This is a genomic window from Streptomyces sp. NPDC101166 (genome assembly GCF_044768125.1).
Classification (GTDB): domain Bacteria; phylum Actinomycetota; class Actinomycetes; order Streptomycetales; family Streptomycetaceae; genus Streptomyces.
The window spans coordinates 1-57,671 of record NZ_JBIWPF010000012.1 but is presented as its reverse complement, the minus strand read 5'-3'; the positions used below and the strand labels follow the sequence as shown (position 1 = coordinate 57,671).

The following is a 57,671-nucleotide window of genomic DNA, read 5'->3' as shown; positions in this document are numbered from 1 at the left end:
CACGCATCCCCCAGACTCGTGCGAGCGGCAACTCTCACACGGGCCGCGGGCCGCACTCGGGCCCATCGGACCGGACACCACGAGAAGGGATGAGAAAAGACACGGATCCGGGTGCTTTCGCAGCCGGCCGCCCCGCACCGGGGACGAGGACGTGCTAGTGCCGGGGCACTAGACGAGCCGGCCGGCGGGGGTGGGTGCCGCGTGGCAGCGGAGCCGGACGTGCTGGTCCGGTGGCCACAAGTCCTCGACCTCGCCGAGGAGTTCCCAGCCGAGACGCTCGTAGAAGGCGGCCGCCGGATGGGTGGCGACCACCTCGAGCACGGGTTGCAGACCGCGGGAGCGGGCCTCCTGGACGGCCCGGTCCATGAGGGCCGCCCCGACGCCGAGCCCGCGCGCCTCGGGTGAGACGAACAGCCGGCTGACGGAGGCGGTCGCCGCTCCCGGCCGGCGCGCCTGCCACAGGGCCGTCGCCGGCTCGTCGTCCCGCCCGAGGCACAGCGCCGCGTGCCCGACGATCCGCCCGCCCCACTCGGCCACCCAGGCGGCGAGGAGCGCGGGCGGCGTCAGCCAGGCCTCAGGAGACGCAGGCCAGTTGACCGGGTAGCCGCTGTGCTCGTGCACGAGCGCGAGGGAGGTCACGCAGCCGGCCAGGTCGGACGGGACACGCGGCCTGAGGGAGAGGGGTGCGGACGGGGCGAGGTCGGAGATCATCGTCGTATGCAAACACAGGAGCCGCGTCGCCGGCCACGGATCATCGGGGAGCGTACGGCGTGAAGTGAGCCGGTGCGTGGTCGATCGGCAGGTCCGGGCGCCAGGCGGTGAGGGCCTGGGCGCTGCACACGAACAGGGAGGGCGGCAGCCGGTCCACGGCGTACCAGCGCCAGTCGCCGACGCGCTCGCCCGGCTGGTCGGCGGGCTCGCCGTGCCAGGCGGTGACGACGGCCGCGACGGTCACGCGGACGACGCCCTCGCTGTGGTCGAGGAGGGTGCCCAGCAACCGCACGTCCGCCGCGTCCGCCCGCAGCCCCGTCTCCTCCTCCAGCTCCCGTACGGCCGTCTCCTCGAGCGACTCCCCGGGCTCCACCGTGCCGCCGGGCAGTTCCCAGGTGCCCCGGCGGTGCCGGCCGAGGAGCAGCCCGCGCGGGCCGTGCACGACGACGCCCACCCCCAGGGCGGCGTGCGCGGCGGGCGGCTGCGCCGACCGCGGCCGGGAGGACACCCGCACCGGCCGCCGCGCCCGGAAGACGCGGTACGCGGCGAGATTCCCGGGGTCGGGCGACTGCACCGCCACGACCTCCTCGACGTCCAGCCCGTGGCCGGTGAGCAGCTCCCGCCATCGCTCCTCGGACAGCACCCACATGTAGCCCGTCGTCCCGCCGCCGCCCGCGAAGCGCAGCTGCTCCGGCCGGGGGACGAGCTCGGCGGAGGGCCCGTCGCCGTGCGAGTTCGTGTGCAGCGCGGAGAAGCACAGCGTCCCGCCGGGCTTCAGGGCCGTCGCCAGCGCGGGCAGCAGCCGGCGCGGGTCGGCGAACGGCACCGCGCCCACGGCGTAGGCGACGTCGTACGGCTCGGCGGTGCGCAGGTGGGTCACCGCGTCCGCGTGGACCAGCCGCAGACCGGGCAGTGAGCCGTAGCGGGCCCGGGCGCGTTCGATCTGGCCGGGCGCGGAGTCGACGGCGTCCACCTCGGCGCCGTACGCGCGCACCAGGTGGGCCGCCTGCCGGGCCGTTCCACAGCCCAGGTCGAGCACGCGCCGCCCCTTCAGCTCCCCGAGGAACGCGTCCCCGGGCCCCGCGCCCGGGAACCCCCAGTCGATCCGCTCGACCTCCTCGACGACCGTGCCGCGCCGCAGGTGATGTGTGGCGTAGGCCTGCCAGCAGGCGGCGTTGGCGGCCTCCGGATCGTCCGGTACGTGGGCGTGCGGCATGGGCGGCCTCCTGGGGCGGGGAGCGGACGGCGCGGGGATTCTTACCGGCTGCGGGGCGGGGTACTCGTCGCCCGCAGGTACGACCCGTGGAGGGGCCGTGGCGGAACGACCGGATCGCATCGAGGACCCCTGGGGAACACGGACGCCCTACGGGCCCGGCGAGCCCTGGCCGGCCCGCACCGACCTCCACCTCGCGGCAGGCCTCACCGAGGACGACGTACAGCGGTGGACCCCCGCCGCCTCGGTGCTGCACTCCAACGGCGACGCCATGGACATCGCCGTCCGCGACGGACGGATCGTCGGCGTGCGCGGCCGGGCCGGCGACCGGATCAACCGGGGCCGGCTCGGCCCCAAGGACCTCTACGGCTGGCAGGCCAACCACTCCCCGGACCGGCTGACCCGCCCGCTGGTGCGGGAGAACGGGCGGCTCGTGGAATGCGACTGGGACACCGCCCTGGACCGCGTCGTGGCCCGCTCCCGGGAACTCCTGGACGCACAGGGGCCCGACGCCCTCGCCTTCTACACCAGCGGTCAGCTCTTCCTGGAGGAGTACTACACGCTCGCCGTGCTCGCCCGCGCCGGCGTCGGCACCAACCACCTGGACGGCAACACCCGCCTGTGCACCGCCACCGCGGGCGAGTCGCTCAAGGAGACCTTCGGCAGCGACGGGCAGCCCGGCTCCTACGAGGACATCGACCACGCCGACACCCTCGCCCTGTTCGGCCACAACATGGCCGAGACGCAGACCGTCCTGTGGGCCCGCGTCCTGGACCGGCTCGCCGGCCCCGAACCGCCCACCCTGCTGTGCGTCGACCCGCGCCGCACCCACGTCGCCCGCCACGCCCACCTGCACCTCGCACCCCGCCCCGGCACGAACGTCGCGCTCCTCGACGCCCTGCTGCACGAGATCATCCGCACCGGCCGCGTCGACCGGCGCTTCGTCGAGCGGCACACCGTCGGCTTCGAGGAGCTGGCCGCCGCCGTCGAACCGTGCACCCCGAAGTGGGCCGCCGGCGTCTGCGACCTCCCCGCCGCCGACATCGAACGCGCGGCCGAGATCCTGGGCGGCGCACAGCGCCTGGTGTCCACGGTCCTTCAGGGCTTCTACCAGTCCCACCAGGCCACCGCGGCCGCCGTCCAGGTCAACAACCTGCACCTGATCCGGGGCATGCTGGGCGGTCCCGGCCGGGGACTGCTCCAGATGAACGGGCAGCCCAGCGCGCAGAACACACGCGAGTGCGGCGCCGACGGCGACCTGCCGGGCTTCCGCAACTGGCAGAACGAAGCGCACGTCGCCGAACTCGCCCGGATCTGGAACGTCGACCTCGACCGCCTTCAGCACGACGCCCCGCCCACCCACGCGATGCAGATCTTCAGCGGCGCCGAACAGGGCTCGATCCGCCTGCTGTGGATCAGCGGCACCAATCCGGCCGTGTCCCTGCCGGAGCTGTCCCGCATCCGCGCGATCCTCGCCCAGGAACGGCTGTTCGTCGTCGTCCAGGATCTCTTCCTCACCGAGACCGCTCAGCTGGCGGACGTCGTGCTGCCCGCCGCGACCTGGGGCGAGAAGAGCGGGGCGCTCACCAACGCCGACCGCACCGTGCACCTGTCGGAGAAGGCGGTCGGACCGCCCGGCGAGGCCCGCTCCGACCTCGACATCTTCCTCGCCTACGCCGCCCGTATGGACTTCCGCGACAAGGACGGCGGCCCGCTGATCACCTGGGACGACCCCGCGTCGGCGTTCGCCGCCTGGCAGCGGTGCAGCGCCGGCCGCCCCTGCGACTACACGGGCCTGAGCCACGACCTGCTGCGCGAGAGCGGAGGCCTCCAGTGGCCCTGCACCGCCGAGGCGCCCGACGGCACCCCGCGCCTGTACACGGACGGCTTCCCCTTCGCCCACCCCGACCGCTGCGAGAGCTACGGCAAGGACCTCGTCACCGGCGAGCCCATGGGGGCCGAGGAGTACCGCGCCCTGAACCCGGACGGCAAGGCGGTCCTCAGGGCCGCCGGGTACCTGCCCCCGGACGAGCCGACCTCCGCGCGGTACCCGCTGCACCTGATCACCGGACGGACCGTCCATCACTTCCACACCCGGACCAAGACCGGTAGGGCCCCCGAACTCGCTTCCGCGGCACCGGAGATGTGGGCGGAGCTGTCCCCGTCGGAGGCCTCCCGGCAGGGACTGTCCGACGGCGACGTCGTACGCGTCGCCACGCCGCGCGGCGCGGTGCGCGCCCGGCTGCGGACCACCGCCATGCGGGACGGCACGGTGTTCCTGCCCTTCCACTACGGCTACTGGGACACCCCCGAGGGGCACCGCCCGCCCGAGGGCGGCCTCGGACGGGCCGCCAACGAGACCACGGTCACCGACTGGGACCCCGTCTCCAAACAGCCCCTGTTCAAGACGGGCGCCGCCCAGGTCACCCTCGTCTCCCGCGGTGAGGAGCCCGCACGTGAGTGACCCCGCCGGCGGGGTGCCCAGGCCCCGTCAGGTGCGCGGACGGGATCCGGAGTACAGCTCCATGTACCCGACGTAGGCGAGCAGCGCCTGGAGGGTGGCGAAGGTATGGGCGCCGATGCGCAGGACCGCCTGGTCGCCGGGCTGCAGCGCCCGGTACACCCAGCCGGAGATGCGGTCCCAGTCCTGCTGGAGTTCTATGTTGTCCATCCCCATGGCCGACGTGTGCCAGTTGCGGATGTTGTCCCTGATCCGGTCGAACACCGTGGAGAAGCGGGCGGCCTCCGCCGTGGCCTGGATGATCCGCACGATGTTGCGGCCGAGGGTGTCACGGCCGGCGGTCGTCGCGATGTAGCGGGGCGCGCTGCGCAGCGAGCCCAGCGCGTTGACGAGGTTGTACGGGGTGATGGCGTCCTGCGACCGGTCCACGGTGTTGCCGTGCGGGAGCTGGTTGTAGTTGCCGCCCCAGGGGAGCGAGGTGGACGTCACGCCGAGGACGCGGTTGAACTCGCCGGGCCAGACGTTGTTGAAGCTGTAGTGGTTGTCGTCGCGGCCGTCGAACCCCGGCTGGTAGAAACCGGCGAAGTACAGGTTGTTGGCCCAGAAGTACAGCGACCCCCAGTACTGCTCGTGGTACTGCAGCCGGATCTGGATGAGGCGGGCCCCTGCTGTCGTGGTCTCGTCCAGCCGGGGCTGGCCTGCGACGTCGTGGCCGCTGATCCGGTGGAGGGCGTCGACCATGTTCCAGTAGCTCTGGTGCGCCGCCTCACCGCCGTCCTCCAGGTCGCTGATGTCCCAGGTCCATATGGTGAGTTCGCGGTCGGGGTCGGCCTGTGCGGCCGGCGCCGCGGTGAGCGCCAGTGCGATGCTCATCGCGAGCGCCAGGGCCATGGCGGCGAGACGGCGGCCTGTGAGACGTAACGCCTTCGAGAGCTTGGTCGTCGACGGGTTCGACGGGTGCATGGATCAGGGGTCCTTTCGGGAGGGCCGGATCGTTCCGGTCGGAAGCATTCCGGCTGTCCCGCGCCGCGGTTGACCCTCCGCGCACGCCGTCCGTTCCCTCCGTGCACCTGTCCGTCCGCTGTGCGCGCCGCGCGGGAGTCACTCCGGCGACAGCGACTGCTCCGCCCAGATCGTCTTGCCCCGGTAGGTGTGCCGGGCGCCCCAGCTGCTGCACAGCTGGGCGACCAGGAGCAGACCGCGGCCGCCCTCGTCGTAGTCGCGGGCCCGGCGCAGATGCGGCGAGGTGTTGCTGGCGTCGGAGACCTCGCAGATCAGACTGCGGTCCAGGATCAGACGCAGCTCGATGGGCGGCTCGCCGTACCGGATGGCGTTGGTGACCAGTTCGCTCACCACCAGCTCGGTCACGAACGAGGCGTCCTCCAGACCCCACTCGCGCAGCTGCCGGGTGGCGCGGCTGCGGGTCTCGGCCACCGCCTCCGGCTCCGGCGTCACGTCCCAGGCGGCCACATGGCCGGAGTCCAGGGCGTGCGTACGTGCCAGCAGCAGCGCCACGTCGTCCTCGGGCTTGTCCGGGAGCAGGGCCCGCAGAAGCGTGTCGCAGGTGTTCTCCAGGGAGGAGTTCGCCCGGCGCAGCACCTTCAGCATCATGTCGACGCCCTCGTCGATGTCCCGGCCCCGGGCCTCCACCAGACCGTCGGTGTAGAGGGCGAGCAGACTGTCCTCGGGCAGCTCGAACTCGGCGGCCTCGAACGGCAGGCCGCCGAGCCCGAGCGGCGGCCCGGCCGGCAGGTCGAGCAGCTCCGGAGGCCTGCCGGGGGTGAGCAGCGCCGGCGCCGGATGCCCGGCCCGCGCCATGCAGCAGTGCCGGCTGACCGGGTCGTACACGGCGTACAGGCAGGTGGCGCCGATGTCGGCGGCGCTGCCGGTGGGGTCGTCGCTCTCCGCGGACAGTCGGTTGACGAGATCGTCGAGGTGGGTCAGGAGCTCGTCGGGCGGCAGATCGACGTCGGCCAGGGTCCTTACGGCGGTGCGCAGCCGGCCCATCGCGGCCGAGGCCTGGATGCCGTGCCCCACGACGTCGCCGACGACGAGGCCCACCCGGGCCCCGGACAGCGGGATGACGTCGAACCAGTCGCCGCCCACACCGGTCTGGGCGCTGGCCGGCAGATAGCGGGTGGCGACCTCGACGGCGAGCTGCCGCGGGAGCCGCTGCGGCAGCAGGCTGCTCTGCAGGGTCAGGGCCGTGGCCCGTTCCCGGGAGTAGCGGCGGGCGTTGTCGATGCTCAGCGCGGCCCGGGCGGTGATCTCATGGCAGAGCAGCAGGTCGTCCTGCTCGAAGGGGTCCGGATGCCGGTGCCGGGAGAAGGTCGCGACGCCGAGCGTGATGCCCCGCGCGCTCATGGGCACCGCCAGCACCGAGTGGAAGCCGAACCGGCGCATCTTCTCCGCCCGTTCCGGGGCCTCGGAGGCCCACCGCGCCACCCCCGCAGTGGTTATCTGGTGCATGGCGGCCTCTCCCGAGGCCAGGCACTCGGCGGCCGGCGAGGTGGACGGGTAGACGGCCACCGCGCCCAGCGGCACCACCGCCTCGGGGCATCCGGGCAGCACCGACTGGTTGGCCACGCGGCGCAGCAGCACCGGGCTGGGCAGCGCCCGCGCGCGCAGCTCCTGGTCGTCGTCGATGTCGGGGAGCAGGTCCACGGTGACGAAGTCCGCCAGCTGTCCCACGGCGACGTCGGCGAGCTCCTGGGCGGTGCGGGTCAGGTCGAGGGTGGTGCCGATGCGCACCCCGGCCTCGGCGACCAGGGCGAGCCGCTGTCTCGCCAGATGCTCATCGGTGGTGTTGTGCGCGGACAGCAGGACGCCGCGTACCGTCCCGTCGTCGTCCCGCACCGGCGCGAGCGACACCGACCACGCGCTCTCGTGCCGGTCGCCGGCCAGTCGCAGGGCGGCCCGCAGGTGCTGCTGCTCGCCGGTCTCGACGACCCGGCGCATCAGGTGCTCGGCGCGTTCGCTCTCCGGGTCCAGGACGATCTCCGAGACGCGCAGCCCCCGCATCTCGGCCTCCGACAGGCCCAGTACGCGTTCCATGTCGGCGTTGGCCCGCAGCAGGTGCAGTCCGGTGTCGTAGAGCGCCATGGTGCACGGGGAGTGGACCATGGACCACCCGAGCAGGCGCTCCTCGTCGAACTCCGGACGGGAGGGCGTCATCGGCGCGACGATGAGCCACTCATGGCTCGTGGCGGGGCCGCTTTCGCGGCGGTGGGCCAGCAGGCTGACCACTACCAGGTGACCGTCCCGGTGCCGCAGGTTCACCTTGCCGTTCCACCTGCGCGTGCCCACGATGGATCTCAGCGCCGGAGCGGCGAGGCCGTCTGCGAGCAGGGCGGCCGCCGGCCGCCCGGTGACCTCCGAGGCCTGGTAGCCCACCAGTCGCTGCGCGCCCTCGCTCCATCCGGTCACCACACCGAACGCGTCCACGACCGCCCTGGCGTTGGTCGTGCCGCCGTCTGCCTGCGCCGACGGCACCGCAGGCCCGTTCCCGGTGATTCCGGATCGCGTCATCGCGCCCATCCTGCCCTCAGCGGCTCATAACCGACACATGGGGCACTCATTATAAAACCAAAAGATTAGGATTAAGTGCTCATGTCAAGTTCGGCGGTCCGGAGAGAAAGTGCCGGGTTCCAGCGGGGACTGCTCAGGACGCCGATCGCGCGCCTCGCGTGCGGCTGCCGCCCGCACCGCCTCTTACTCCCGCTGGTTCAGCCGACGGCCTCGGGCGCCCCGGCGACGCCGTGGAAGCGACCGCGCAAGCATGCCACGCACCGCGCGGTCCGGCCAGAGCCCCGCCCCGAAGCGAGCGCCGCTCGGCCGGTTCTGTCACCTGAGTCCGTAGGCCAGGCCGAGCACCCGCACCGTGGCCGCCATGGCCTGGCGCAGTGCGGGCGGCGCGAGGGCGTCGACGTCGACGCCGAGCCGCAGCAGCTCGCCGCACGCGTGCTCGGTGCTCTCGGTCGGGATGACCGCCTCGATCCAGCCGTCGTCGCCTTCGGGGGGCGCGGTCGCCTCGACCCCCGCCGCCACCTCCGCGGGGACGTTGCCGGGCAGGCGTCGCCGCCCTCGCCGGGACAGGCGGATGGTCGCTGTGCCGTTGTAGCGGCGGGTGCGGAACTCGTCCAGGCAGGAGGTCCAGCACGCGCCGAGGTCGAAGCCCTCCGGCCGGTCGAACCGCTCGTCGCTCGGCACCGCGTCGAGGACCTGGGGGACCCGGTAGGTCGCGGCCCCGCTCCCCGGCGTCGCCGGCACCTCGCCGCGGTCCGGGCCCACCCCGGCGCACGGGACGAGGTCCTGCCGGCCATCGAGCGGGAGCGGACGGCGCCTGTCCGGGTGCTCCAGCTGTCGCCCACGGGCCGCTCGCTCATCTCCTGACCCGTCCGCCCGCGCCCGGCCGCGTCAGGGGATCAGCGACCGCATCACCGTGGCCGGCAGCGACGGGTTGGCGGCCGCCGCCTCCGCCACCGACTCGTCGGGGTCGCAGAGCAACTCCGTGACGACGTGCGGCGGGAGCGCCGGATGCGCGGCGGCCAGGGGACGGGCCCGCCGGTCCGTCAGACAGACGAGCAGGGCCGCAGCGCAGGCCCGGGGGTGCCGGGCGATCTCGCGGAGCGCCTTGCGCACCGGCGGCTCGTGCCGCGCCAGCGTCTCCAGCAGGGCGGCCGACGCGTCCGGGTTGAGCGCCGCCGGGGTGACGACATGGACGCCGTGCCGGTCGACCATCGCGCGCAGCCGCTCCTCGGACAGGCCCGGGTGCGGGGCCACCGACTTGACCACCTTCGCGTCCGGGTCGGCCGCCAGCGTGTCACGGACGGCGGCCGGCAGGTCCCGCCGCTGCGCCACCAGCATCCGCACCGCCGCGTCCGGTGACGCGGCCAGCAGCCCGACCTCCTCGGGCGAGGCCGACGCGATCCGCGGCAGCAGCGTCGAGGCGATCCGCGCGGCGCCTGCCAGGCGGGCGAGCACGTCGAGCGGCACGCGCGGATTGAGGGCCAGGGAACGGCGTACGTCCACGTCCTCGTCCTCGGCCAGCCGGCGCATCGACGTCTCGTCGACGGTGGGGTTGCGGGCGAGGTCCGCCCGGACGCCGGGCTCGGGGTCCGCCGCCAGACGCCGCGCCGCCCGGACGGGCAGGCCGGGGTGGGCCGCCAGGGCGCGGCGCAGCCGGTGACCGGGATGGCCGGCGAAGCCGGCGGCGGCCTCGGCGGGCGTGGCCGGGTTCGCCAGCGCCGCCCACCGGACGTCGTGCGACGCGGACGCGTGGGAGCCGTCGCAGGAGGCTCCCGGCGGTGCGTCCCGGTCCGGTGGCCACGGTCCGTCCGGCTCCGGTGCGCCCGGCCCGTCCCTGCGGTCGCACACCGGGCACCGCTCGGCCCGGGGCAGGCCCTCGCCCAGGAGCAGCGCCGCGAGCACCGCCGGAGGCGTCACCTCGTTGGCCGCCACGGCACGGCGTACCTCGGTGTGCGGATGCGCCGCGAGCGGGGCGGCCACGCCCGGCTCCTGCGTCCACAGGGCCAGCTCCACCACGACCCCGACGTCCGGGTCCGCGGCGAGCCTTTCCGTCACGTCCGGCGGCAGCCCGGGGCAGGCGGCCAGCTTCTCCCGGATGCGGACCTCCGGATCCACCGCGAAGAGCCGCGCCCACTCCGGGGCGCCGCGGCCCTGGTCCAGCAACGCCAGTGCGGCACGGGGCTGTCGGACGGGATCGACGTCGGCCGCCGTCAACCGGCCCCCGTACGCCAGTGGTACGCCGCAGTCGTCGACGCGGGTGATCAGTGCGACCGCCTGGGCCCGGGTGAGGTCCTCGCGGCCGGCGAGCCGCCCGGCGAGGTCGGCGTCCGCGACCTCGATCAGCCGGTCGACTGACTCGGGAGGCAGGGCGGGGTTGGCGGCGAGCCCGTTCAGGACATGGTTCACACCGGGCATCCTGCCGGGGCCGGACGCGAACGGCCGCTCCTTTTCCGCCGGTTGGAAGAAGCCGGGCGGCGAAGGCGGCCGGAAGGGGCCGGGCGGAAGGAGCCGGGTGGGAGAATCCGAGGAGCGGAAGGAGGACCGGAAGATGATCGACTGGGTGCCGATGAGGGCCGGAGCCAGGCCTGTTCCCCGGCCCGTCGCCACGCCGTTGGTGTGGGCGACGGCCTCCGGGGGCGCGGTGGTCCTGGTGGCCGCCCACCACGCGCTGCTCGGGCCGGGCCGCCCCGGGCCCGCGCTGGCCGCGCTGTGTCTGCTGGCGGCGCTGCTGGGCCGCTGCGCCCGCTTCACCGCCGCCCCCGGCACGGCGCTGCTGTGCTGGCTGTTCCTCAACGGCTTCGCGATCCCGCCGCTCGGCACCCTCACCTGGGCCGGACAGCGCGACGCCCTCTGGCTCACCTGCCTGTGCGCGGCCACGCTCCTCGGCACGGCGCTGGCCCGCTTCGCCCACGCCCGCGCCGCCTACCGCCGTGTCGCCGTGCCCGCGCGGGGGACCGCGGCGACGCCCCTCGACGACGGGACGCCCGGCCCCTGAACCGGCCTTTCCTGCCGACGGCTCAGTAGTTCTCCCACTCGTTCTGCACGTACTCCAGCACCGCCGGGTCCATCAGCGTGCTCGGCCGTACGTCCTGGCGGCGGCGGTCCAGCGGGAACACGGTGGCGGCCTTCAGGACCGCGTCGTCCAGATAGCGCAGCGGGGGAGTGTCCCGCGCGAGCCGCAGCGGCGGGGGCGTGGCGGTGCGGGGGGCGGCCAGGACGAAGCCCCAGTTGCCGAAGCTCGGCACGTCGACCTGGAACGGGGTGGTCGCGTACCCCGCCGCCTCGATGGTCCTCTCGATCGACCAGTACGTCTTCGGCGCGAAGAACGGCGAACCGCTCTGCACCATCACCCTGCTGCGCGGTGTCAGGACCTGGCCGAGCAGGTGGTAGAACTCCACCGAGTACAGCTTGGCCAGGGCGGCCGTGTCGGGGTCCGGGAAGTCGATGACGACCGCGTCGTACGTCCCGCGTGCGTCCCGCAGCCAGTTGAAGGCGTCGGCGTTGACGACCCGCACCCTCGGGTCGGTCAGCGAACCGGCGTTCAGGTCCCGCAGCGGCCGGAAGTCACGCGCCAGCCGGGTCATCGCCGGGTCCAGCTCGACGAGGGTGACGTGCCGTACGTCGTCGTAGCGCAGCACCTCGCGCAGGGCGAGCCCGTCGCCGCCGCCCAGGATCAGGACATCGGCGCGGGGGCCGGACAGCGCGGGGTGGACGAGCGACTCGTGGTACCGGTACTCGTCGACGGAGCTGAACTGGAGGTCGCCGTTGAGGAAGAGCCGCATGTCCGCCCCACCCGTGAAGGAGGTGGAGCGGGTGACGACGATCTCCTGGTACGGGGTGGTCTCGGCGTGCACGATCGGGTCCTGGTACATCTGCTGGCGCGCGGTGACCTCGAGGTCGTCCGCGAACGCGTAGGCCGTGCCGAGCACCCCGAGGACCGCCGTCACGAAGGCGAGCAGACCGATGCGCACGCGCCGCCGGGTCTGCCGGCGGAAGATGAACACCACCACGATGACGCCGGCCACCGCGTTGACCGCGCCGACCACCAGCGCGCCCTTGAGCTGCCCGAACGTCGGCAGGAGCAGCAGCGGGAAGCACAGTCCGCCGACCAGCGCGCCGATGTAGTCCACGGCGAACATGTCGGCGACGGCGCTGCCCGCCTCCTGCCGGCGGATCCGCTGCAGCAGTGTCATCAGCAGCGGGATCTCGGCCCCGATGAGCAGGCCGACCACCATGGCGACGACGACCATCGCCGGCGTGTAGAGCCGCAGCCAGGCGAACGCCGCGTACAGCACCAGCACCGACAGCCCGCCGACCAGCGCCAGCACGCCCTCCACCAGTGCGAACGCCCCCACCGGGCGGCGGCGCAGCGGTTTGGCGGCGAGCGAGCCGACGCCCATCGCGAAGACCATCACGGAGATGACCACCGAGGTCTGCAGCACGGAGTTGCCGATGAGGTAGCTGCCCAGTGCGGTGAGCGCCAGCTCGTACACCAGGCCGCAGGCCGCGCAGAGGAAGACGGCGAACAGCAGCAGGAAGCGCGCCCCCCGGGTGTGGCGGGGGGCCGGGGGGCCGGGGGAGCCGGGACCGGGCGGGGCGTCGGGTGCGGGGCCGGAGGCCGAGGCGGTGGCGGACGAGGGTGCGGTGCCGGTCATGGGGCCTTGCCTAGGAGAGTGCCGCGCCGACCATGAAGGCGGTGCCGAGGTACATGCCGGCCTGGACCCAGGCGGCGGGGTGCGGGCGGTCCTCACGGTCGTCGAGGACGACGGCGCCCATCTGGCCGGGGGTCAGCAGACCGATCACGATGCCGACGACCGTCATCACCAGCACTCCGGCCAGCCCGTACAGGAGCGTGCTCAACAGGCCCCTGCCGACTCCCTGCTCGGACTCGCTGGCCTGGATGGCCTCCATGATGACGAGGCCGACGGCGAGGGACTGGCTGCCCAGCAGGACGGCCGCGCCGCGGTTGCGGTCCGTCCACACGACGTGGAAGAGCTTGCCGGGCGTGACGAGGTCGAGGGCGATGAAGCCGACGGCCATCACCGCGAGGCCCACGACTCCGTAGAGCAGGGCCTGGCCGGTCGACTCGAGGATCTCGGTCACTGCGTTGCCTTTCTTCAGAGCGCTTCGGTGCGTCGGGAGGGGAGCCGGGCGGGTGTCACTTGCCTTCGCCGGGGCCGCCGCCCCGGAAGCTCGAGCTGTTCGGGTCGGGCCAGAGCCCGAGGTGCTGTTTGTGCCGCCGGTAGCCGCCCCGGTAGTCCTCGATCTCGATACGGCTGCCGCTGCGGTACGGGGAGACGGTGACCATGTCGTCGCCGTAGCGCAGGAACTCCATGCGGTCGCCCGAGGCGCGGTCGAGCGCCGCGCGGTTGCGGTGGATGGCGTCGGCGACCTGGGTGGGCGCGCTGTTCGGGTCGAGCCAGGCCGTTCCACTGGAGGTGTACGTCTTCTTGATCCAGCCGAGCGGCACGCCGTTCTGTCCGTCGGAGGAGGAGCAGGCGGTCAGCAGGACCGCGGACAGCGTGGCCGCCATCCCCGCGCGGACGAGTCGGGCGCTTCTCATCGGGCCTCCAGCCGGGTGTACGTCGATACGATCTGGCCGTGCTGCGGGTACGTGTGCCAGGTGCGCCAGAGCAGTCCGCCGCCGGGCGCCGGCACATCCGTGCGCGCGCTGTCCGGGTCCGTGCCGATCGCCTCCACGACCACCGCCGTCACCGCTTCCGGTGAGCCGGGGAAGACCCCGCACAGGCTGTTGGGGTCGGCGGCGACCAGGTCGAGGACGCGTGCCACCCGGGCGCTGAACTCCTCGGGGCCGAGCCGTCGGGTGTGCGCGCCGAACTCGTAGCTCCAACCGGGCAGTTCGCGGGTGTGGCTGTCCGGCAGGCCTCTGTCGGCCTCCTGGAGGCAGGCCACCGTCTCGCGCACGGGGCCGGCGAAGACCTGGTGGGAGGCGCCGAGCAGGCGCAACCGGACGTCGAGTCCGCCCACCCTCACCTCGCGTTCGGCGAGCGCGGGCCGTTCGGGCAGGTCCAGGGAGAAGCAGAGCTGATCGGCGTCCGTGTCCAGGTAGGGGGCATCCAGAGAAACGGCATGCATTACGAAAAGCCCCCCGGTCGGATCTTGCGACAAGCGGCGCCGAGTATGGCACACGGGGTACGGGAGGCTCTCACCCAGGGTGAGGAAGCGCCGACTCCGCACCCGCAGGTCAGGCCCGCCCGCCCACCCCCCGGCCAGGACTGTCGCGGCCCGTCGCGCGCCTTGGGTCAGGCCCGCCCGTGCGCCTCCTGCGAGCGTCGTGACAGCGAGTCGATGACGACCGCGGCGAACAGCACCCCGCCGGTGATCACGAACTGGACGGCGGTCGGGGTGTCCGTGATCGCCATGCCGGAGGCGATCGACTGGATGACCAGCATGCCCAGCACCGCCGACCAGGTCGTCCCGCGCCCTCCGTACAGGCTCGTACCGCCGATGACGGCCGCGGCGATGGCGTTGACCAGCAGGACGCCCTGCCCCGAGCTCTGGCTCACGGACGTGATCCGCGAGGCCAGGAAGAGACCGCCGACGGCGGCCATGGTGCCCGAGACCGCGAGGACCGCCGTCTGCACCCGGGTCACGCTCAGGCTGGCGCGCCGGGCCGCCTCGATGCTGCCGCCGAGCGCGTACACCTGCCGCCCGTAGTGGGTGCGGCGCAGCAGGACGTCCAGGCCGGCCACGATCACCAAGAAGATCAGCAGGGCGAGCGGCAGGCCCTGGAAGCGGTTGAGCAGGTAGGCGATCGCGAAGGCGAGCACCGCCAGCCCTCCCGAGCGCACCGCGATGTCCCGCAGCGAGCGGTGGGGCATGCCGACGGCCCTGCGGCGGCGCCGGTCCCGGTCGGACACGATGAAGACGGCGCCCGCGGCGACGGCGGCCACCCCGTAGGCGACGGCGTCCTGGGTGAAGTAGTAGCTGGTCAGCCGGGCGACGAGCCCGTTCTCGTCGAGGTTGACGGTCCCGCTGTCGCCGAGGACGGACAGCATCAGCCCGTTCCAGGTGAGCAGTCCGGCCAGCGTGACCACGAACGCCGGCACCCTGGTCCGGGCGATGGAGTAGCCCTGGACCGTGCCCGCCAGGGTGCCGGCGAGCACCCCCATGACCAGGGCGAGCCACTCCGGCACCCCGTGCTGCACGTTCAGCACGGCGAAGACGACCGCCGCGAGGCCGCTGATCGAGCCGACGGACAGGTCGAGTTCGCCGAGCAGCAGCACGAAGACGATGCCGACCGCGATCAGACCGGTGCCGACGATGTCGACGCTGAGGTTGGACAGGTTGCGCGGGGAGAGGAAGTTGTCGTTCATGGACTGGAAGACGATCCAGACGACGGCCAGGACGAGAATCACCGGGAGGGAGCCCAGCTCGCCGGCGCTCAGCTTGCGCCGTACGACCCCCGCCGTGCCCTGGGCGGCCCGGACCAGGGCGTGAGCGGCACGCGGCCGGGGTGCGGCGTCGGACGCGACCGGTTCGGGCCGGCCGCTGTCCGTGCCCTCACGTCGGTCGCGCATGTTCTTCACCACCTCGCCTCCCGGGAGGCCGGCCGGCGGGGCACGTTCTGCGTGGCGCCGGTGATGGAGGAGATGATCTGCTCCTGCGAGACGGTGTTCACGTCGAAGAAGCCGTTGTTGCGGCCGAGTCTGAGCACCGCGGCGCGGTCGGCGAGCGCCTTCACGTCGCCCATGTTGTGACTGATGAGCAGGACGCCCAGGCCGCGGTCGCGCAGCCGGTCGACGAGGTCGAGGACCTCGGTGGTCTGCTCGAAGCCCAGCGCCGCGGTGGGCTCGTCCAGCAGCAGCACCCGTGGTTCGGCCAGCAGCGAGCGGGCGATGGCGACCGTCTGACGCTGGCCGCTGGAGAGCGAGACGACGGGGCCGCGCAGATCGGGCAGCCGCCTGGTGAGCCGTTCCAGCAGCTGCCGGGTGCGGCGCTCCATCTCCACCTCGTCGAGGAACCCGTGCCGGCGGATCTCCCGGCCGAGGAACAGGTTCGCGACGACGTCGAGGTTCCCGCACAGCGCGAGGTCCTGGTAGACGGTGGCGATGCCGAGGTCGCGGGCGTCGTGCGGACGGCGGATGTGGACCGCCCGGCCCTCCCACTCGATGACGCCCTTCTCCGCGGGGGCGACCCCGGAGATCACCTTGACCAGGGTGGACTTGCCGGCCCCGTTGTCCCCCAGCAGTGCCACGACCTGACCGGCGTGGATCTCCAGCTCGATGTCGGTGAGGACCTTGACGACGCCGAAGCGCTTGCACACGCCGCGCAGAGCCAGCAGAGGGGGGTCCGGCACGAACACCAACTCCTTCCAGCGGCGGCGCTCGTGTGAGGCCGCTCCCGCCGCCGTCCCCGCGCGGCGCGTTCGTCCTCGTGTCAGGTCAGTCCCGCCCGTTCGCAGGCGGCCCGCAGATGTGGGACGCAGATCTGCCCGATCGTGTGGACGCCGTCCTTCACCACGGTCTCCATGATGTTGTCGACGGTGACCGGTACTGGGGTGAGCAGCACGGCGGGGACGCTGTGCCCGTCGCTCGTGCGGACCTCGCCCGTGGCGGTCTCGGTGAGGCGCTCGCCGCGCGCCGCGGCCACCGCCATGGTCCCGCCGGCGGAGGCCTCCGGCTCGAAGGACTTCAGGACCGTCATGTACTGGTCCCCGCCGACGATGCGCCGCACCGCCCCCAGTTCGGCGTCCTGCCCGGTGACCGGGGGCAGCGGGGCCACCTTGTTCGCCTTGAGGGCGGAGACGCTCCCGGCGGCGAGACCGTCGTTGGCCGCGTAGACCCCGTCGACGGCGTCGGCGCCGAGGCTCGACAGCGCGGCGGCCATGTTCGTGTTCGCGGCTTCGGGCCGCCACTGGACGGTGTCATAGGACTTGCCGATCCGCACCTTGCCGCGCAGGACGGACAGGGCGCCCTCCTTGAAGGACACCGCGTTGGGGTCGCTGGGGTCGCCGTTCATCATGACGATCTGCCCGCCGGGCACCTTGTCGCCCATGGCCCGCAGCAGCGCCCGGCCCTGGAGCCTGCCGACCTCCACGCCGTCGAAGGAGACGTAACCGGAGATCGGGCCGTGGGCGAGACGGTCGTAGGCGATGACGGGGATGCCGGCCTGCTGGGCCTTGGCGACGGCCGCGCCGAGCGAGCGGGCGTCCACGGCGACCAGCACGATGGCGTTCACGCCCTTGGTGATCATCGAGTCCATCTGCCCCTGCTGGACGGCGACTTCACCCCTGGCGTTGACGTGCTCTATCACGCAGTCGGCGCACAGCTCCTTGATCCGCTTCTCCAGCAGCGGCCGATCCTGCGTCTCCCAGCGGGCCGTGGTGTTGTCCGGCAGCAGCACGGCGATCCGCGGCGCGCCGCCCCCGCCGGATCCGTCCACGGTCTCCGGACCGCAGGCGGCGAGGGCGACGGCCGCCGACACCGCGGTGACGGCGGCGACCGTCCCCCTGACGCGGGGGATGCGGTGGATGCGGGCCTTCATGTGATGCCTCCCTCGTCCGCCCTCGTCCTTCCTCGCGTGGCGTGGCCGGAGGGGCGCATGGGACGGGATCGCGCTCACGGGACGGTTTCACAGGAGTGCCGGGCGGCCGCCGGGCGCTTGCCGTCGACGGCCATAGGGTGGAAATGTTCGGTTCGTCCGTATATGCGATTCTGGTGTGCGGGTGCCCTGATCTCAACCCGGCACCCGCGGCATGGACGGGAGGTCGTAGCGGACATGCCTCACGACGGCGGCGCCCACGCCGGGGTCTCACAGCTGTGGCCGTCCGAGGCCGGCCCGGCGGACACCGGCGTCCGGCCCTCGGCGCGGACCGGCCCCGGGGAGTGGGCCCTGAGGTTCGCCGGGGCCGCGCTGGCCGCGGTCTACGCGCCTGCCGCCGGCGCCGGAGAACTCCGGCTCGTCGACACGGCCGGCTCGCCCCTGCCCGGCTCGCCCTTGCCCGGATCGCACCTGCCCGAGCGGCTGTCCCTGGCCGGCCGCTCGCCGGCCGCCCAGACCTTCCGCACCGGCCGGCCGCTGTGGCTGAACCCCGAAGCGCTCTCCCTGTGCCCCGAGGGCGGCCCGGTCCCGCCCCGCATCGGGGCCTCGCTCGGCGCGCTGCCCCTCGGCGCGGAGGGCGACCGACGGGGCTGCCTGGTCGTCGTGGGAACACCCCCCGACACCACCGACGGCTTCGAGCCCGAGCAGCGCCGCTTCCTGGAGCGGTACGCCGACGCCGTCACCGACCTGTTCCACTCCGGCGCGGGCCCGCATCCGCCGCCGGCGCTGCTCGGGCCGGCCCTGCGCAGCCTGGGCGTCGGCGCCTTCGCCCTGGTCCCCGACACCGGTCTGATCGAAGCCGACGACACCCTCCTCGACCTGGTCGGCATCACCCCCGACGACTTCGACGGCAAGGCCGACACTCTCCTCGCGCACGCCCTGCCCGAGGACATGCACGCGCTGATGACGGTCCTCGAACCGTCCGCCCAGACATCCGGCCGGCGCGAACTGGAGTTCCGGGTCCGCTGCCCCACCGGGGAGACGCGCTGGCTGAGCATGAGCTGCCGGGTCGAACCCGCCGCCGGGGACCGGCTGGAGCGGGTGCTCGGCGTGGTCACGGCGACCCCGGTGCTGCCCCGCGGCACCGACGACGTCGCCCGGATCCAGTGGCTGACCGCCGCCCTCGACGAGGCCGTCACCGTCAGCGACGTCGGCCAGGTCGTCGTCGCCGCCCTGCGCGAGCCGCTGGGCGCCGACCGGGTGGCGCTCGCCGCCCTCCAGGACGACCGCCTCATGATCGCCCTGCTCGACCCGCCGCAGCCCGCCGCCTGGCCCGAGGCGTGGCGGGCGGAGTGGCGCAGCGAATGGCCCGACGCGCCCGTCCGCGCCCTGCCCACCCTGCGCTCCGCCCTCAGCGACGGCCGTATGGACCTGTGGCCGGCCGGCACCGCCCTGGAACCCGGCCTCGCCGAGGTCGGCGCCGGCGGACTGGCCGTGCTGCCGCTGCCCGCCAAGGGCCGCGTCGCCGGGATCTGCCTCGTCGGCTGGGACCAGCCGCACGAGTTCGTGCCCGAGGAACGCTCCCTGCTCACCGCCACCGCCGCCCTGGTCGGCCAGGCCCTCAAACGGGCCCACGCCCATGACGCCGAGCAGGAACTCGCCACGATGCTCCAGCGCAGCCTGCTGCCCCGGCGGCTGCCCGAACTGCCCGGCGGGACCGCCGTCGCCCGCTATCTGCCCGCCCGGCGCGGTCTCCAGGTCGGCGGCGACTGGTACGACGTCATCGCCCTGTCCGAGGACCGGGTGGCGCTGGTCATCGGCGACGTGCAGGGCCACAGCGCGGGCGCCGCCACCATCATGGGCCAGATGCGCACCGCCGTCCGCGCCTACGCCATGGAGGGGCACCCGCCCGACGTGGTCGTCTCCCACGCCAACCGGCTCCTCGTCGGCATGGAGACCGACCTCTTCGCGACCTGCTGCTACGTCGAACTCGACATGGAGGAGGGCACCACCCTGGTCGTACGGGCCGGACACCTCTCCCCGCTGGTGCGCCGGCCCGACGGCACGGCCGAGGAGGTGGAGGTCGAGGGCGGGCCCCCGCTGGGCGTGGTCGCCGAGGCGGACTTCCCCATGACCGCCGTCGAACTGGCCCCCGGCACCGTGCTCGCGCTGGTCACCGACGGCCTCGTCGAGGCCGCCGACCTCCCCCTGGACGAGGGCATGCGGCGCACCCGCGCCGCGCTCGCCGCCGCCGATCCCGCCGACCCCGGGCGCATGGCCGACGACCTGCTCGGCGACATCGGCCGGCGCGAGGACGACGTGGCGCTGCTCCTGCTGCGCTACGACGGCATGAAGACCCGGCCGATCCGGGCCGGCTGGATGGTGTGGCGGCTCCCCGACGCCGTCATGCACGCCCGCCGCTTCACCGCGCGCATCCTGCGCCGCTGGAAGGTCGGGGAGACGGCCGACGCCGTGCTCCTCGTCGTCTCCGAACTCGTCACCAACGCCCTGGTGCACACCCAGGGTTCGGTCCGGCTGGACCTGATGCTGCGCGGGGACCGGCTGCGCGTCTCGGTGAGCGACTCCTCGCCGCGGGCCCCCGCCAAACCGGTGATCGTGGACTGGGAGTCCACCGGCGGCCGGGGCCTGCTGCTGGTCGAGGCGATGTCCGAGTCCTTCGGGTCGGTGCCGGTGGCCGGCGGCAAACAGGTCTACTGCGAGATCTCCGTGCCGCCGTCGCCGGACGGCGAGCCCGCCAGGACCGGCTTCGGATCACGCCCGCACCCGGTAGGCCCGCCGTGAGAGCCCGCGTCCGGCACCTCGCCGCGGCGCTCGCCGCGGCCCTGATGACGCTGTCCCTGGCCTCGTGCGGGGGACAGGAGGAGTCACGCGCGGACGGCTTCGCCGTGGGCCTGCTGCTTCCCAACCGGGTGACGCCCCGCTGGGAGAACGAGGACAAGCCGCTGATCGAGAAGCGGGTGAAGGAGCTGTGCCCCCGCTGCACCATGGAGCACGCCAACGCCGAGGGCGACGTCACACGGCAGCGGCAGCAGATGCTCTCCATGATCACCAAGGGGGTCAAGGTCCTGATCCTCGACGCCGCCGACACCAGGGCGCTGCGCTCCTCGATCCAGGAGGCCCGCAAGGCGGGCGTCCCCGTCCTCGCCTACGACCGGCTCGCCGAGGGCCCGATCTCCGGCTTCGTCAGCTTCGACGGCGCGCGCATCGGCCGGCTCCAGGGCGAGGCGCTGCTGAGCGCGGTCGACGCGAAGAAGCCCACGGGCTCCCCGGGTTCCGCCGACAAGGCGACCATCGTCATGATGAACGGCGACCCCACCAGCGCCAACGCCGCATGGTTCCGCAGGGGCGCCCTGTCCGTCCTCACCGACCGGGTGCGCATCGCCCGGTCCTACGACACCGAGGGCTGGACCGCGCAGAACGCCCACGCGAACATGACGGCGGCCCTCGCGGCCCTCGGCTCCGCCCGGATCGACGGCGTCCTCGCCGCCAACGACGCCCTGGCGTCCGGAGTCATCTCCGCGCTCAAGAGCGCCGGCGTCGCCGAACTGCCGCCCGTCACCGGCCAGGACGCCGACCTGGACGCCGTCCAGCGCATCGTCAAGGGCGAGCAGTACATGACGGTCTACAAGCCCTTCAAGGCGGAGGCCGACGCGGCCGCGGCCATGGCCGTCGCCCTCGGACGCGGCCGGGACCTGAGCAAGGTCGCCACGACGAGCATCGACAGCCCCACCGACCAGGACATCCCGGCCGTGCTGCTCAAGGCCACCCCGGTGACCGCGCGCACCGTCAAGCGGGCCCTCGTCGAATCCGGCGCCTACACCGTCGCGCAGATCTGCACCCGGCAGCTGCGGACCGCCTGCGACCGGGTCGGGCTCCTCGACTGAGGGCCCGCGCGCCCGGGCGTGCGAGCGCTCAGCTCCGGGTGCGGACCAGCAGGAGCGCCACGTCGTCGTCGGGCTCCGGGCGCAGCGCGTCGAGCAGGGCGTCGCTCGTGCGCTCCAGGCTCGGAGCGGGGCTGCGCAGAAGGCGGGTCAGCGTGCCGAGGCCGGCGTCGATCGGCTCGGCCCGGTTCTCCACCAGTCCGTCGGTGTAGAGGGCCAGCAGCGAGCCCGGCGGCAGCTCCAGCTCCACGGTGCCGAAGTCCACCCCGCCCACACCCAGCGGGACGCCGCCCGGCACGTCGACGAGCCGGGCCTCACCCCCCGCCGAGGCCAGGACCGGCGGGAGATGACCGGCGCTGGACAGCGCGCAGCTGCCGACCCGCAGGTCGCACACCGCGTACACGCAGGTGGCGATGGCGTCGCCGAGCGATCCGGCGATGTCGTCGAGGTGCCGCAGCAGCTCGGCCGGCGGCAGGTCCAGCCGGGCCAGCGCACGGGTGGCCGTACTCAACTGCCCCATGATCGCGGCGGCTTGGACGCCCTTGCCCATGACGTCCCCCACCACGAGCCCGGTGCGTCCGGGTCCCAGCGGCAGCACGTCGTACCAGTCGCCGCCGACCTCGCTCAGCGCCGGCCGGTAGCGGGCGGAGATGTCCAGGCCCTCCCGCCGGGCCGGCGCGGAGGGAAGCAGACTGCGCTGGAGGGTCAGGGCGGTGGCGCGCTCACGGCCGTAGAGGCGGGCGTTGTCTATGGAGATCGCGGCCCGGGCGGCGAGCTCCGCGGCGAGCACGCGGTCCTGCTCGTCGAAGGGCGACTTGTTGACCGTGCGGTACAGGCTGAGCGTGCCGAGCACCTTGCCCCGCGCCATCAGCGGCAGCGCCATGTACGAGTGCACGCCCGCCTCGTGCAGCGCCTGCGCGGCGCGCGCGTCCCGGGCGATGCGCCGCATGGTCCGTCCGTCCACGCGCTCGACGAGGACCGGACGGGCGTCGCGGACGCACTGGGTGATGATCCGCGAGGGGCCGTAGGTGGCCAGCTCGCCGACCGGGTCGGCGGCGTGGATGGCGTCGGTGGCGTACCCGGCCGCCACCGCCAGCGCCCGGAACTCCGCGGGGGCGTCGCCGCTGACGGGCGTGATCGTCTCGTGCGCGACGACCGACTCCAGGATGTCGACGGCGGCCAGGTCCGCCACGTGCGGCACGGCCACCCCGGCGAGCTCCCGCGCGGTCTGCTGGAGGTCCAGCGTGGTGCCGATCCGCACCCCGGCGTCCGCGAGCACGGACAGCCGCTGCCGCGCCTGGGCGATCTCCGCGGCCGCCTGCTGGCGTTCGGTGACGTCCAGGACGGCCATCGCAAGACCGAGGACCCGGCCGTTGGTGTCCTCGATGCGGTGGTACGACTCCGAGTACGCGCGCTCCCTCGGGTCGCCCGCCGTCCGCCCGACCGTCTGCTGGTCCAGCAGGGGTCTGCCCGTCGCCAGGACGTGCCGCATCCGGTTCTCGATGGCCTCCACGTCCAGGTCGGGCAGCACCTCGCCCACCCGGCGGCCCACCACGGCCGACTCCGGCACGCCGTTGATGCGCTCCAGCGCCGGGTTGACGCCCACCCAGCGCAGGTCGTTGTCGAAGACGGCGATGCCCAGCGGGGTCTGGTTGACGAGGCTGTGGGAGAGGGCCAGGTCCCGCTCCACCAGCCGCACGGTCTGCGCGTCCGTCGCCAGCCCGAGCAGATGGGGCTGCCCGTCGGCGTCCAGCAGCCGCATCGTGCGGAACTCCACGGCGCGTTCCGTGCCGTCCCGGTGCCGCAGCGGGAACACGCCCGCCCACCGGGCGCCCGAGCGGACCTGGGCGAAGAGCTCCCGGACCCGCTGCCGGTTCTCGGGAGCGACCAGCAGCAGGTCACCGCGCTGCCCGAGCGCCTCCTCGGCCGGGTAGCCGAGCAACTGCTCGATCTCGGGGCTCCACAGCGCGATGTGCCCCACCGCGTCCAGGACCACCGCGGCGACCTTGAGAACATCCAGCAGCCCGCTGGGCGCCGCCGTGATCTCCTCGCCGCCCTCGGTCACATCCCCGTACATACGAGCCGCTCCCTCCGGCACGCCGGCGCGGCGAGGGGTACCGCCGAGATTCGTGCAGTCAGCTATCCGATTGAGTCACAGTACGCACGTCAGGGCAACACGTTCACGCCACGACCGCTGGACGGGTCGGCCCGCGTCCCCCGTCGTAAGCTGGAGCAGTCCGATGAACGCGATGCCCGGCAGCCGTCCACGCCGGCGCGAAGCCGCGGCCCGGACGGGTGACCCGATGACGACGGACGACGCACCCCTCACCCTCACGGAACCCTCCGCGGCGGCAAGGCTGGCCCTCCTGGAGGCGCAGAGCCACGACCTCTCGCCCTACGAGGCGCTGACGCTGGCCCTCCAGCAGGCGACGGCCGGGACCGGCGCGCTCGGCGGCTTCGTTCATCTGCGCAGCGACGCGGACGCCGGAATGCGCCTGGTGGCGGCCGGCGGTCTCCCGGACCGGGTCACCCAGGAGTGGGCGCACCTGTCGGCGGACCGCGACACCACCCCCGCGCGGACCCTGCGCGACGGATCGCTGCACTGGGCCGCCGTGAGGGGCGCGCGCAGCGGCTGCCGCGCCATGGTGTCCGTGCCGCTGCCCGGCGCCGACGGGCGGCTCGGCGTCCTCACCCTGCTGCTGTGGCAGGCCCAGGCGCCCGACGCCCACCAGCGGTCCTTCCTGACCGCCGTCGCACGCTGGATGGCCGGCCGGCTCGGGCGGCGGCCCTACGCCGTGCTGGGCGGGGCGCTGCGGGCCGCCCGGATGACGGAGCTGACCTCCGCCCTCGCCGAGGCCGTCACCGCGGCCGACGTCGTCGACACCGTCGCCCGCCATGTGCTCGGCCCGTTCGGCGCCGACGGGCTCGTCATCCAGGCGATAGAGAACGACCGTATGCACGTCGTCGGGTCCGTCGGCTACAGCCAGGACTTCCTCGACCGCCACCTCGAAGGAGTGCCGACCGGCTCCAACGTCCTGGTCGCCGAGGTGCTGCGGCTGCGCCGCCCCCTGCTGGTGGAGAGCACCCAGGAGTTCGTGCGCCGCTTCCCCGGCCTGCGCGCCCTCACCCACCCCGACAAGAACGCGTGGGCGTTCCTGCCGCTCATCGCGTCCGGCCGCGACATCGGCTGCTGCGTCGTCTCCTTCGCCCTGCCGCGCACCTTCAGCGACGAGGAGCGCAGCCTGCTGGCCGCCCTCGGCGGACTCGTCGGCCAGGCGCTGGAACGGGCCCGGCTGTACGACGCCGAGCACGATCGCGCGCAGTCCCTGCAACGCGGGCTGCTGCCCCGGTCCCTGCCCTCCCTGCCGGCCGCGACCGCCGCCGCCCGCTACCTCCCGGCGAGCGAGGGCGCCGCGGTGGGCGGCGACTGGTACGACCTCATCGCGCTGTCCGCCGACCGGGTCGCCATGGTCGTCGGCGACGTGATGGGCCACGGCATCGCCGAGGCCGCCACCATGGGCCGGCTGCGCACCGCCGTGCGCACCCTCGCCGACCTCGAACTGCCCCCGGAAGAGGTGCTGATCCACCTCAACGACCTCGTCGAGGAGCTCGGCGAGGACAGCTACGCCACCTGCCTGTACGCGGTGTTCGACCCCGTCGGCCGGATCTGCACCTTCTGCCGGGCCGGCCATCCGCCGCCCGTCGTCGTCCACTCCGACGGAAGCGTCCACCACCCCGAGCCGGCCGCGAACCCGCCGCTGGGCGCCGCCCGGCCGCCGTTCGACACCGGCGCGGTGCGCCTGCCCGAGGAGAGCGTGCTCGTCTTCTTCACCGACGGACTGGTCCGCTCGGCGAACGGGGACAGCGACGACGGAGTCGACCGGCTGACGCGGGCCGTGCGCGACGCCGTGGCGCGGACCGGCTACTTCGCGCCCGGGCGCCCCGCCGACGCCGGCGAGCGGCTCGACGAACTGTGCGGCCTGATCACCGACACGATGACCGACGACCGGCCGCGGGCCGTCGACGACGCCGCCCTCTTCCTCGTCCACACCCGGGCCGCCGCTCCCGGCGACGTCGCCTCCTGGCGGCTCCCGGCGGACCCGAGGGCCGCCGCCGAGGCCCGGCGGCACGTCCGGCGGCAGCTCGCGCAATGGGGGCTCGACGAACTCGAGGCCACCGCCGAGATGGTGGTGAGCGAGCTGGTCGGCAACGCGATCCGGCACGCCAAGGGCCCCGTCAGCCTCAGGCTGCTGCGCAGCCGGTCGCTGGTCTGCGAGGTGTACGACGGCAGCCTCACCACGCCGCGCATCCGCCGGGCCGCGCAGACCGACGAGAACGGGCGGGGGCTGTACCTGGTGTCGGCGCTCTCCCGCCGCTGGGGCGCCCGCTACATGGACGACGGCAAGTGCATCTGGGCCGAACAGGACCTCGCCCCGGAGGGCGCCTCCCGGCTCTGACGGTCCCACGGGCGGCAGCCCTGCCGGCCGCCGCTCGCCGTCTCGGGCGGGTCAGGTTGGCGCATGCCGTGCCGATCGATCAACTCCGGTTCCGTTTCCACCTCTTGACGCGGCGTGCCGCAGTGGTGATCCTCATCGGATATCTGTACCGGTCATGACAACCCAAGGACGTGAGCAGTGACCAAGGCTCGACGCCCGCACCGCGGACGCAAAGACGTCACCGTCGTGTCGCTGCTCCTCCTGGTGCTCGCCACGGTGCTCGGACCCACCCCGAGTTCGGCCGCCGCGGCCGACTGGTGGACGCCCACCGCCCGGCCCGCGCCGGATTCCGGTATCGACGTCACCGGTGAGCCGTTCACCGGAACCGACGCCCAGGGCAGGGTGCGCGGGTTCGTCGACGCGCACAACCACCTGATGTCCAACGAGGCGTTCGGCGGCCGCCTCATCTGCGGCAAGCCGTTCTCCGCCGCGGGCGTCGCCGACGCCCTGAAGGACTGCCCCGAGCACTACCCGGACGGCACCCTCGCCGTCTTCGACTACATCACCCACGGCGGGGACGGCCGGCACGACCCGGCCGGCTGGCCCACCTTCAAGGACTGGCCCGCCTACGACTCGATGACCCACCAGGCGAACTACTACGCCTGGGTCGAGCGCGCCTGGCGCGGCGGCCAGCGCGTCCTGGTCAACGACCTCGTCACCAACGGCGTGATCTGCTCGGTCTACTTCTTCAAGGACCGCGGCTGCGACGAGATGACCTCCATCCGGCTCCAGGCCAAGCTGACCTACGACCTCCAGGCCTACGTCGACAAGATGTACGGCGGCCCGGGCAAGGGCTGGTTCCGCGTCGTCACCGACAGCGCGCAGGCCCGCCAGGTCGTCCAGCAGGGCAAGCTCGCCGTCGTCCTGGGCGTGGAGACCTCCGAGCCGTTCGGCTGCAAGCAGGTCCTGGACATCGCGCAGTGCAGCAAGGAGGACATAGACAAGGGCCTGGACGAGTTGTACGCGCTGGGCGTGCGCAGCATGTTCCTGTGCCACAAGCTCGACAACGCGCTCTGCGGCGTCCGCTTCGACGAGCACGGGCTCGGCACCGCGATCAACGTCGGCCAGTTCCTGTCCACGGGCACCTTCTGGAAGACCGAGAAGTGCACCGGCCCGCAGAAGGACAACCCCATCGGCGACGTGGCGGCCTCGAAGGCCGCGGCCGACCTCCCCGCCGGCGCTGAAGCGCCCCGCTACGCCGCCGACGCCCAGTGCAACGTCCGCGGGCTCACCGGCCTCGGCGAGTACGCCCTGCGGGGCCTGATGAAACGCAAGATGATGGTCGAGATCGACCACATGAGCGTGAAGGCCACCGGCCGGGTGCTCGACATCCTGGAGGCCGACTCCTACCCCGGCGTCATCTCCTCGCACAGCTGGATGGACGCCGACTGGACCGAGCGGGTCTACGCCCTCGGCGGCTTCGTCGCCCAGTACATGCACGGCTCCAAGGAGTTCAGCGCCGAGGCTAAGCGCACCGACGCCCTGCGCGACAAGTACGGCGTCGGCTACGGCTACGGCACCGACTTCAACGGCATCGGCGACCACCCCGCCCCGCGCGGTGCGGACGCGGCCGACAAGGTCGTCTACCCCTTCCGGAGCGCCGACGGCGGATCCGTCATCGACCGGCAGACCACCGGACAGCGCACCTGGGACGTCAACACCGACGGCGCCGCCCACGCCGGCCTGATCCCCGACTGGATCGAGGACATCAGGCTCGTCGGCGGCCGGGACGTCGTGGACGACCTCCTGCGCGGCGCCGAGTCCTACCTCGGCACCTGGGGCGGCACCGAGCGGCACCAGGCCGGCGTCGACCTCGCCAAGGGGGCGACGGCGACGGCCAGTTCGGCCGAGTCCAACCCCTTCACCAGCTACGCACCGGGCCGCGCCGTCGACGGCGACGCCGGCACCCGCTGGGCCAGCGACTGGAGCGACGACCAGTGGCTGCGCGTCGACCTGGGCGCCACCCACCTGGTCAGCCGCGTCACCCTGGAGTGGGAGCGCGCCTACGGCAAGGCCTACCGGATCGAGCTCTCCGCCGACGGCGTGACCTGGCGGACCGCCTGGTCGACCACGGCCGGCGACGGCGGCCTGGACACGGCCCGCTTCACCGGCGCCCCGGCCCGCTACGTCCGCGTCCAGGGCGTCACCCGCGGCACCGACTGGGGGTACTCCCTCCACGAGGTCGGCGTCTACAGCGGCTGACGCGGGACCTCCCGGGTCCGGCCGTCAGGAGTCGGCCGGACCCGGGGCCGCGACGGGCGCCGCCGTCAGGGCGTTCAGTTCCTCGGGGCTGCGCGGGCCCGGCTCGGACGCGTCCAACAGGCCCTGCGCGCGCAGCAGTCGCGCCGCCGCCACGCCCCACGGCAGCCGCAGTCCCGCCTGCCGCAGCAGATCCGTACGGGCCAGGGCCGCGGCGGCGGGGCCGGTGTGGGCGCCGGACGGCGTGAGCAGGGCCGCGTCGTCCGCCCAGCGCAGGGCGAGGTCGACGTCGTGCGTGGCCATCACCACCGTGGTGCCGGACGCCCGCAGCGAGTCCAGCGTGGCCAGAAGACGCTCCTGGCCGTCCGGGTCGAGCCCGGCCGTCGGCTCGTCCAGGATCAGCACCCGGGGCCGCATCGCGACGGCGCCCGCGATCGCCGTCCGCTTGCGCTGCCCGTACGACAGCAGATGAGTGGGCCGGTCGGCCAGCGCGGCGATGTCCAGGGCGGCGAGCGCCTCGTCCACCCGGGCCCGCACCTCGCCGTCGGACAGGCCGAGGTTCAGCGGCCCGAACGACACGTCCTGGGAGACGGACGCGGCGAACAACTGGTCGTCCGGGTCCTGCACCACCAGCTGGACGGTCGTCCGCAGTCGGGTGAGCCCCTTGCGGTCGTACGACACCGGCCGCCCCTCGACCCTCAACTCCCCGTTCCGGGGCCGCAGTCCACCGCTGAGCAGCCGCATCAGCGTCGTCTTGCCGCTGCCGTTGCGGCCCAGCAGGGCGAGCGCGCGCCCCTCGCGGACCTCGAAGTCGAGACCGTCGAGCACGGTCGGACCGTCCTCGTACGCGAAGGAGGCGCCCCGCAGCGCGACCAGCTCGCTCATGTCAGGGCCTTTCCGGAACTGTTCAGGACGAAGGTCAGGGCGGCCAGGGCCGCCAGAAGCCCGAGGGCGGCCGCCACGAAACGGGCGGAGACGCGCGCCTCGGGCACCAGCACGCGCAGGGTGCCGTCGTAGCCGCGTCCGGCGAGCCCTGCCTGCAGCCGCGTCGCCCGGTCGAAGGCCCGCACGAACGCGGTGGCGCCCAGCCCGGCGAGCGAACGCCACTCCGCCGCCCGGCCGGTGTGCCCGAGCCGGGCCGCCTGGGCCTCCCGGATCCGGCGCACCGAGTCCAGCAGCAGGAAGCTCATCCGGTACGTCACCAGCGCGACGTCGACGACCGGCGCCGGCACACCGGCCTTCACCAGGCGCGGCAGCAGATCCGACATCGGGGTCGTGAACGCGAACAGCAGGACGCCGAGGGAGGCCGCCGAGGTGCGCAGCATCAGCTCCCCGGCCCGCACCGGCCCGCCGTCGGCCCAGCTCACCCACCCGCCGGGCCCGCCCACCTGCACCAGCAGCGTGACCGCGCCGGTCGCGCAGAAACCCAGCGGCACCCGGTAGGCGCGCCACAGCCGGCGGGCCGGCACGCCCGCCGGGCCCAGCAGCACGGCGAGCGCCGCCGCCAGCACCAGGGCCGCTCCCGGCCACGGCGGCAGCGAGATCGCCAGCACGGTCAGCCCCAGACCGAGCACGGCCTTGTCCACGGGATGGCGGCGGCGCCAGCGACTGCTGTGCGCCGCCGCGTCGATCGGCAGCACGAGGTGCTCAGGCCGGTTCGGAGGCGGAGCGTGCCGGCACGCCCTCGGACGGCGTGCCCTCGGGCCCGTCCGCCCGGGTCAGGGCCCGCAGCTCGCCCTGGCGGCGGCCGCGGCGCAGCCCGAAGTAGTAGGCGAGCACGCCCGCGCCGAGCGCGGCCTGGAGCGCGAAGAGAGCCGACTCGATCTCGCCGGACGGCGGTTCGTACAGGGGGGAGAACCAGGGCTCGTAGTCGGGCTTGATCTCGGTGATCGCGGTCTCGGCCTCGGCGTCCGAGCCGGTGAAGGGCTCCTTCTTGTGGTCGCCCAGGCCGAGGGCCAGCGGCAGCACGGCCAGGGCGACGACGAGGAGGAGCAGCAGCGCGTTGATCTTCGTGTTGCGCTTCACCGGGACACCGCCTCGGCGTCGGCGGCGGCCTCAGTCTTACGGCCGGCGAGCAGCACGCCGAGCCGGGTCAGCTCGCCCTTGCTGGACTGCACCAGCAGACGCATCACGAGCACCGTGAGCAGCCCCTCGCTGACGGCCAGCGGGATCTGCGTGACGGCGAAGATCGAGCCGAACTTGCCCAGCGCGCCGAGGAACCCGCTGCCGGGGTCGGGGAACGCCAGCGCGAGCTGGACGCTGGTGACGCAGTAGGTGGACAGGTCGGCGACGAACGCGCCGAAGAACACCGTGACCATCAGCGGCACGCCGTAGCGGCGCAGCAGCCGGTACATGCCGTAGCCCGCCCAGGGGCCGACGATGGCCATGGAGAACACGTTGGCGCCCAGCGTGGTCAGACCGCCGTGGGCGAGCAGCAGCGCCTGGAAGAGCAGGGTGATCGTGCCCAGCACCGCCATGATCGGCGGCCGGAAGAGGATCGCGCCCAGCCCCGTCCCGGTCGGGTGGGAGCAGCTCCCGGTGACGGACGGCAGTTTCAGCGCGGACAGGACGAAGGTGAAGGCTCCGGACGCGCCCAGGAGCAGGGTGCTCTCGGGGTGCTCGCGCACTTCACGGTTGAGACAGCGCACTCCGTGGACGACGAACGGCGCCGACGCGACACCCCAGGCGACCGCGTGCGCCGGAGGAAGGAAACCCTCGGCAATGTGCATGGCTTGGCAGACCCTCTCCAGCACCTCGTGGATGGTTGACGCGCCCTGGCCGGTCTCCTGGCTCACGGGTACCACCGCCCGTGCTCCGCCTTCCCGGGTCCGAGGACCCAGTGGCTGCCCGCGAGGGCCGGAGCCGGACTTCCCGATCACAGTGGCGAGGGCCGCACCGGCATCACACCGGATTTCCCGTTCACCAAGGCGTGGTGACAGTAATGCCCATATAAACGTGCTGGCAAGCGGGCATGTTATTCCGCTGCCCAGAGGGTTACTCCGGTGCTATGGCACGGACATCCAAATCCGATCACCGTATCGAAGGCCCCATCGAGACCGGCCGGGAGCGCGAGCCGGGCCCGGACGAATCGGTGGAACGGCGGGCCCCGGACGAGCCCACCGAGCTGCCCAAGCGGTCGTGGGGGGCGGTGTTCAAGGGGACGGTCAAGGAGTTCCAGGACGACGAGCTCACCGACCGGGCCGCGGCGCTGACCTACTACGGCATCCTGTCGCTGTTCCCCGCCCTGCTGGTGCTGGTGTCCCTGCTGGGCGTCGCCGGCAAGTCGGCGACCGACGAGGTCCTCGCGAACGTCAGGAAGCTCGCCCCCGGATCGGCCCGGGACATCATCAGCGACGCGGTGACCCAGCTCCAGGGCCGCGGCGGGGTGGGCTCGATCATGGCGGTCGTCGGCATCGTGCTCGCCGTGTGGTCGGCCTCCGGCTACGTCGCCGCGTTCATCCGCAGTGCCAACGCCGTCTACGACATGCCGGAGGGCCGCCCGGTGTGGAAGGTGCTGCCGGTCCGTGTCGGCGTCACGGTGGTGCTGCTCGTGCTGGCGGTGGTCAGCGCGCTGATCGTGGTCTTCACCGGCGACCTGGCCCGCCGAGCGGGCGAGACGCTGGGCATCGGGGACACCGCGCTGACGGTGTGGTCGATCGCCAAGTGGCCGGTGCTGGTCGTCCTGGTCACCATCATGATCGCCCTGCTGTACTGGGCGACGCCGAACGTCAAGGGCCGCGGCTTCAAGTGGATCACCCCGGGCAGTGTGCTCGCCCTGCTCATCTGGCTGCTCGCCTCCGCCGGCTTCGCGTTCTACGCGGCCAACTTCGCCTCGTACAACAAGACCTACGGCACCCTCGCCGGCGTGATCGTGTTCCTGGTGTGGCTGTGGATCAGCAACATCGCCATCCTGCTCGGCCTGGAGTTCGACGCGGAGCTCTCGCGGCAGCGCGCCGTCGCCGGCGGACTGCCCGACGACGAGGAGCCCTACGTACCGCCGCGTGACACGCGCGCGTGGAGCGAGGAGGACCAGCGGCGCATGGAGGACGACCAGCGGCGCGCGACGGAGACCCGGCAGCGGGCGGAGGACGAATGAGGCCCGTCGGGAGATGCCGCCCGGGGTTTCAGTCCTCGCCGAGGGTGCGGTGGGGCGGGACGCCGTAGGACGCGCGGTACAGCGAGGCGAAGCGGCCCGGGTGGAAGAAGCCCCAGCGGGCGGCCACCTCGGTCACCGTCGTGTCCAGCGGCGTCCCGGCGACCAGGTCGGCATGGGCGTGGGAGAGCCGCACCCGGCGCAGATGGGCCAGCGGGGTGGTGTCCATGTGCCGCCGGAACGCGTACTGCAGCGCCCGGACCGTGACATGGGCGGCCGCGGCGATCTCGGCCACGGTGACGGGCTCGCCGGCGTGGTCCTCGATGTACGCCAGCGCGCGGCGCAGCACGGCGGGGCGGGCGTCGTTGCGGTCGGTCGCGGTGGGCTCGGTGAGCGCGGTGTTGGGAAAGGCGGCCAGCACGCCGGCGGCCAGGTGCTGGGCCGCGGTGGAGGCGACCAGGGGCTGGTCGGCGAGGGCGGGCTCGGTCAGGATGTGGTCGCGGACGTACACGATGGTGCGGCGCAGGTGCTGGGCCGCGTCGGGGGAGTGGGGCCGGTGGCCGGTCAGCCGTACCGGCTCGGGTCTGCGGCCGGGAGCGGCGGAGGCGACCTGCGCGAGCAGATCGGTCTCCAGCATCGTGATGTTGTAGCGGGCGTTGCAGACCCGGCCGGAGTACGGCAGGTCCGGTGGGGCGAAGGACACCAGGTCACCGGGGCCGAAGGCGTCCTGGACGCCGTCGAAGGCGTGGTCCTTGATGGTGCCGTCGTGGACGAGGCAGAGGCAGATCCTGCCCAGCGGGGTGACGGAGTAGCTCATCTCGAAGTCGAGGTCGAGTTCGTCGACGGTCACCGACGGCATCGCGGAGCGGCTGATCCGCGCCCGGCCCGCCTGCGCGGCGCCGCTGCCGATCTGCATCCTGGCGTAGGCCCGGCTGAGGAAGTCCTCCGTCCGGCCCAAGTCGTCACTGTCGAAGAACAGCGTGTCCATCCCGGCTACCGCACCCCTTCCATGTCGAACGTCCCGCGCGGTGCGGAGACGACCGGCGACCGCCGGCCGCCGGCGTACCTCAGATGCCCCGCAAACCGGACCGCATTCGTTTTTCGGACGGCCCCGGCGGAGCCGTTCGTTCTGTGTGCGGCCGGAGCCCGCCTCGGCGTGAAGGGTGGAAAGAGGTCTCAGGAGGGCCGACGGGTGCGAGGACGCGAGAGAGGGAGGAAGACGGCTCGTGACGGGTGGTACGCAGGAGCAGCTCAAGGAGCGGATCGCCGCCCTGGAGGCGGAGATCGCCCAGCTTCAGCAGGCCGTCGTCTCCCACGCGGTCGTCGACCAGGCGATCGGTGTCGTGGTCGCCGTCGGGCATCTGCGCCCCGAGCAGGGCTGGGAGGTCCTCAAGGAGATCTCCCAGCGCACCAACACCAAGCTGCGGGAGGTCGCGGAGTACGTGGTGCAGGGCGCCCACTGCGGCTGGCTGCCCGACGAGATCCATCACGCGCTCGTCTCGGCCCTCAGCCGCACGGACCCGCGATCCGGCTCCGGGGAGGACTCCGGCGCGGGCTCCCCGGCCGCTCCGGGCATCGGCTCCCGCGCTGACTCCCACTGACTCTCGGTGACGCTTTCCCTGACGTAGAGTCCACTGCGGGGAGCGGAACACCGGAGGGGGAATGACGTGCCGCTGGAGTCCGTGCGGTTCGCGGTGCTGGGGCCCGTGCGGGTGTGGCGCGGGGGGACGGAGCTGAGGCCCGCAGGGCCGCAGGAGGGGGCCCTCCTGGCGTTGCTGCTGGTCAGAGCGGGGGAGCCGGTCGGCGTCGAGGAGATCGTCGACGCGCTGTGGGGGGCGGATCCGCCGCGCACCGCGGTCAACGTGATCCGTCGGCACGCGGGTTCGCTGCGGCGTCTGCTGGAGCCGGGGCTCGCCGTGCGCGCGGAAGGGCGGTGGCTGGTCCGGGCGGCGGGCGGCTATCGCCTGGTGACCGACGGTGACTGCCTCGACCTGCTGCGGTTCCGGGCACTGTGCGAGAGGGGGCGGCGGGCGGCGGGGGAGTCGCCCGCGCGGGCGGTGGAGCTGTTCGCCGAGGCGCTGTCGCTGTGGCGGGGGCCGGCCGCGTCCGGCCTCCCCGGACAGGCCCGCGCCCACCCGGCGTTCGGTGCGGCCGACCGGGAGCGCCTGACCGCCGTACGGGCCGCCGCCGACGCGGCGCTGCGCGCGGGGCTGCCCGACGTCGTCCTGCCCGAGCTGTACCGGGCCGCTGCGGCGCACCCGCTGGACGAACCCGCCCAGGCCGCGCTGATCCTCGCCCTCGCGGCGACGGGCCGCCAAGGGGAGGCCCGAGCCGCGTACGACGCCGTCCGCTCCCGCCTCTCCGAGGAGCTGGGCATCGACCCGGGACCGGAACTGCGGGAGGCGGGGGAGACGGCGCGGGGGGCGGGGACAGGCGGTGCGGCCGGCGGGGCCCCGGACTCCCGTGCGGGCGCCGACGTCCCCGCTCCGAGCACCGGTACGACCCCGTCGCCGGGCACCGCTCCGGCGCCCGCGCCCGATGCTCACCCTGACCCAGGCCCCGGTCCCCACCCCGTCCCCCGGCCCGCCGAGTTGTCCGCCCCGGGCCCCGCCGGGCCCGTCCCCCGGCAACTCCCCCACGACGTGCCCGTGTTCGCCGGGCGCGGAAGTGAGGTCGACGGGCTGCTCGCAGGGGGGGAGGGGCGGGTCGTGGTGATCGGGGGCATGGCCGGGGTCGGCAAGACCACGCTGGCCGTGCACTGGGCGCACCGGGCCGCCGACCGGTTTCCCGACGGGCAGCTCTACGTCAATCTGCGCGGCTTCGACCCGTCCGGCGCGGTCATGGAACCCGGGGAGGCCCTCCGGGGATTCCTCGACGCGCTCGGGACGCCGCCCGACCGGGTGCCGCACGGCGTGGACGCGCAGGCCGCGCTCTACCGCAGTGTGCTCGCGGAACGCCGGGTCCTCGTCGTCCTGGACAACGCCCGGGACAGCGACCACGTCCGCCCCCTCCTGCCGGGCTCGCAGGGCTGCCTCACCCTCGTCACCAGCCGCGACGAACTGTCAGGGCTGGTCGCCGCCCATGGCGCGCACGCGCTGGGCCTGCACCCGTTCGACGCCGGCCAGACCCGGACGTTCCTCGTCCGCCGACTGGGCGCCGAGCGGGTCGAGGCCGAGCCGGGGGCCGTCGACGAGATCGGCGAGCTGTGCTCCGGTCTGCCGCTGGCCCTCGCCTGTGTGGCCGCCCGCGCCGCCGCGCACCCCCGCTTCCCGCTCTCCGCCGTCGCCGCCGAACTGCGCGAGGCGCACGGCAGCCTAGACGCCTTCGCCCGCTCCGACGCGTCCGTGGACGTCGGCTCGGTGTTCTCCTGGTCCTCCCGGGCCGTGTCGCCCGCCGCCCGGCGGCTGTTCGAACTGCTCGCGCTGCACCCCGGCCCCGACTTCTCCCTGCCGGCCGCCGCCGCCCTGGCCGGCCTGCCGGCACGCCGGGTACGGCCGCTGCTCGCCGAGTTGACCGGCCTGCACCTCGTCGCCGAACACAGCCCCGCCCGCTACTCCTTCCACGACCTGCTCCGCGCCCACGCCGCCGAACTCGTCGAGGAACACCGCACCGGCACCGAACGGCACACGGCCCTGCACCGGCTGTACCACCACTACCTGCACACCGCGCACAGCGCCGACCGGCTCCTCGCTCCGACCTCCGACCCGCTGCCCCCGCCCCCCGCCCCGGAGGGCGTGCACCCGGAACCCCTCGCGGACGACGACCGGGCCCTGGCCTGGCTCACCGCCGAGCACGCCGTGCTGCTGGCCGTCGTCGACACGGCCGCCGCCTCCGGACAGGAACGCATCGCCTGCCAACTCGCCTGGTCCCTGGAGCCGTTCTTCGACCGGCGCGGCCACTGGCACGACGGGCTCACCGTCCAGCGCACCGCCCTCGCCGCCGCCCGCAGGCTCGCCGACCCGGCCCTTGAGGCGCGCGGACTGCGCGGACTGGCCCGCGTCGAAGGCCGGCTGGGCCTGCACGCACAGTCCGTCTCCCGGCTGGAACACGCCCTGAGACTGTTCACGCGGCTCGGTGACGACATCGGCCGCGCCAACACCCACCGCAGCCTCGGCTGGGAGCGCGAGCAACTCGACGACCTGCCCGGCGCGTTGCGCCACAACCAGCTCGCCCTCGACCTGTTCCGTGCGCTCGGCGACCGCGCCGCGCAGGCCAGCGTCCTGAACTCGGTCGGCTGGTACCACGCCCTGCTCGGCGAGCACCGGCAGGCCCTCGCCCACTGCTTCGAGGCCCTGCCCCTGCTCCAGGCACTCGGCGACCGCTACGGCCAGGCCGCCACCTGGGACAGCATCGCCTACGTCCACCAGCACCTCGGCCGCCACTCGCACGCACTGCTCGGCTACCGCAACGCCCTGACCCTGCTGCGCGACCTCGGCGCGCCGTACGTCGAGGCCGACATCCTCTCCCGTGTCGGCGACACCCACGAGGCCATGGGCGGCCACGACAGCGCCCGCGCCGCCTGGCGGCAGGCGCTCACCCTCCTCAGGGAGCTGGACCACCCCGACGCCGAACGGGTCGAGGCCCGCCTGACCGGACGGGACGGGCGCGCCGGTGCCGGCTGACCCCGTGGAGCTGCGCTTTGAACTGCTCGGCCCCGTGAGGGTGATGAGGGCCGGCCGCGAACTCGGCCTCGGGTTCCCCCAGCAACGCGCCCTGCTCGCCCTGCTCCTGGCCCACGCGGGCCGGACCGTGCCGACGTCCGAGATCCTCGACGTGCTCTGGGCCGAGCGGCCGCCCGTCAGCGCGCACAACGTCGTGCGCCGTTACGCGGCCGCGCTACGGCGGCTGCTGGAACCGGAGTTGCCGCCCCGGGCCCCCGGGGGACGTCTGCTGCGCCGCCCCGGAGGCTATCTGCTGGAGGCGTCCCAGGACGAGGTCGACCTGCTGCGCTTTCGCGAGCTGACCCGGCAGGGCAAGCGCGCGGCGGCCACCGGGCGGCCCGAGACGGCGGCCGGACGCTTCACAGAGGCGCTGCGTCAATGGCGCGGCCCGGTCATCGCCATGGGCATTCCTCGAACGGCCCGCGAGCATGTGCAGTTCACGGCCGTCGAACACGAACTCCTGCACACGGCCCGCCTCGCCGCCGACGCGGCCCTGCGGTGCGGCCGGGCCGACCAGGTCCTGCCCGCCCTGCGCCGGGCCACCGCGCTCGCCCCGCTCGACGAACCCCTGCACGCGCGTCTGATCCTCTCCCTGGCCGCCTGCGGCCTCCAGGCGGACGCCCTGGCGGCGTTCGACGACGTCCGCCGGCGTCTGACGGCCGACCTCGGCGTCAGCCCCGGCCCCGAACTCGCCGCCGCCCACACGAGCGTCCTCCGCCAGGAAGCGGGCCGGCTGCGCTCCGGACCGACCGTGCGCCTCGACCGCGCGGCACCCGTCGTCCACCTGAGGACGCCGCCGGACACCCACCCGTCCACGCGACTACCGCCCGACATCCGTGAGTTCGCCGGACGCCGGGCCGAACTGGGCTGGCTGGCCGCGCGGTCGGCGGAGCCGGGGCCGACCGTACTCGCGGTCGTGGGGATGGCCGGCGTCGGCAAGAGCACCCTCGCCGTGCACTGGGCGCACCGGATCACCGGCCGCTATCCGGACGGCCACCTGTACGTTTCCCTGCGCGGCACCGACCTCGCACGGCCCGCCCTGGACCCCGGGGACGCGCTGCGCGCGATGCTCACCGCGCTGGGCGTCCCCGCGGCGGAAGTCCCCGAGGGCCAGGCCGCCCGCGCCGGCCTCTACCGCACCCTGCTGGCGGACCGACGCGTCCTCGTCGTCCTCGACGACGCCGCCGGGACCGAGCAGGCGGGCCCGCTGCTGCCCGGCTCTCCGGGCTGCCTCACCCTCGTGACCAGCCGCGACGCCCTGCCCGGCCTCATCGCCTCGGGAGCCCGCCCGCTGCGCCTGGAACCGCCGACCGCCGACGACGCGCGCGAGATCCTCACCCGGCGGCTCGGCGCCGGCCGGGTGGCCGCCGAACCCGCGGCGGCCGAGGAGATCGCCGCCCGCTGCGGCCGGCTGCCCCTCGCGCTGACCGCCGTCGCGGAACGCCTCACGCACCGCCCCGAGGCCACCCTCGCCACCCTGGCGGCGGAACTACGCGCACAAGAAGGCGGTTTGGACGCCTTCGGCAGCGTCACCGGCACAACACCCGACGTCCGCAAGGCCTTTCTCGGCTCGTTCCGACGGCTCTCCCCGCAGAGCGAGCGCCTGTTCCGGCTCCTGCCCCGCCACCAGGGCCCCGACCTCACCGCCACGGCCGCCGCCGACCTCGCCGGACTGCCCGTGCGCCGGGCCCGGATCCTCCTCGGCGAACTCGCCGACGCCCACCTCGTCACCGAGCACGCGCCGGCCCGCTACGCCCTGCACCCGCTGCTGCGTGCCCACGCCACCGAACTCGGCCTCCCCGAGGGTCCCTTCGCGTCGCCCTGACAGCAACGCCAGTCGCCTCACCAGGCGTTGTCACTTCACTGTCACTCCATTTGCACATCCGCCGACCTACCGTCCCAGCGACCGGATCGACCGTCGCTCAGGAGGCATCAGCGGAAGATGTCCATCACCAGCACCATCGAAGCCCCCGTCAGGACGACGCCCGTCGGCGTGGAGATCCTCACCGGAGAGAGGGGTCCCGGCCCCCTGCCGGGCGAGGGCGCGCCGCACCCTCGGCAGCGGCTGCACTCCCGCGAGGGCGGCGAGTACCTGTTCGTGGGCCTGCGCGGCTCTCCCACCCCGCCCGCCGGGCCCGAGCCCCTCAGCGCCCGTCCAGTGCCGGCACCGGCCCCGGGCGACGTCTGCTTCTACGACGTCCACCGCCCGCCGGCGCTGGACTTCCCCGAGCGGTTCCGGGCGACGGTGTTCCTCGTCCCGAGCGATCTGCTGGGGCTGACGCCCCTGGACGTACGGCGTCTCACCCGCACGCCGGTGTTACGCGCCTCCCGGCTCGGCGCACTGCTGTCGCCGCTGCTGTCCGACCTCGCCCGCACCGCCTCACAGGCCCGGCCGCCGGTCGGCGAGATGCTGGCCTGGAACGCGGTGAACCTCGTGGCGACCCTCGCCGCCGAACAGCTGGGCGCGGGCGCGCCCGGCGCACCGGACGGACAGCCGCCGGTGCTGGGCCGCATCCTGGAGTACGTCGAACTCCACCTGACCGAGACCGGTTTGTCGCCGGAGAGCATCGCCCGCGCGCACCACATCTCCGTGCGCTACCTGCACAAACTGTTCCAGGACGAGGGCACCTCGGTCGGCCGCTGGATCCTGCGCCGCCGCCTGGAGGAGTGCCGACGCGACCTGAGACGGCACGGCCGGGGGAGCCGCACCATCGCGGCCGTGGCCGGCCGCTGGGGCTTCACCAGCGCCACGCACTTCAGCCGCGTCTTCCGCACCGCCTACGGGATGTCCCCCAGCCAGTGGCGGGACATCCCGTAGGCGGCCGACGCCTCCCGGCGAACCCGCCTCACCGGGGCGGACCGGCCCACGGAGCGTCCGGCGTCGAGCCCCGGCGCGCGACCACGGCGGTGCCGGTGGCCCCGGCCGCGCCCTTGGGAGGTCAGCCCGCCGCGTGGGCGCCGACGACGGCCTCGGCGTAGACGATGCCGAGGCCGTAGGCGCCGCCGTGCTCCTTGACGATGCCCGTGGTGGCCTCGTACGTGTCCGTGCGCGCCCAGTCCCGCTGGAGCTCCAGCAGCACCTGCACCCAGGTCACGGGGACCGCGCCGGCCTGCACCATGCGCTGGACCGCGTGCTCGTGGGCCTGCGGGCTGACCCCGCCGGACGCGTCGGTGACGACGTACACCTCGAAGCCCTGGGCGAGCGCGGACAGGGCGGGCAGGACCACGCAGACCTCGGTCCACAGACCGGCGATCACCAGCTTCTTCCGGCCGGTCGCCTTGACGGCCTCGACGAAGGCGAGGTCCTCCCAGGCGTTCATCGTGGTACGGTCGACGATCTTCTGCTCGGGGAAGACGTCCGCGAGCTGAGGCAGGATCGGCCCCGAGAACGACTCGGCGGCCACGGTGCTCAGCACCACCGGCACGTCGAACGCCTTCGCGGCCTTCGCCAGGCCCACCGTGGAGTTGATGATCGCGGTGCGGTCTGAGCTGCCGGTGCCGAAGAACATCTGCGGCTGGTGGTCCACGAACAGCACCGCGCAGTCGTCCGGGGTGAGCAGGTCGGGGCTGGGGGACGCGGTGACCTCGGAGATGTCGACCATGGGGAGACCTTTCGGCAGCGTGTGAGTGGCGTGGTGATGGAGACGGTTCAGCCGGCGCCGGCCGCGTACACGATCCGGCCCCGGTGACCGTCATCGGCGCCAGGTACCCCGCGATCCCACCCCGGCCGTCGCCGCCCGTGTGTTCCCGGAGCGCACCGGACGATTCCCCACAGCGCACGGCCCGATGTGCGCTGTGAGCACAACGGCCGTGCACACACGGGCAATCCGGGGCCGCCGGCCGCGTCTAGCGTGACGGCGCGACACACCGCACCACCGATCAGCACACCGATCACAGCAGGAGATGCCCATGTCCGACGTCGTCGAACCGGTTCAGCCGGTTCTGGAGCCCGAGGCCGCGGCGTTCGCTGAGGCGACCGCCAACCCGCCGTACCTGTTCGAACTGCCGCCGGCGGAGGGGCGCAAGGCCGTCGACGAGGTGCAGTCCGGCGAGATCGACAAGCCCGCCGTCGCCGAGGAGTGGATCACCGTCTCCGGCGGCCCCACGGGCAGCGTCCGCGCCCGGATCGTCAGGCCCTCCGGCGCCGAGGGCGTCCTGCCGGTGATCCTCTACATCCACGGCGCCGGCTGGGTGTTCGGCAACGCCCACACTCACGACCGCCTGGTCCGCGAACTCGCCGTCGGCGCCGGCGCGGCGGTCGTCTTCCCCGAGTACGACCTCTCGCCCGAGGCCCGCTACCCGGTCGCCATCGAGCAGAACTTCGCCGTCGCCCAGTGGATCGTCGAACAGGGGACGACGAAGAACCTCGACGGGACGCGGCTCGCGGTGGCCGGCGACTCCGTCGGCGGCAACATGACCGCCGCCCTCACCCTGATGGCGAAGCAGCGCGGCGGCATCCCGCTGGTGCAGCAGGTGCTGTTCTACCCGGTCACCGACGCCGCCTTCGACACCGGCTCCTACCACCAGTTCGCCGAGGGCTACTTCCTGCGCCGCGACGGCATGCAGTGGTTCTGGGACCAGTACACCACCGACGCCGCCGAACGCGCCCAGATCACCGCCTCCCCCCTGCGCGCCACCCCCGAGCAGCTCCAGGGCCTGCCCCCGGCCCTCGTCATCACCGGCGAGGCCGACGTCCTGCGCGACGAGGGCGAGGCGTACGCCAACAAGCTGCGCACCGCCGGCGTCCCCGTCACCGCCGTCCGCTTCCAGGGCATCATCCACGACTTCGTCATGCTCGACGCCCTGCGCTCGACGTTCGCCGCCGAAGCCGCCATCACCCTGGCCGTCGGCACCCTGCGCACCGCCCTGCACACCGCCTGACCTTCTGACTTCCCAGGAGAAACCTCCCATGAGCACCACCACGCCCACCGTCCTCCTCGTCCACGGCGCGTTCGCCGACGCCGGCAGCTGGTCCGGCGTCATCGCCGAACTCCAGGGCCACGGCATCCCCGTGATCGCCCCGCCCAACCCCCTGCGCGGCCTCGCCTCCGACGCCGCCTACATCGCCTCCGTGGCCGCCCAGATCGACGGTCCCGTCGTCCTGGTCGGCCACTCCTACGGCGGCGCGATCATCACCGTCGCCGGCGCCACCGAGAACGTCGTCGGCCTCGTCTACGTCGCCGCGTACGTCCCGGAGGAGGGCGAGAGCCTCGGCGCGCTGCAGGGCCGCTTCCTGCTCGCCCCGCTGGTCAGCAACCTCAAGGAGTGGACGTACCCGGGCCCCGGCGGTGAGCCGGCCGTCGAGGTCACCATCGCCGAGGCCGCGTTCCCCTCGGTGTTCGCCGCCGACGTGCCCACGGACGTCACCAAGGTGCTCGCCGCCGCCCAGCGCCCCCTCGCCGCAGCCGTGTTCGACGAGACCGCGGCCACGGCCGCCTGGCAGACCAAGCCGTCCTGGGCGCTCGTCGCCGCCGCGGACGAGGCGATCAACCCCGAGGTCCAGCGCTTCGGCGCCAAGCGGGCCGGCGCGACCGTCGTCGAACTCGAGGGCGCCTCGCACGCCGTGGCCGTCTCCCAGCCGAAGCAGGTCACCGACCTGATCCGCGACGCGGTGCGGGCGACGAGCTGACTCCCGACGCCGGCCGGTCGTGGACCGGCTGACGGCGACACCGGCTGACCGGCGCACCGGTCGACCGTGCGACTGCCGCGCGGACGCCAAGCGGGCACCCCGCTTCGCGTCCGCGCGGTTCTGCGTCCCCCGCCGACGCCGGTACCGTTCTGGCTGCGTACAGATGGATTCACCAGCGACCGGTGGAGGTCCCGTGCAGCAGGTGTCGGACTTGAGTCTTTGGGGCGCGGGGGCGTTCGGCCTGGTCATCGGCTGGATCGCCTACCGGACGCTGAGGCGTTCCGAGGGCTCGCGGATCAGCGACCTGGTGACGGTGATCGCGGCGCTGGGCGGTGGCGCCGTCGTCAACACCCAGTTCGCGGAACCCGACCTGTTCGCCGCCTACGGCCTGGGCCTGGCGGCGGGGTTCATCGGCTACTTCGTCGTGGCGTGGCTGGTGGACCGCTCGGAACGCAAGGCCGACGCGGCGGCGGCACGTGAACTGGCGGCCGCCGAGGAGCAGTCCACCGAAGGGCAGTCCGGCGGGGGCAGGTCCGGCACCCCGACGGTACCCGCGCAGCCCGGCTCCCGTCCGGGGGACTGGATGGGGGACGTCCGGTAGGCGTGAGCGGGCCCGTCGCCGGTCAGCCGGAGGCCGCCGTCGGCCTGAGGGTGAGGGAGCTGGAACAGTACGCGGTGTACGCGAGCCCCAGCAAATTGCCCTTCCCCAGCAGGGCGGTGCGTGCCGAGTGCAGCGCCGAGCCGACCGACCGACCCTCCAGCAGCGCCTGCCAGAACAGCTCGGCCACCTCGCTCGCCAGCGTCTGCGCCACCGAGATCTCGGTGCCGACGACACCGGAGGCGTGCAGGTCGGTGAAGGCGTCGGCGTAGGAGAGCCAGGTGGCGGGTCCACTGTCCACCGTGTGACAGCCGTTGAGGAAGACCAGCGGCGACCTGTCGTGCCAGCTCGCCCACCGGGCATCCGTGATGGCGGCGAGGTCCTGCGACGGGATCCGGTCCTTCTCGCCGATCTCCAGAACCGTGTGGCCGGGCGCCTCACGACCGTTCTCCGGTGTACGGCCGTGGCAGTAGAAGTACACGCAGTCCGGAGCTTCGACCAGCGCGTCGATCAGCGCCGCCTTCGCGGTGTGGTCGGTGAGTCGTCCCCCGAACCGCGAGTGGAGGCGCGCCACATGGCGCTCCGTCTCGCCGGCGTCGAGGGCGGTGCTGCGCGCGACCGTCATCGCGGGAGCGCCCTCGCCGCGTCCGGCGACCAGCGCGAGGTGCTGCCCCTCGGACCGCCGTGACGGCGGCTGCTCGATGACATGCCGGTAGCCCCAGAAGCCGTAAGGGCACAGGGTGTTGAGCTGATGGCCGTCCGCTCCCGGACACTCCCGGGTGTCCGCGGGCAGGTCGGGTTCCAGCCCCTGCCGGCAAGGCTTCCAGGTGGCGCCCCGGACGACCGGGATGTCGTAGACCAGGGCCCAGGGAAAGGCCAGGTCCATGCCCTCCTGACGGCAGATCTGCAACTGCGCCGCGCCACCCAGGACGCCGCGCAGCGCTTGCCGTTGGGCGCTGCGCGGGGCGAGCAGGACGAACAGGTCCCAGCCGATGCCCGCGAGGTTCTCCAAGTCGGTGAGGAAAGCCTCCCTGGACTTGCGGTTGTCCGAGGTCAGCAGGTTCACGCGTTCCCCGTCCTTCACCCCGGCGTGGACGGCCATGAGCGCCGTGCGGGCCTGCTCCAACGCGCCCGCCGTCTGCAGCTCGCCGAGCCGGAAGGTGCTCACCGCGCCGCTCGCGCCGTCGACGTCGACCGCGAACGAGCCGTCGGCCGCCTGCGAGATCCGGATGGCGGCGGTGCGCGGCGGCAGGGCGGCGAGGCCCACGAACCCGGGCGTGAGCGTGTAGTCGATCTCCGCCGAGACCGGTGGGGTGCCTTCGACCCGCGTCTCGCGGGGCGCGACCATGGCGGTGAGCGTCGCCGACTGCAGTTGGTGCCCGCGATGAGCCACCAGGAGGCGCAACCTTGCCGGACCCGACTCCGGTGGGGCGACCACGGGAACGCGCAGGTAACGACCGCGGTGGTCCGGCTCGCACACGTGCCCCGGGCCGTCGGGCGAGCACTCGCAGACCCAACTGCCGCCTTCTTTCGGCAGGAAGAGGTGATGGTGAGCGGGGGAGACCGCGAAGTCGTCGCTGCACACGGAGACGGTGAGCCAGTGACCGTCGGCGGGGTCCAGCAGGTCGTCGGGGAAGGGCTGGGCCGACTCGGACAGCAGGCTCTCGGCGATCAACTTCCCGATGCTCATGACCAGTTCGTAACGCCGGCCGACCGCGAGGCAGCGGTCCGTGGGCACTTGGATCTGCGACAGGGGCCAGGTCAGCCAGAGGTTCAGGAAACGGTCGGCAGCCGTGTCCTCGTCCGCTTCCTCGGACGGGAGCGCGACGTCGCCGACGACGTCGAAGTCGACGAAGTCGCCCGGGGCGGTGCGCGGCCCTGTGTTGACGGGGTCGAAGGTGGGCTCCGCGGGGGTGGCTGAGCGGTGCTCCTGCTCGTACTGCCGGTGGAAGGTGTTCCAGAGCCTCGCCGCTCCCAGGTGTTCGACCCAGATGTCGTCCAGCGCGTCTCGGAGGGACTCCGCCGGCAGGTTCGGGTCGGTCAGCAGGGATTCGAGCGCCTGGCGTGCCTCGTCCTCCAGATCCTCGTCGCTCCAGAAGCGGTCCGAGGCTCTGAACGCGCGGAGTTCGGCCTCGAGTGCGCACCGCGGTTCCCAGGGATGGACGGGGGCGGTCATGTAACGGCACTCCCTGAGGAGATGTGCGCCGACCGGACGGCGGTGACGGACGGGGACGGAGTGATGATGGCATGGTGAAGGGGCAACACAGGTGCAGATGAGCTGTTTTCGCCTCTGTGACCGATGACCGACACGGCGCACGGGTGTGGTGCCGGGGGAGGTGAGGGCGTGGTGGGTCTGCTGGACGAGCTGACGATCCAGCTCGACGAACCGAGCAGTGTCCCGCGCAGGATCACGGCCGTCGTGGTAGACGGCGACGTCCTTCCGCCGCCGGACGCCGCTGCGCCGGTCGGCGCGGCGCTGCGGCACCTGTGGGGCTCCGACGACAACGAACTCCTGCGCACGCGCCTGGCGAAGGCGTTGTTCCCGCCGAGCACCCGGCCCCGCTTCCGGGCCGCGGTGGAGGCGCTGGGCAGTGGCCGGCGACTCCGCATCCGGCTGCGATTGCCGACACCGACGGGGGAACAGCCCTTCTCGTTGGCGGAGTTGCCCTGGGAAGCCGTGCGGGTGCCTGGCCCCAACGCGGGACCCGGCGTCTGGGACGGCTGGGTCCGCGACCTGGAGCGGTCGCCCATTCCCTACGGCGAACTCGGAAGCGACGAGCGGTTCACCCTGGTCCGGGAAGTCCAGCCCACCGGGCTGGTCACCACAAGTGCGCGGCGCACGTACCGCCGCGTCGTGATCGCCGACGCCACAGAGGTTCACGGCGTTGTGCGCACCCCCTCCGGGACCCACACCGTCGGGCGCCCCGGTGACCGGGAGACGGCGGCAGCCGACAGCGAACTGGTGGCGTCGGCGCTGGACCGTTCGCATCTGGAGGCCGAGGCCGTACCGTCGCCCGCCTCGGCGGAGACCATCCGCCGGTGGCTCGTCGCCGGTGCAGGAGCCTTCTACTTCGGGGGGCACCACGTCGAAGGCGGACTCGTCGTCGCCGACCGCCCGGGGTCGGCCGAAGCCGCTCTGCTCGACGGCGGCACGCTGACCCGGTGGCTGCTGGACGCCGAAGTGCCCCTCGCGGTGCTGCTCGCCTGCGACAGTGCGGGCTCGGCCGCGCAATCCGACGGCGGGATGAGACCGCTTCCCCTCGCAGAGCGAATGGCGCGGGAGGGTGTGCCTCATGTGGTCGCCGTCCAGGGCACGGTGAGTCACCGGCAGGCAGCCGACTTCGCAGGCTCGTTCTTCGCGGGCCTCGCCGCCGGCGACGGCATCGACGTGGCGCTCGCCGGGTCGTCCCACGCCTTCGCCGGGTCCACCGCCCGGCCTGTCCTGTACAGCGGTCGCGGGCAGCGGATGTCCATAGGCCTGGACGAGAGGCCCCGCCCCGCACCGCCCGGCTCCACCGACGCCCACCGGATCGCCCGGGGCTCCGAGGAACCGGTGCTTCCCGACGAACGGTTCCGGGTCTCCCTGGAGACCCGCTGGACCCTCTTCACCCCGGCGCAGGGGCAGCCGTGCGGGTACGACGTCCTGGCCGACCCTTCCTGCGCCGACCTCGCGGGGCCGGTGAACGAGTGGGAGAAGATGCTGCACCGGGCGGGACGCGGCGTGGATCCGCCGCCCGGAGAACCTCGCCACTGGTACACCTACGACCACGACAAGTGGCAAGGACGTCTGCCGAACGGGCATGACGAACTGGTCCGCGCACTGGAGGAGCCGTACCGGCCGCGCCGCAGGGAACCGCACCCGGACGAGCCCCCGCACCGCGGGATCGGCCTCGTCGTGCGCAAGGATGCCGCCGGAGCGACGGGCCACGGCTTCGTCCGGGACCTGCGGCAACTGCCGCTCCTCGACTGGGACGTGCGGATGATCGTCGTTCAGATCCACGGTCCCGGCGAGCGCATCGACACGGTCCGGCGGGCCGCCGACACCGTCGCCCGGGAGCTGAGGTTGCCCGAGTACGTCGTCAAGGCGCACGCACCGGGCGGCGAGGGCGAGGCCGGGCGCGACGCCGGGGGCGAGCGTGCGAGAGCCGCCCGCCTCGCTTCCCTGTGCCTCGCCGCCACCGACGACGCTGACCTGGACCGCTGGCTGAGCGCGGCGGCGGCGGGTGAAGGCGGGCTGCCCGTGCCCGGCGACTTCCGTGGGCTCAAGGTCCCCTCCACCGTCATCGACGCGGTGGTCCTCGCGCTGGTCCGGTCAGGCGCACCGGGGTGGAAGGCCGCGCTCGCCGCCTGGGCGAACGAGGGACCGTCCCACCCCGTGCGGTGGGCCGTCGACATCGCGACGGCGGTCCTGGACGCCGAAGAGGACCGTGTGACCGCACAGGACCTGGGCAACGCGGATCTCGCGATCGCGCTCGACCGGGCCGGACTCCTCCCCGCCCGCTTCCGGCAGCTCGACCCCGAGGGGCTGCGGCCCGGCAGCTGGGCGCTGTTGGCCCGGCGGCAGCCGACCGAGGAGGACGCGGAATGGCTGTGGGGCATGGTGCCCGCCCTGCGCCGTCTCGCCGGACTGGAGCAGGATCCCGGCGACTACGACTACCAGCTCGAACACGACCTCCACGAGTACCGGAGCGCCTTCATGCCGGAGCTGCCGCACCTTACCTGATACGCCGCTTCCCATGGTCAATCCGGAAGAAAGTGATGTTTGGCGGAAGTTCACTCCATATTCTGATCAGGCATCACCAAAAGACATCAGCAGCCGCCTGGTAGTGGACGCGGATCTGCCGGAACGCGAAGGGGACGCGCGTGCTCGACAACTGGTACTTCTGTGCCGCCCTCGGCCTCTCCCCCCAGGACGCCGCCGCCCATCTCGACGTCATCGCCGCCCTGGGCGAGCCGGCCGACGCCGATCACGCCGACGACGTCGTCTGCGCCGCCCTGGACCATCTCGGCCGGGCGGGGACGGCGACCGCGCTGCACGCGCTGCCCCATGTCCTCGCCGCGCACCGTCGCTTCGCCGACGCCGGCGGGGAGGCCTCTAACCAGACCGGCGACAACGGGGAGGGCGCCGAGCGGCCCGATGAGCAGCGCTTGGCCGACGCAGCCAGGGAGGTCACGGACCACGCCGGCGACCTCTACCGCGACCTCGCCTCCGTGGTGCCGTCCCAGCAGCAGCGGACGGCGAACCTGCTTCGCACCGCAGCCTGCGGCGCGCCGGCGGATGCCGCCGGGCTGTTGGACGCCGTCCTGAGCGAGGCCTCGGACGAAACGGACGCCCATGGCGCCTCCGCCCAGCCCTACCACGACCTGTTGCAACAGCCGCTGCTCACCATGGCGTTGATCGTCGCCCGGTTCCTGGCCCGGCTCGACCCTCGTGCGGTCCGTGAAACCGTCGAGACCCGCGCGTCGCTGGTGGACAGGGCGTTGGCCGGCGACCACGGCCGACTGGCCCTCCTCCAGGCGGCGGAACTGCGGGCGGCACTCGCCCCGGACGAGGCCGACCAGGTCTGGGAGGCGCTGGCCCGCGCCTCGCAGGGCGCGCTCGACCTGGAACCCGACCTCCTCATGACGGCCGCACGGGTGATGTTCGCGCCCGACACGGTCCCGCGCACCAAGAAGGCACAAGTCCCCCCGGAATCAGAGGACTCCGAGGAAGAGAACGGTGTACCGGGCGACATCATCGACGCGTTGGAGACCGAGGCCCTGACAGGCGCCCGGTTACTGCGCCTGCTGGAGAAGCGGCGGTCGTCGAAGGGCGTCCCGACGCGAGACGAATCCCTGCGCGCACGGCAAGCCGCCTACGCCAGGCTGGGCGGCACCGGCGCACAGCAGCACTCGGCCATGCCGTCGGTGCTGTGGCAGGCGACGCTGTGGACGCTGTCCGCCGAACTCGCCCCGAGGACGACGGCCGGCCGCCTCGCCCGCTGGTGGCAGGCACCGCACACCCCGCCCACCAAGCCGAAGCAGATCCAGAACCAGCAGCCGTGCCGGATCTCGGTCCCCTTCGACGACTACGCCCTGGTACAGAGACACGTGGGCGGACTGCACCGGCTGCGCGCCCCGCACCAGAAGCCGCCGAGCCTGCTGCTCACCGACGGCCCCGCCGCCGAGACCACGGCACGCGACGCCGCGTCGGTCTGGTCGCCCTGGATCATCCCGCCGCCCTGGACGCCCCGCCCGCCGCAGGGCGCGCAGACGGACCCCGACTCCGTCCCCGGCGAGGAGGAACGCAGGCGGAGGGAGGAAGAGGAGAACGCCCGGCTCCGGCTCAGCGGCGTCGAACCCGAGCAGCTCGTGCGACTGCTCGCGGCCGGCATGCTGACGGCCCGGCTCCTGACCGTCACGGCCGGCCGCGGTCCGCGTCCCGACCACCTGCTGCTGCTCGTCGTCCACATCCGGGACATCATGAGCCGCCGCAACGCGCTGCTCGCCCTCGCCCAGTCCGACGCCCGCCGCTACGGCGAACTCACCGGCCACCTCGCCCCGCTGCTCCTGCACGTCAGAAGCCAGGTGGACCGCATCGGCAAGGGCCAGCGCCCGATGGTCCCACCGGGCGAGATCGTGCGCGTCATCACCGGCCTCTGCACGGCGGGGCCGGACGCCCCCGGGGCGGGGGCGCTCGAACGGCTGCTGGTGCGCAACGGCCAGGCCCTCAACGCGGCGCTGCTGTGGGTGCTGGAAACCTCCTCCGGCGGTGTGGGCCCACACCGGACAGAGGCCGGCGGACGATGGTTCAGCGAACCCACCCCGCCCGCTCGCGCTCTGCTGGAACTGGCCCAAGAACAGTCGACGCGGTACACGAAGACAGCCATCGACGCCGCGCTGCTCCACCGGGAGATCTACGGAACGGACGACGACGACACCGGGTTGCTGCGATGGGACTGGACAGAGGCGGGACCGCGGTTCCTCCTACCTCCGAAGAACGACCGGTTCGACCTCCTTCCCCGGCCGCTCGTGCTCAGCGGCCCCGCCGACGAGAACCGCACCTTCTTCTCGGTGGCGGAGTGGGAACGCATGGGCAAGGGGCTGCAGGAGCTGGTGGCATCCGCGGACATCCACGGGGTCACGCCCATCACCCTGAGCACCCAGCGACTGGCATCGTTGCTCAGGGACCCCGAGCTCGGGGACGTGGGACGCCACGAGGAGTGGGTCACGGCCTGGATCGATCTGGTGGGCTCCCTCAACAGCGCGGCCCATCTGCCGCGCCCGGTACGCAGCAGGATGCTGGAGATGTTCCGGTCCCCAGTACTCGGTCACGGTTCCCAGCAACGACTCCTGCGCGTGCTCGAACAGGTGGTCAGGGTCATCGTCGACATCAGCGGCCGGGCGCAGTTCTTCTACGAGCGTCTTTTCGCCGAGCTCGACACCGCCACCGGCCTTCGTGGCGAGAGCGCCCACAGGCTGCGTCTGCTGACCATCGAGTCGCTGTATCACAAGTGGGGGCACGGGCCGCTGGCCGCCGAGCGCGACGACCCCTTCGGCGTGTGCGGGAGCCGGGTGACCGCGCGGGGCACGGAGCTGGCCCTTGTCGAATTCCTGCGCAATACGGCCGATCTTCGGGTGCGGACGTTGAACAGGTCCCTCGGGGCGATCATGACGGACATGTGGCAGCGGAGCCACGAGCCGGCCTCCTTCCCCCCGCACCGTGAGGACGTGGAAGCGCTCACGGCCGACCCGCGGGTGCTGGCTGCCACCCTCGACAGGCGCACGGGTCAGACCGTGGTCTACCGGCAGCGGGTGCGCCTCGACGAGGCGGTCGTCGACGGCAAGCGGGAACCGGTGCGAAACCTGTTCGTCGACGGCACCGACCTTCCGAAGTGGGGTGCCTTCGCCCTCGGTACGGTGTGCGCCATCACCGATGACGACACCCAACGGTGGCTGTCGGTCAACTGCGGACTCGCTGAACCGGTGCCAGTGCGACTGGGGCGCACCGCGCAGGACATGGGCTGGCGCATGGGGGACAGCCTCGCCGTTCACATCATCCCCGGTGAGGACGAGGCGTCGCAGGTCGTCGCGCTTGCCGCCCCAGAACCGGAGGACAGGGAGGTGCGCCTCGCCCGCCTCGCGCCGACTGACTCGTTTCCCTGGCTGAGGCTGGACGTCACCGGAGCTGCCGAGAACGTCTACCCGCAAGGCTGGAGGTACCGGAGCAACGTCGAACGGCGCCGCACGGACCAGGACATCGCTGCTCGACGGTTGTGGGACCCGGACATCTCCCGGGTTTTCGCCCATGCCCACGGGGGAAGCGTGTCTCACGAGACGCCGGCCATGTGGGACGCCCGGCTCCAGCACTGGCTGCCGCTTGACGCGGGCCTGCCCGAACTGGCTGTGGAAGCGGCGACCAACGGGGCGACGGGCGAGCCCGGGCGGGCCAGGGTCCGCCTCGTGTTCTGCGGCCACGCCACCGACCGTGCCGGCTTCGGGCCCGCCCACCGCTTCGTGACCCTTCCGGGCCGGTGCTTCGTGCTCGGCCCCACCGCATGGGAGCAGAACGACTGGACCCGCCTCGAGGAGGCGTGCCTGCGGGATCCGGCCGGGCTGATCGTGCACGCCGAGTTCCGCCCGGACGACGACCCGTCGGGCCGATCGGATGAGCTGCGGACCGGCGTGCGCCTGCGGTTGGCGACCGCCCCTGACGGCGGGCCCTGCTTCGACGACCGCAACACCCGCTGGCTCGCGGCCTTCGAGACCGGCACCGAGGACGATCAGGCGCCTGACGCCGACACTCGACTGGCGCACCTGGACAGCGACGGCACTTGGCGGATCGACGTGCAGGCGATCGACGGATTCCCCCGGCGGGTGGCCACCACCCTGCGGAGGGGGACCGATCGACCCGAGCGGACATCAGTGCTGTGCAGCATCGAGTCCTGGCGGGAACCCGAGGCCCGCCGAAACAAGGTCGGGGTCCGTCGGTTCCAGGAGAACGGCATCCAGGACCCACCGAACGTCGATCGGTACCGGGAGCTTGCGTCGCTGCGTGCCGGTTCCGTGGTGGAACTCGTGGAAACGGGCAAGAAGGACTCCGTCGCCGAGAACTACGTCCGCCTGGCCTCCGGGCTGGGCGGCTATGCCGCCACCGACTCGCTCACCCTGACCGGGCTTTTCCCGGTGTGCTCACCGACAGCCCGACGTCGGGCCGTTGTGGTGGAAGACCCCACCCCGACGTCTCTGGGGCGTTTCAAGCAGCAGCCGATCCCCTTCCCGCCGGACGAACTGACCGCACAATGCGGGAGTTCGGCAGATCCGAAGGCTCTTGGCCGGGACCGGCTGCGTGGTCTGGTCGTCACCCGGTTCCAGGACGACAACTACCGGATCTCCCACTTGCTCGTCTGGTTGAACCTGGGCGCCCGGGTCGTCGAGGCCCGGATTCCCGTGCACTGCTTCAACCACGACAAACCCTCCGTCGGCGACCACCTGGACGTGCGGCGCACCGCCCGGGGCTGGACCTTCCTGGTGCGCCCCAGGGCACTGAAACTCCGCGCACTCTGGGAGCTGTCGAAAGACCCCGCGCCCAGCGACTGGTCCCCGGTTGGCCAGTACAAGGACGGAGACGGCGAAGTCCGCGAGATGTACCAGGCTCCGCACAAGGCCGAGCTGGCCTTTGGTCCGTCCCAGGCCCCCCGGGACGCCGAGAAGGCCCATGCCAAAATCGACCGGCGCGGCCGACGACGGGACGAGGACGAATTCCCCGCGGTCGTCCGCCACGACGGCCACCACCTTGTGGGGCAGGCCTCCGGCGTCGACCTGACCGACGAGTTCCAGCCGGTGCGTGTGGAGCGGACCTGGCTGGAGTCCGATGCGCCGGCCGGACTCCTGGACCTCCGCAGGATGTTCCTCCTCTCGCCCGCCGCCCGGTCACGGTCCGCGGCATCGAAGCCCGCGCCCCGGCGCGTCCTCGACCCGGCCTCCGAGTGGAACCTGTTCATGGCGGGACCCACCCCCACGGTCACCGGCTCCCTCGCCCGGAACCGCGTGGAACCGAGCGCCCCCGCCCCCCGCCTGGCCCCCGACGACGACGGCCGCTACCAGCCCTGGCTGGCCCTGCTCGACGAGCCGCGCACGCTGGTCGCCGGGCGGAGCGTCGACGACTACCTCACCGATCCCGTCCGCGCCGTGCCGGTGGCACACGGCCGGGGGGCCCGGGCGTCCTTCCTGCGCGTACCGCCCGTGACCCTCGCGGAGTTCATGAAGGAGGTCATGCCGCGAGCGCGGGTCGACGGACGACGTCACGAGATCAAGGACCAGCACGGCAGGAAACGCCGCCCCTACTACGTGGGCGCCACCGCCGTCGGCCCGGACACCGTGCACCGCTTCGAGTTCGGCTACGGCTGGTTCCTCGACATCCCCGGCGACGAACTCACCGTCGGGGGCAAGCCCGTCGACCCCACCGGCATCACCCTCTTCCACGGTGACCGCGTTCGGGCGATGTCCTTCCACCGCCGCGGCGACGACACGGAGGGATCCGGCACCATCATCGTGGACATCGTCCCGGGTGACGTCCTCAAAGGCCCGGAGCGTCGCATCCACGCCGAAGGCACCGACGCGGAATGGCCCGTGGTCCATCTGCTGGACGTCGACATCGATCACGCCAAGGGCCGGGTGTCGGTTGTGCGTGCCTACACCGCGACCCGGGGCGCCCTCCGGGACGGCAGAGGCGTCCCCATGGAAGGCGTCCCGATCAGCGCTTTCCTCGACGAGGACAGTCAGCAGGCGCTGCTTGCGAAGGTCGGGCCCGGCACGGCCCGCAGACAGCAGGTTCTGGGCAGGGCCCGTCCCTGGCGGGCCGCGGATCGGGGGCACCGGCTCGGCTTCGTGTTCGTCCCCCCGCGTGCCGCGCCCGAAAACGGCAGCGAACCCGGGCTGCGCACAGGCGACAGCCTTTACCTCGTCGCCGGACTGGTCGTGCAGACGACCAACGAACATCTGCTTCCCTTCGCCGTCCCCGTATCCACCGCTGTCGAAGGCGAGTCACTGCAAGTGACCGTGAGCCGAAGGGACTTCTCCTATCGTGAGAGCGCACTGAGGCTTGCGGCCGAGGATCAGTACGAGGGCGCGAAGATGCTGGTCCGCCTCGTCGGCCGCAGACCCGACAGCGACAACCAGTGGTACGGCGCGACCAGGCAGGCCCCTGAACGCCGCCTCGACACCCTGCGCAGCTACCTTGTGAGCCGTGGCGGTGACTGCTTCGCCGTGGTCACCGATTCGGGAAAGCAGGTCGAGGTCCGTCCCGGGGTGCTGTTCCCGGTGGCCGGCATGCACACCCCGCACCGGCTCGTCCCTCGCTCCGTGGTGCGCCTGCGTGCCCACGCGCCGGGCGGGGTGACGGCGCGTCAGGCGATCCCCGCGGATACGGGTTACCTCGGCGAACGGCCGCGCCCCGCCGTGGTGTTCCCCAAGGACGTCTTCCGGACCGAGCAGGACTTCCTGAAGGCAGGCACGCGCAGGGGCGGCTTCACGGTCGCCGGGCTGCCCGGCATCAGCGCCACCGCACCAGGTGACCTGGCGAAGGTCTTGTTGTGCGGCGACCATCCCAAGATCGTCGGAGTGGTCCGCGAGTCGTCGGACCGCGGCCGTGTCGACGTACGGCTGGTGCCGCTCGGGCAGGGGCAGGGCGGTGTCGTCTCCTGCCGGAAGGGGCAGGCCGTACGAGGCGCTCGGGTGCTCTGGAAGGGTGCCGCCGGCACCGAACCGGCCGCCTCCGACACGGTCGTGCCGTGGGCCCAGCTGTCGTTCATGGACGTCACCGCGGAGGAGATCGCCGCCGCCTGCCACGACCGGGGCTGGCTCTACCACGACACCCGGACCAGGACCTGGCTGCCGGCCAGGAAGAAGTACGACCGCCCCTGGCTCAAGCAGCCCGCCCGCTCCGTCGAGGAGCCGGTGTTCTTCTCCCGAACCGCCGCCGGCTGGACGCTGCGGCACCGGAGGAACACCCTGCGCCAGTTCGGCTTCCCCGCGGCGGAGCTCCTGGAAGGCACCCACCAGGACGGTGCCGCGCGGGCCCGGGGGAGTTGGGTCGTCGCCGCAGGCGGCCGGGACAGCCTCTGGCTGGAGCTGGCCCCGGGGCGGATCGCCGAAGTGTCCGCCGAACTGCTCCAGTTCACAGACGGACGTTCTCTCGCCGACCTCGACTGCTCCCTGTTCAGCCCGGGAGACCTGGTGCAGGGACGGGTGGAGGGCGGGGTGAACGAGTGCGGTCATCTCGTCCTCACCCGGTGGCGGCCCGGCCCGCGCGGCGCCTTCGCGGCGTCCGCCGCCCGTCGGATGCTCCTCCCGGTCGACCGGGCCGACGAGGTCAAGGGCGCCCTGCACCTGGGCGAGGGCGCCATGAGCATCCGTCATCCCGCGGCCAGGGACGTCCTGGACGCCCACCCGGTCGGGGCCGCCGTGTGGCTCGACGACGGCAACGCGCTGACCCCGCTGGAGAAGTCGCCCGTACGCGAGGGCGACGTCGTGTTCGTCGCCGCGTCCGAGGTGCCCGGCGAGCTGCGCGTCCTCGGACTGCCCGCGGCCCGGGTGCGGTTGGCGCGGGAATCCGTGCAGGGCGCCTGGCCGCCCCGCACCCAGTGGCTGCGCGATGCGCTGGCGGCGGTCGCCGCCGGGACGGGCCTGCTGCTCGCGAAGCTCGGCAGTGTGCCCATGACCGTGGAGCACGTCGGAGACGGGACCGAGCCGGTGCTCACGCTGTCCCGGCGGGCCCAGCCGCGCGGCACCTGGCCCAAGGGGTCTGTGCTGGCCGAGCCGGTCGCCGACCTGGGCAAGGGCGACCTGGCGGTGCGGTCGGGCTCCGCCCTGATCCAGGTCCCCGTCCGTACGCTCCTGCGGGGCCTGCCCGGCGGGACGGCCGCCGCGTCGGCCGCCGCCGCGGCGCTCGTCGCCCGCGGCGGACTGTTCCGCCTGCACTGGGACCCCCAGACGGCCACGCTCACCAGCGGGCCCGAGGCGGAGCCGCACGACCGGGACCGGCGGGAGACCAGCGTGCTCCCGCTGGCCGCGGTGGACACCCCGCAGGACGGCTGCCTCGGCCTCGTCTGCCGGGACGAACAGACCCAGCAGCTGTGCTGGCTGCCGGCCGGCGAGGCCGCCTGGACCCGTCGGATCCCCGGCGAAGTCCTCCTGGACCACCTGCGCGCCGTGAAGCACCTGCCCGCATTGCGCGGCGCTCCGGGAACGGTGACCCTGTGCGGACACCCGCCGGTCGCCCGCGAGTACGACAGGCTGGAGCCCGGGCAACTGCGCCATGTCCGCGTGGTCCGGTCCGGGACCGCCGCGGCGGTCCCGGACTCCGGCGGCGACGAGGGCGCTGCGGCGGCCGACACATCGCGGGTCTCCGACCGCTGCCTGGTCTCGGTCGAGCCGCTCGGCATGCTCGCCGAGTACACGCCCGCCGACGGAAACGCCCTCCCCGCGCGCGGCGAGACGTTCATGGCAGAGGTGTCACGCCTGGAGCGCGGCTCCGGCCGCACCGCCCTCCGCCTCGTCGAACAGGGCAGCAGGCTGACGGTGGTCGACCTGCCCGCGTGGATGCCCCTCTCGCTGCGCAAGCTGTACGTCCCCCATCAGCTCGCGAAGGCGGAAGCACCGCCGGAGCTGATCCCGCCCAGGTTCGCCGAGTACGGGGCGGAGATGGACGGCGGCCGGGAGGGCACGGCGCTCACCGATCCCGCGCCCTCCCCGGCGCACCTCCTGCTGCGCGCCATGGGCGCGACGGACACCCTCGCGGACGGCAGCGGCGACACCGCCGACGAGGCGGCGCGAACCGCCGACGTGCACGAGCAGGCCGTCCGCGCGGTCCTCGGCTGGCTGCGCTCCCCGGAGGGCAGGGCTTTCGTCCTTCAGCGCGACGCCCCCGTCGACCTCGCCCCCGCCCTGGCGGTGTGCTCGCTGAGCACCCGGGTTCCGCAGCGGGCCTTCGGTCTGCGCTGGGGATGGCAGACCTACCTCCTCGGCCGGCTCGGCGACCGAGCCGTCAGCTCGCTGCACGTGGAGGCGCTGGTCACCGAGTGGCTCACCCGCCCCGAGCGGCACCGCGCGACGGGCGGGGACTGGCGCAGGCTCCGCTCGGTGGAGATCCTGCCGAAGCTGACGCAGGGCCAGCTGGGCGCGCTCGTCGACTACGGCCTGGCGGTCTGGGACGGCGGGCCGGCCGGGCAGCAGAGGGAGCGGGAGGCAGCGCCGGTCGCCCGTGCCCTGCTGGCCGCCGTGGGACGACTGCCCTCGGCGGACCGGATCGTCCTCGACACCCGCCAGCGGCCGGTCGACGCCCCGCTCCTGCGCGCCCTGGCCGACCTCGGCGCGGGACTGCGGCCCGCGCGGGGCCGTGCCGTTCCCCGCTGGAATCTCCGGGACGAGCAGTACGACACCCTGCGGGCCGTCACCGCGAAGGTCCTGCGGGACGACGTCCCGCTGACCCTGCTCCCCGCGTACGCCCCGCTCACCCGCGAGGCCCGGAGTTTCGGCTACGACCTGCTCAAGGACGCCGCCCGGCGTCTGGAAGGCCTGTGAACCGGCCCGTGGGGGGGGGGGCCCGCCCGGCCCCCCCCCCCCCCCCCCCCCCCCCCCCGCGCCCCGGCCCCCCCCCGCGGCCGCGCCCCCCGGGGGGGGGGGGGGCGGCGGCCC

At 73.3% G+C, this 57,671-nt stretch carries 38 protein-coding genes and 1 riboswitch (1 of these 39 running past the window's edge); of the genes, 16 read left to right on the top strand and 22 right to left on the bottom strand.

Features of this window, described 5'->3' with window-relative positions:
- The 3 genes from ACIRS4_RS21565 to ACIRS4_RS21555 form a co-directional block, all read right to left on the bottom strand.
- A protein-coding gene (locus tag ACIRS4_RS21565) for a phosphodiester glycosidase family protein (RefSeq protein WP_404198249.1) crosses the window boundary here: on the bottom strand, positions 1-3 show its start. 1,233 nt of this gene lie to the left of the window's left edge; the window shows 3 of its 1,236 coding nt (coding positions 1-3); it begins with the start codon at positions 1-3; its stop codon lies beyond the left edge, outside the window.
- Positions 4-168: 165 nt separating this feature from the next.
- Positions 169-711 (bottom strand): GNAT family N-acetyltransferase, encoded by a 543-nt coding sequence (locus tag ACIRS4_RS21560; protein WP_404198247.1) that lies wholly within the window; start codon positions 709-711, stop codon positions 169-171.
- A 40-nt stretch (positions 712-751) separates the two neighbouring features.
- The gene (locus tag ACIRS4_RS21555; protein ID WP_404198245.1) at positions 752-1,927 is read right to left on the bottom strand and encodes a bifunctional class I SAM-dependent methyltransferase/NUDIX hydrolase; all 1,176 of its coding nucleotides are present in this window, start codon (positions 1,925-1,927) and stop codon (positions 752-754) included.
- Between the two features lie 97 nt (positions 1,928-2,024).
- Between ACIRS4_RS21555 and ACIRS4_RS21550 the strand changes: the two genes are divergently transcribed.
- Positions 2,025-4,388, top strand: coding sequence for a molybdopterin oxidoreductase family protein (locus ACIRS4_RS21550; RefSeq protein ID WP_404198242.1), 2,364 nt, complete (start codon positions 2,025-2,027; stop codon positions 4,386-4,388).
- Positions 4,389-4,415: 27 nt separating this feature from the next.
- On the opposite strand, the gene ACIRS4_RS21545 is transcribed toward ACIRS4_RS21550, so the two are convergent.
- From ACIRS4_RS21545 to ACIRS4_RS21530, 4 genes are all read right to left on the bottom strand, one after another.
- Positions 4,416-5,348 carry a ribosome-inactivating family protein gene (locus ACIRS4_RS21545; protein WP_404198240.1) on the bottom strand — a complete coding sequence of 311 codons (933 nt, stop codon included), beginning with the start codon at positions 5,346-5,348 and terminating at the stop codon, positions 4,416-4,418.
- Between the two features lie 138 nt (positions 5,349-5,486).
- On the bottom strand, positions 5,487-7,922 hold the full coding sequence (locus ACIRS4_RS21540) for a SpoIIE family protein phosphatase (protein WP_404198237.1): 2,436 nt from the start codon (positions 7,920-7,922) through the stop codon (positions 5,487-5,489).
- Positions 7,923-8,228: 306 nt separating this feature from the next.
- Complete coding sequence (locus tag ACIRS4_RS21535) at positions 8,229-8,675, bottom strand: helix-turn-helix transcriptional regulator (protein WP_404198235.1); 447 nt, start codon at positions 8,673-8,675, stop codon at positions 8,229-8,231.
- A gap of 126 nt (positions 8,676-8,801) precedes the next feature.
- The gene (locus ACIRS4_RS21530; RefSeq protein WP_404198233.1) at positions 8,802-10,319 is read right to left on the bottom strand and encodes a hypothetical protein; all 1,518 of its coding nucleotides are present in this window, start codon (positions 10,317-10,319) and stop codon (positions 8,802-8,804) included.
- Between the two features lie 142 nt (positions 10,320-10,461).
- On the opposite strand from ACIRS4_RS21530, the gene ACIRS4_RS21525 reads away from it, so the two are divergent.
- On the top strand, positions 10,462-10,908 hold the full coding sequence (locus ACIRS4_RS21525; protein ID WP_404198912.1) for a hypothetical protein: 447 nt from the start codon (positions 10,462-10,464) through the stop codon (positions 10,906-10,908).
- A 22-nt stretch (positions 10,909-10,930) separates the two neighbouring features.
- Here ACIRS4_RS21525 and ACIRS4_RS21520 read toward each other — a convergent pair whose 3' ends face one another.
- The 7 genes from ACIRS4_RS21520 to ACIRS4_RS21490 all read right to left on the bottom strand — a co-directional run bounded on the left by ACIRS4_RS21520 (position 10,931) and on the right by ACIRS4_RS21490 (position 17,420).
- On the bottom strand, positions 10,931-12,568 hold the full coding sequence (locus tag ACIRS4_RS21520) for a polyamine aminopropyltransferase (protein ID WP_404198230.1): 1,638 nt from the start codon (positions 12,566-12,568) through the stop codon (positions 10,931-10,933).
- Between the two features lie 10 nt (positions 12,569-12,578).
- Positions 12,579-13,016: a DUF350 domain-containing protein gene (locus ACIRS4_RS21515; protein WP_130439986.1), complete on the bottom strand. Its 438-nt coding sequence runs from the start codon at positions 13,014-13,016 to the stop codon at positions 12,579-12,581.
- Between the two features lie 55 nt (positions 13,017-13,071).
- Complete coding sequence (locus ACIRS4_RS21510) at positions 13,072-13,476, bottom strand: DUF4247 domain-containing protein (RefSeq protein WP_404198227.1); 405 nt, start codon at positions 13,474-13,476, stop codon at positions 13,072-13,074.
- Complete coding sequence (locus ACIRS4_RS21505) at positions 13,473-14,009, bottom strand: DUF2617 family protein (protein ID WP_404198225.1); 537 nt, start codon at positions 14,007-14,009, stop codon at positions 13,473-13,475. Before ACIRS4_RS21505 ends, ACIRS4_RS21510 begins: the two co-directional genes overlap by 4 nt.
- A gap of 167 nt (positions 14,010-14,176) precedes the next feature.
- A complete protein-coding gene (locus tag ACIRS4_RS21500; protein ID WP_404198222.1) occupies positions 14,177-15,454 on the bottom strand; it encodes a sugar ABC transporter permease in 1,278 nt (425 codons plus the stop codon).
- A 5-nt stretch (positions 15,455-15,459) separates the two neighbouring features.
- Entirely contained in the window at positions 15,460-16,233 is a 774-nt protein-coding gene (locus ACIRS4_RS21495; RefSeq protein WP_404198219.1) for an ATP-binding cassette domain-containing protein, read from the bottom strand.
- Positions 16,234-16,313: 80 nt separating this feature from the next.
- A complete protein-coding gene (locus tag ACIRS4_RS21490) occupies positions 16,314-17,420 on the bottom strand; it encodes a sugar ABC transporter substrate-binding protein (RefSeq protein ID WP_404198217.1) in 1,107 nt (368 codons plus the stop codon).
- A gap of 234 nt (positions 17,421-17,654) precedes the next feature.
- Between ACIRS4_RS21490 and ACIRS4_RS21485 the strand changes: the two genes are divergently transcribed.
- A complete protein-coding gene (locus ACIRS4_RS21485; RefSeq protein WP_404198214.1) occupies positions 17,655-20,219 on the top strand; it encodes a SpoIIE family protein phosphatase in 2,565 nt (854 codons plus the stop codon).
- Entirely contained in the window at positions 20,216-21,322 is a 1,107-nt protein-coding gene (locus tag ACIRS4_RS21480) for a substrate-binding domain-containing protein (protein WP_404198211.1), read from the top strand. The genes ACIRS4_RS21485 and ACIRS4_RS21480 overlap by 4 nt, the downstream gene beginning before the upstream one ends.
- Positions 21,323-21,350: 28 nt before the next feature.
- Here the strand turns inward: ACIRS4_RS21480 and ACIRS4_RS21475 are convergent, their stop codons facing one another.
- Positions 21,351-23,396, bottom strand: coding sequence for a SpoIIE family protein phosphatase (locus ACIRS4_RS21475; RefSeq protein ID WP_404198209.1), 2,046 nt, complete (start codon positions 23,394-23,396; stop codon positions 21,351-21,353).
- 226 nt (positions 23,397-23,622) lie between these two features.
- On the opposite strand from ACIRS4_RS21475, the gene ACIRS4_RS21470 reads away from it, so the two are divergent.
- Positions 23,623-25,776 (top strand): SpoIIE family protein phosphatase, encoded by a 2,154-nt coding sequence (locus ACIRS4_RS21470; RefSeq protein WP_404198207.1) that lies wholly within the window; start codon positions 23,623-23,625, stop codon positions 25,774-25,776.
- A 177-nt stretch (positions 25,777-25,953) separates the two neighbouring features.
- Entirely contained in the window at positions 25,954-28,017 is a 2,064-nt protein-coding gene (locus tag ACIRS4_RS21465) for a discoidin domain-containing protein (protein WP_404198204.1), read from the top strand.
- 24 nt (positions 28,018-28,041) lie between these two features.
- Here ACIRS4_RS21465 and ACIRS4_RS21460 read toward each other — a convergent pair whose 3' ends face one another.
- The 4 genes from ACIRS4_RS21460 to ACIRS4_RS21445 are packed head-to-tail and all read right to left on the bottom strand — an operon-like array spanning position 28,042 to position 30,743.
- Complete coding sequence (locus tag ACIRS4_RS21460) at positions 28,042-28,899, bottom strand: ATP-binding cassette domain-containing protein (protein WP_404198202.1); 858 nt, start codon at positions 28,897-28,899, stop codon at positions 28,042-28,044.
- The gene (gene cbiQ / locus ACIRS4_RS21455; RefSeq protein WP_404198199.1) at positions 28,896-29,654 is read right to left on the bottom strand and encodes a cobalt ECF transporter T component CbiQ; all 759 of its coding nucleotides are present in this window, start codon (positions 29,652-29,654) and stop codon (positions 28,896-28,898) included. Before cbiQ ends, ACIRS4_RS21460 begins: the two co-directional genes overlap by 4 nt.
- A 7-nt stretch (positions 29,655-29,661) precedes the next feature.
- On the bottom strand, positions 29,662-30,039 hold the full coding sequence (locus ACIRS4_RS21450) for an energy-coupling factor ABC transporter substrate-binding protein (RefSeq protein ID WP_404198196.1): 378 nt from the start codon (positions 30,037-30,039) through the stop codon (positions 29,662-29,664).
- Positions 30,036-30,743, bottom strand: a complete 708-nt coding sequence (locus ACIRS4_RS21445) for an energy-coupling factor ABC transporter permease (RefSeq protein WP_404198909.1) — start codon at positions 30,741-30,743, stop codon at positions 30,036-30,038. The genes ACIRS4_RS21450 and ACIRS4_RS21445 overlap by 4 nt, the downstream gene beginning before the upstream one ends.
- 29 nt (positions 30,744-30,772) lie before the next feature.
- Positions 30,773-30,969: riboswitch (cobalamin riboswitch) on the bottom strand.
- A gap of 52 nt (positions 30,970-31,021) precedes the next feature.
- On the opposite strand from ACIRS4_RS21445, the gene ACIRS4_RS21440 reads away from it, so the two are divergent.
- Entirely contained in the window at positions 31,022-32,110 is a 1,089-nt protein-coding gene (locus ACIRS4_RS21440; RefSeq protein ID WP_404198193.1) for a YihY/virulence factor BrkB family protein, read from the top strand.
- A gap of 28 nt (positions 32,111-32,138) precedes the next feature.
- On the opposite strand, the gene ACIRS4_RS21435 is transcribed toward ACIRS4_RS21440, so the two are convergent.
- Positions 32,139-33,095: a helix-turn-helix transcriptional regulator gene (locus tag ACIRS4_RS21435; RefSeq protein WP_404198190.1), complete on the bottom strand. Its 957-nt coding sequence runs from the start codon at positions 33,093-33,095 to the stop codon at positions 32,139-32,141.
- Between the two features lie 238 nt (positions 33,096-33,333).
- Between ACIRS4_RS21435 and ACIRS4_RS21430 the strand changes: the two genes are divergently transcribed.
- The 4 genes from ACIRS4_RS21430 (at position 33,334) to ACIRS4_RS21415 (ending at position 39,586) form a co-directional block, all read left to right on the top strand.
- A complete protein-coding gene (locus tag ACIRS4_RS21430) occupies positions 33,334-33,708 on the top strand; it encodes an ANTAR domain-containing protein (protein WP_404198187.1) in 375 nt (124 codons plus the stop codon).
- A 66-nt stretch (positions 33,709-33,774) separates the two neighbouring features.
- Positions 33,775-36,729, top strand: a complete 2,955-nt coding sequence (locus tag ACIRS4_RS21425; protein WP_404198184.1) for an AfsR/SARP family transcriptional regulator — start codon at positions 33,775-33,777, stop codon at positions 36,727-36,729.
- The gene (locus ACIRS4_RS21420; protein ID WP_404198181.1) at positions 36,719-38,593 is read left to right on the top strand and encodes a BTAD domain-containing putative transcriptional regulator; all 1,875 of its coding nucleotides are present in this window, start codon (positions 36,719-36,721) and stop codon (positions 38,591-38,593) included. Before ACIRS4_RS21425 ends, ACIRS4_RS21420 begins: the two co-directional genes overlap by 11 nt.
- 117 nt (positions 38,594-38,710) lie before the next feature.
- A complete protein-coding gene (locus tag ACIRS4_RS21415) occupies positions 38,711-39,586 on the top strand; it encodes a helix-turn-helix domain-containing protein (protein WP_404198178.1) in 876 nt (291 codons plus the stop codon).
- A 121-nt stretch (positions 39,587-39,707) separates the two neighbouring features.
- On the opposite strand, the gene ACIRS4_RS21410 is transcribed toward ACIRS4_RS21415, so the two are convergent.
- Positions 39,708-40,370 (bottom strand): hydrolase, encoded by a 663-nt coding sequence (locus ACIRS4_RS21410; RefSeq protein ID WP_404198176.1) that lies wholly within the window; start codon positions 40,368-40,370, stop codon positions 39,708-39,710.
- 307 nt (positions 40,371-40,677) lie between these two features.
- Here ACIRS4_RS21410 and ACIRS4_RS21405 point away from each other — a divergent pair, with 307 nt between their 5' ends.
- The 3 genes from ACIRS4_RS21405 to ACIRS4_RS21395 all read left to right on the top strand — a co-directional run bounded on the left by ACIRS4_RS21405 (position 40,678) and on the right by ACIRS4_RS21395 (position 42,998).
- Positions 40,678-41,649 carry an alpha/beta hydrolase gene (locus ACIRS4_RS21405; protein WP_404198173.1) on the top strand — a complete coding sequence of 324 codons (972 nt, stop codon included), beginning with the start codon at positions 40,678-40,680 and terminating at the stop codon, positions 41,647-41,649.
- Between the two features lie 28 nt (positions 41,650-41,677).
- Positions 41,678-42,397 carry an alpha/beta fold hydrolase gene (locus ACIRS4_RS21400; RefSeq protein ID WP_404198171.1) on the top strand — a complete coding sequence of 240 codons (720 nt, stop codon included), beginning with the start codon at positions 41,678-41,680 and terminating at the stop codon, positions 42,395-42,397.
- 193 nt (positions 42,398-42,590) lie between these two features.
- The gene (locus ACIRS4_RS21395; protein ID WP_404198169.1) at positions 42,591-42,998 is read left to right on the top strand and encodes a hypothetical protein; all 408 of its coding nucleotides are present in this window, start codon (positions 42,591-42,593) and stop codon (positions 42,996-42,998) included.
- Between the two features lie 22 nt (positions 42,999-43,020).
- On the opposite strand, the gene ACIRS4_RS21390 is transcribed toward ACIRS4_RS21395, so the two are convergent.
- Complete coding sequence (locus ACIRS4_RS21390; RefSeq protein ID WP_404198166.1) at positions 43,021-45,171, bottom strand: CHAT domain-containing protein; 2,151 nt, start codon at positions 45,169-45,171, stop codon at positions 43,021-43,023.
- Between the two features lie 168 nt (positions 45,172-45,339).
- On the opposite strand from ACIRS4_RS21390, the gene ACIRS4_RS21385 reads away from it, so the two are divergent.
- Both ACIRS4_RS21385 and ACIRS4_RS21380 read left to right on the top strand, forming a co-directional pair.
- The gene (locus ACIRS4_RS21385; protein ID WP_404198163.1) at positions 45,340-47,718 is read left to right on the top strand and encodes a CHAT domain-containing protein; all 2,379 of its coding nucleotides are present in this window, start codon (positions 45,340-45,342) and stop codon (positions 47,716-47,718) included.
- 140 nt (positions 47,719-47,858) lie between these two features.
- Positions 47,859-57,557, top strand: coding sequence for a hypothetical protein (locus ACIRS4_RS21380; protein WP_404198160.1), 9,699 nt, complete (start codon positions 47,859-47,861; stop codon positions 57,555-57,557).
- The last annotated feature ends 114 nt before the right edge of the window (positions 57,558-57,671 follow it).

Coding starts and splice junctions, on each gene's coding strand:
- ACIRS4_RS21525 (WP_404198912.1), top strand. CDS start 10,462: ATGATCGACTGGGTGCCGATGAGGGCCGGAGCCAGGCCTGTTCCCCGG.
- ACIRS4_RS21445 (WP_404198909.1), bottom strand. CDS start 30,743: ATGCACATTGCCGAGGGTTTCCTTCCTCCGGCGCACGCGGTCGCCTGG.
- ACIRS4_RS21460 (WP_404198202.1), bottom strand. CDS start 28,899: ATGAGCGAGCTGGTCGCGCTGCGGGGCGCCTCCTTCGCGTACGAGGAC.
- ACIRS4_RS21400 (WP_404198171.1), top strand. CDS start 41,678: ATGAGCACCACCACGCCCACCGTCCTCCTCGTCCACGGCGCGTTCGCC.
- ACIRS4_RS21435 (WP_404198190.1), bottom strand. CDS start 33,095: ATGGACACGCTGTTCTTCGACAGTGACGACTTGGGCCGGACGGAGGAC.
- ACIRS4_RS21500 (WP_404198222.1), bottom strand. CDS start 15,454: ATGCGCGACCGACGTGAGGGCACGGACAGCGGCCGGCCCGAACCGGTC.
- ACIRS4_RS21520 (WP_404198230.1), bottom strand. CDS start 12,568: ATGACCGGCACCGCACCCTCGTCCGCCACCGCCTCGGCCTCCGGCCCC.
- ACIRS4_RS21510 (WP_404198227.1), bottom strand. CDS start 13,476: ATGAGAAGCGCCCGACTCGTCCGCGCGGGGATGGCGGCCACGCTGTCC.
- ACIRS4_RS21440 (WP_404198193.1), top strand. CDS start 31,022: ATGGCACGGACATCCAAATCCGATCACCGTATCGAAGGCCCCATCGAG.
- ACIRS4_RS21470 (WP_404198207.1), top strand. CDS start 23,623: ATGACGACGGACGACGCACCCCTCACCCTCACGGAACCCTCCGCGGCG.
- ACIRS4_RS21415 (WP_404198178.1), top strand. CDS start 38,711: ATGTCCATCACCAGCACCATCGAAGCCCCCGTCAGGACGACGCCCGTC.
- ACIRS4_RS21390 (WP_404198166.1), bottom strand. CDS start 45,171: ATGACCGCCCCCGTCCATCCCTGGGAACCGCGGTGCGCACTCGAGGCC.
- ACIRS4_RS21540 (WP_404198237.1), bottom strand. CDS start 7,922: ATGGGCGCGATGACGCGATCCGGAATCACCGGGAACGGGCCTGCGGTG.
- ACIRS4_RS21410 (WP_404198176.1), bottom strand. CDS start 40,370: ATGGTCGACATCTCCGAGGTCACCGCGTCCCCCAGCCCCGACCTGCTC.
- ACIRS4_RS21505 (WP_404198225.1), bottom strand. CDS start 14,009: ATGCATGCCGTTTCTCTGGATGCCCCCTACCTGGACACGGACGCCGAT.
- ACIRS4_RS21545 (WP_404198240.1), bottom strand. CDS start 5,348: ATGCACCCGTCGAACCCGTCGACGACCAAGCTCTCGAAGGCGTTACGT.
- ACIRS4_RS21490 (WP_404198217.1), bottom strand. CDS start 17,420: ATGAAGGCCCGCATCCACCGCATCCCCCGCGTCAGGGGGACGGTCGCC.
- ACIRS4_RS21560 (WP_404198247.1), bottom strand. CDS start 711: ATGATCTCCGACCTCGCCCCGTCCGCACCCCTCTCCCTCAGGCCGCGT.
- ACIRS4_RS21405 (WP_404198173.1), top strand. CDS start 40,678: ATGTCCGACGTCGTCGAACCGGTTCAGCCGGTTCTGGAGCCCGAGGCC.
- ACIRS4_RS21485 (WP_404198214.1), top strand. CDS start 17,655: ATGCCTCACGACGGCGGCGCCCACGCCGGGGTCTCACAGCTGTGGCCG.
- ACIRS4_RS21555 (WP_404198245.1), bottom strand. CDS start 1,927: ATGCCGCACGCCCACGTACCGGACGATCCGGAGGCCGCCAACGCCGCC.
- ACIRS4_RS21475 (WP_404198209.1), bottom strand. CDS start 23,396: ATGTACGGGGATGTGACCGAGGGCGGCGAGGAGATCACGGCGGCGCCC.